Source organism: Streptomyces sp. NPDC041968, from assembly GCF_055589025.1.
On the sequence record NZ_JBVJCB010000003.1, the window covers coordinates 595,261 to 644,371 of the forward strand.

General features: G+C 72.7%; 45 protein-coding genes. 29 read left to right on the plus strand and 16 right to left on the minus strand.

Going from position 1 to position 49,111, the window contains the following annotated elements:
• The first annotated feature begins 14 nt into the window (after positions 1 to 14).
• Positions 15 to 689 carry a response regulator transcription factor gene (locus tag ACZ6EG_RS10830; protein ID WP_356602099.1) on the plus strand — a complete coding sequence of 225 codons (675 nt, stop codon included), beginning with the start codon at positions 15 to 17 and terminating at the stop codon, positions 687 to 689.
• Between the two features lie 23 nt (positions 690 to 712).
• Here ACZ6EG_RS10830 and ACZ6EG_RS10835 read toward each other — a convergent pair whose 3' ends face one another.
• Positions 713 to 1,819 (minus strand): DUF5937 family protein, encoded by a 1,107-nt coding sequence (locus ACZ6EG_RS10835; protein WP_469603448.1) that lies wholly within the window; start codon positions 1,817 to 1,819, stop codon positions 713 to 715.
• A 158-nt stretch (positions 1,820 to 1,977) separates the two neighbouring features.
• Between ACZ6EG_RS10835 and ACZ6EG_RS10840 the strand changes: the two genes are divergently transcribed.
• Positions 1,978 to 2,154, plus strand: coding sequence for a hypothetical protein (locus ACZ6EG_RS10840; protein WP_391972725.1), 177 nt, complete (start codon positions 1,978 to 1,980; stop codon positions 2,152 to 2,154).
• Between the two features lie 99 nt (positions 2,155 to 2,253).
• On the opposite strand, the gene ACZ6EG_RS10845 is transcribed toward ACZ6EG_RS10840, so the two are convergent.
• Positions 2,254 to 3,483, minus strand: coding sequence for a threonine aldolase family protein (locus ACZ6EG_RS10845; protein WP_469603451.1), 1,230 nt, complete (start codon positions 3,481 to 3,483; stop codon positions 2,254 to 2,256).
• Between the two features lie 212 nt (positions 3,484 to 3,695).
• Between ACZ6EG_RS10845 and ACZ6EG_RS10850 the strand changes: the two genes are divergently transcribed.
• The 10 genes from ACZ6EG_RS10850 to ACZ6EG_RS10895 all read left to right on the plus strand — a co-directional run bounded on the left by ACZ6EG_RS10850 (position 3,696) and on the right by ACZ6EG_RS10895 (position 12,130).
• The gene (locus ACZ6EG_RS10850; protein WP_469603454.1) at positions 3,696 to 4,793 is read left to right on the plus strand and encodes a Rossmann-like and DUF2520 domain-containing protein; all 1,098 of its coding nucleotides are present in this window, start codon (positions 3,696 to 3,698) and stop codon (positions 4,791 to 4,793) included.
• Positions 4,790 to 5,791 carry a pantoate--beta-alanine ligase gene (panC, locus tag ACZ6EG_RS10855; protein WP_391972728.1) on the plus strand — a complete coding sequence of 334 codons (1,002 nt, stop codon included), beginning with the start codon at positions 4,790 to 4,792 and terminating at the stop codon, positions 5,789 to 5,791. Before ACZ6EG_RS10850 ends, panC begins: the two co-directional genes overlap by 4 nt.
• On the plus strand, positions 5,788 to 7,521 hold the full coding sequence (locus ACZ6EG_RS10860; RefSeq protein WP_391972729.1) for an L-aspartate oxidase: 1,734 nt from the start codon (positions 5,788 to 5,790) through the stop codon (positions 7,519 to 7,521). The genes panC and ACZ6EG_RS10860 overlap by 4 nt, the downstream gene beginning before the upstream one ends.
• A gap of 5 nt (positions 7,522 to 7,526) precedes the next feature.
• Positions 7,527 to 8,507, plus strand: coding sequence for a carboxylating nicotinate-nucleotide diphosphorylase (nadC, locus tag ACZ6EG_RS10865; RefSeq protein ID WP_356602971.1), 981 nt, complete (start codon positions 7,527 to 7,529; stop codon positions 8,505 to 8,507).
• Between the two features lie 4 nt (positions 8,508 to 8,511).
• Positions 8,512 to 9,309, plus strand: coding sequence for a type III pantothenate kinase (locus ACZ6EG_RS10870; protein WP_053134917.1), 798 nt, complete (start codon positions 8,512 to 8,514; stop codon positions 9,307 to 9,309).
• A gap of 331 nt (positions 9,310 to 9,640) precedes the next feature.
• Complete coding sequence (locus ACZ6EG_RS10875) at positions 9,641 to 10,255, plus strand: hypothetical protein (RefSeq protein WP_391972730.1); 615 nt, start codon at positions 9,641 to 9,643, stop codon at positions 10,253 to 10,255.
• 23 nt (positions 10,256 to 10,278) lie between these two features.
• Complete coding sequence (locus tag ACZ6EG_RS10880) at positions 10,279 to 10,458, plus strand: hypothetical protein (protein ID WP_356612626.1); 180 nt, start codon at positions 10,279 to 10,281, stop codon at positions 10,456 to 10,458.
• 153 nt (positions 10,459 to 10,611) lie between these two features.
• Positions 10,612 to 11,010: a BlaI/MecI/CopY family transcriptional regulator gene (locus ACZ6EG_RS10885; RefSeq protein WP_383650658.1), complete on the plus strand. Its 399-nt coding sequence runs from the start codon at positions 10,612 to 10,614 to the stop codon at positions 11,008 to 11,010.
• A gap of 9 nt (positions 11,011 to 11,019) precedes the next feature.
• Positions 11,020 to 11,529, plus strand: a complete 510-nt coding sequence (locus ACZ6EG_RS10890) for an amino-acid N-acetyltransferase (RefSeq protein WP_356612623.1) — start codon at positions 11,020 to 11,022, stop codon at positions 11,527 to 11,529.
• A 265-nt stretch (positions 11,530 to 11,794) separates the two neighbouring features.
• Positions 11,795 to 12,130: a histone-like nucleoid-structuring protein Lsr2 gene (locus tag ACZ6EG_RS10895; protein ID WP_356612621.1), complete on the plus strand. Its 336-nt coding sequence runs from the start codon at positions 11,795 to 11,797 to the stop codon at positions 12,128 to 12,130.
• Between the two features lie 44 nt (positions 12,131 to 12,174).
• Here ACZ6EG_RS10895 and ACZ6EG_RS10900 read toward each other — a convergent pair whose 3' ends face one another.
• Positions 12,175 to 12,843: an SCO3374 family protein gene (locus tag ACZ6EG_RS10900; RefSeq protein ID WP_469603462.1), complete on the minus strand. Its 669-nt coding sequence runs from the start codon at positions 12,841 to 12,843 to the stop codon at positions 12,175 to 12,177.
• A 430-nt stretch (positions 12,844 to 13,273) separates the two neighbouring features.
• On the opposite strand from ACZ6EG_RS10900, the gene ACZ6EG_RS10905 reads away from it, so the two are divergent.
• The gene (locus ACZ6EG_RS10905) at positions 13,274 to 15,799 is read left to right on the plus strand and encodes an ATP-dependent Clp protease ATP-binding subunit (protein ID WP_053134935.1); all 2,526 of its coding nucleotides are present in this window, start codon (positions 13,274 to 13,276) and stop codon (positions 15,797 to 15,799) included.
• Positions 15,800 to 15,880: 81 nt separating this feature from the next.
• Here the strand turns inward: ACZ6EG_RS10905 and ACZ6EG_RS10910 are convergent, their stop codons facing one another.
• Together ACZ6EG_RS10910 and ACZ6EG_RS10915 are read right to left on the minus strand one after the other, a co-directional pair.
• Positions 15,881 to 18,835, minus strand: a complete 2,955-nt coding sequence (locus tag ACZ6EG_RS10910) for an NACHT domain-containing protein (RefSeq protein ID WP_469603465.1) — start codon at positions 18,833 to 18,835, stop codon at positions 15,881 to 15,883.
• A 43-nt stretch (positions 18,836 to 18,878) separates the two neighbouring features.
• Complete coding sequence (locus ACZ6EG_RS10915; protein WP_391972733.1) at positions 18,879 to 19,571, minus strand: HAD family acid phosphatase; 693 nt, start codon at positions 19,569 to 19,571, stop codon at positions 18,879 to 18,881.
• Positions 19,572 to 20,149: 578 nt separating this feature from the next.
• On the opposite strand from ACZ6EG_RS10915, the gene ACZ6EG_RS10920 reads away from it, so the two are divergent.
• Positions 20,150 to 20,830, plus strand: a complete 681-nt coding sequence (locus ACZ6EG_RS10920) for a M23 family metallopeptidase (protein ID WP_391972734.1) — start codon at positions 20,150 to 20,152, stop codon at positions 20,828 to 20,830.
• Between the two features lie 10 nt (positions 20,831 to 20,840).
• On the opposite strand, the gene ACZ6EG_RS10925 is transcribed toward ACZ6EG_RS10920, so the two are convergent.
• Entirely contained in the window at positions 20,841 to 21,440 is a 600-nt protein-coding gene (locus tag ACZ6EG_RS10925; protein ID WP_469603470.1) for a TetR/AcrR family transcriptional regulator, read from the minus strand.
• 158 nt (positions 21,441 to 21,598) lie between these two features.
• On the opposite strand from ACZ6EG_RS10925, the gene ACZ6EG_RS10930 reads away from it, so the two are divergent.
• From ACZ6EG_RS10930 to ACZ6EG_RS10940, 3 genes are all read left to right on the plus strand, one after another.
• The gene (locus ACZ6EG_RS10930) at positions 21,599 to 23,203 is read left to right on the plus strand and encodes an MDR family MFS transporter (RefSeq protein WP_469603473.1); all 1,605 of its coding nucleotides are present in this window, start codon (positions 21,599 to 21,601) and stop codon (positions 23,201 to 23,203) included.
• Between the two features lie 184 nt (positions 23,204 to 23,387).
• Positions 23,388 to 23,798, plus strand: coding sequence for a helix-turn-helix transcriptional regulator (locus tag ACZ6EG_RS10935; protein WP_391972737.1), 411 nt, complete (start codon positions 23,388 to 23,390; stop codon positions 23,796 to 23,798).
• A 70-nt stretch (positions 23,799 to 23,868) separates the two neighbouring features.
• Entirely contained in the window at positions 23,869 to 24,315 is a 447-nt protein-coding gene (locus tag ACZ6EG_RS10940; RefSeq protein WP_391972738.1) for a VOC family protein, read from the plus strand.
• On the opposite strand, the gene cseC is transcribed toward ACZ6EG_RS10940, so the two are convergent.
• The 5 genes from cseC to ACZ6EG_RS10965 form a co-directional block, all read right to left on the minus strand.
• Positions 24,312 to 25,727: a two-component system sensor histidine kinase CseC gene (gene cseC / locus ACZ6EG_RS10945; protein ID WP_391972739.1), complete on the minus strand. Its 1,416-nt coding sequence runs from the start codon at positions 25,725 to 25,727 to the stop codon at positions 24,312 to 24,314. The two genes, ACZ6EG_RS10940 and cseC, sit on opposite strands and share 4 nt — an antisense overlap.
• Positions 25,728 to 25,751: 24 nt before the next feature.
• A complete protein-coding gene (gene cseB, locus ACZ6EG_RS10950) occupies positions 25,752 to 26,456 on the minus strand; it encodes a two-component system response regulator CseB (RefSeq protein ID WP_383650640.1) in 705 nt (234 codons plus the stop codon).
• Positions 26,457 to 26,801: 345 nt separating this feature from the next.
• Positions 26,802 to 27,467, minus strand: coding sequence for a hypothetical protein (locus ACZ6EG_RS10955; protein WP_391972740.1), 666 nt, complete (start codon positions 27,465 to 27,467; stop codon positions 26,802 to 26,804).
• Positions 27,455 to 27,994, minus strand: a complete 540-nt coding sequence (locus tag ACZ6EG_RS10960; protein ID WP_053134953.1) for a SigE family RNA polymerase sigma factor — start codon at positions 27,992 to 27,994, stop codon at positions 27,455 to 27,457. Before ACZ6EG_RS10960 ends, ACZ6EG_RS10955 begins: the two co-directional genes overlap by 13 nt.
• Before the next feature lie 297 nt (positions 27,995 to 28,291).
• Entirely contained in the window at positions 28,292 to 29,335 is a 1,044-nt protein-coding gene (locus tag ACZ6EG_RS10965; protein ID WP_469603480.1) for an HhH-GPD family protein, read from the minus strand.
• 447 nt (positions 29,336 to 29,782) lie between these two features.
• On the opposite strand from ACZ6EG_RS10965, the gene ACZ6EG_RS10970 reads away from it, so the two are divergent.
• Complete coding sequence (locus tag ACZ6EG_RS10970; RefSeq protein WP_469603483.1) at positions 29,783 to 30,646, plus strand: hypothetical protein; 864 nt, start codon at positions 29,783 to 29,785, stop codon at positions 30,644 to 30,646.
• A 92-nt stretch (positions 30,647 to 30,738) separates the two neighbouring features.
• Here ACZ6EG_RS10970 and disA read toward each other — a convergent pair whose 3' ends face one another.
• Both disA and radA read right to left on the minus strand, forming a co-directional pair.
• Entirely contained in the window at positions 30,739 to 31,863 is a 1,125-nt protein-coding gene (gene disA, locus ACZ6EG_RS10975) for a DNA integrity scanning diadenylate cyclase DisA (RefSeq protein WP_391972743.1), read from the minus strand.
• 80 nt (positions 31,864 to 31,943) lie between these two features.
• Positions 31,944 to 33,353 (minus strand): DNA repair protein RadA, encoded by a 1,410-nt coding sequence (gene radA, locus ACZ6EG_RS10980; protein ID WP_391972744.1) that lies wholly within the window; start codon positions 33,351 to 33,353, stop codon positions 31,944 to 31,946.
• A gap of 243 nt (positions 33,354 to 33,596) precedes the next feature.
• On the opposite strand from radA, the gene ACZ6EG_RS10985 reads away from it, so the two are divergent.
• Entirely contained in the window at positions 33,597 to 35,348 is a 1,752-nt protein-coding gene (locus ACZ6EG_RS10985) for a BACON domain-containing protein (protein WP_391972745.1), read from the plus strand.
• Positions 35,349 to 35,356: 8 nt separating this feature from the next.
• Here the strand turns inward: ACZ6EG_RS10985 and ACZ6EG_RS10990 are convergent, their stop codons facing one another.
• Entirely contained in the window at positions 35,357 to 36,169 is an 813-nt protein-coding gene (locus ACZ6EG_RS10990; RefSeq protein WP_383650629.1) for a DUF3109 family protein, read from the minus strand.
• A gap of 71 nt (positions 36,170 to 36,240) precedes the next feature.
• On the opposite strand from ACZ6EG_RS10990, the gene ACZ6EG_RS10995 reads away from it, so the two are divergent.
• From ACZ6EG_RS10995 to ilvD, 4 genes are all read left to right on the plus strand, one after another.
• Positions 36,241 to 37,173 carry a Ppx/GppA family phosphatase gene (locus ACZ6EG_RS10995; RefSeq protein ID WP_391972747.1) on the plus strand — a complete coding sequence of 311 codons (933 nt, stop codon included), beginning with the start codon at positions 36,241 to 36,243 and terminating at the stop codon, positions 37,171 to 37,173.
• A gap of 103 nt (positions 37,174 to 37,276) precedes the next feature.
• The gene (locus ACZ6EG_RS11000) at positions 37,277 to 38,134 is read left to right on the plus strand and encodes a sugar phosphate isomerase/epimerase family protein (RefSeq protein WP_356612591.1); all 858 of its coding nucleotides are present in this window, start codon (positions 37,277 to 37,279) and stop codon (positions 38,132 to 38,134) included.
• Complete coding sequence (locus ACZ6EG_RS11005; protein ID WP_391972748.1) at positions 38,131 to 38,742, plus strand: TetR/AcrR family transcriptional regulator; 612 nt, start codon at positions 38,131 to 38,133, stop codon at positions 38,740 to 38,742. Before ACZ6EG_RS11000 ends, ACZ6EG_RS11005 begins: the two co-directional genes overlap by 4 nt.
• A gap of 134 nt (positions 38,743 to 38,876) precedes the next feature.
• Entirely contained in the window at positions 38,877 to 40,730 is a 1,854-nt protein-coding gene (ilvD, locus tag ACZ6EG_RS11010; protein WP_383650624.1) for a dihydroxy-acid dehydratase, read from the plus strand.
• A gap of 25 nt (positions 40,731 to 40,755) precedes the next feature.
• Here ilvD and ACZ6EG_RS11015 read toward each other — a convergent pair whose 3' ends face one another.
• A complete protein-coding gene (locus ACZ6EG_RS11015; protein ID WP_469603492.1) occupies positions 40,756 to 42,867 on the minus strand; it encodes a serine/threonine-protein kinase in 2,112 nt (703 codons plus the stop codon).
• Between the two features lie 182 nt (positions 42,868 to 43,049).
• Here ACZ6EG_RS11015 and ACZ6EG_RS11020 point away from each other — a divergent pair, with 182 nt between their 5' ends.
• From ACZ6EG_RS11020 to proC, 6 genes are all read left to right on the plus strand, one after another.
• The gene (locus ACZ6EG_RS11020; RefSeq protein WP_391972750.1) at positions 43,050 to 43,367 is read left to right on the plus strand and encodes an SH3 domain-containing protein; all 318 of its coding nucleotides are present in this window, start codon (positions 43,050 to 43,052) and stop codon (positions 43,365 to 43,367) included.
• A gap of 43 nt (positions 43,368 to 43,410) precedes the next feature.
• On the plus strand, positions 43,411 to 43,929 hold the full coding sequence (locus tag ACZ6EG_RS11025) for an EamA/RhaT family transporter (protein ID WP_391972751.1): 519 nt from the start codon (positions 43,411 to 43,413) through the stop codon (positions 43,927 to 43,929).
• Positions 43,930 to 44,046: 117 nt separating this feature from the next.
• Positions 44,047 to 44,877, plus strand: a complete 831-nt coding sequence (locus ACZ6EG_RS11030; protein ID WP_469603496.1) for a class I SAM-dependent methyltransferase — start codon at positions 44,047 to 44,049, stop codon at positions 44,875 to 44,877.
• A gap of 32 nt (positions 44,878 to 44,909) precedes the next feature.
• Positions 44,910 to 45,722, plus strand: a complete 813-nt coding sequence (locus tag ACZ6EG_RS11035; RefSeq protein WP_469603499.1) for an ABC transporter ATP-binding protein — start codon at positions 44,910 to 44,912, stop codon at positions 45,720 to 45,722.
• Complete coding sequence (locus ACZ6EG_RS11040; RefSeq protein ID WP_469603501.1) at positions 45,719 to 46,519, plus strand: ABC transporter permease; 801 nt, start codon at positions 45,719 to 45,721, stop codon at positions 46,517 to 46,519. Before ACZ6EG_RS11035 ends, ACZ6EG_RS11040 begins: the two co-directional genes overlap by 4 nt.
• Before the next feature lie 121 nt (positions 46,520 to 46,640).
• Positions 46,641 to 47,453 carry a pyrroline-5-carboxylate reductase gene (proC, locus tag ACZ6EG_RS11045; protein ID WP_356612577.1) on the plus strand — a complete coding sequence of 271 codons (813 nt, stop codon included), beginning with the start codon at positions 46,641 to 46,643 and terminating at the stop codon, positions 47,451 to 47,453.
• A gap of 71 nt (positions 47,454 to 47,524) precedes the next feature.
• On the opposite strand, the gene trpS is transcribed toward proC, so the two are convergent.
• On the minus strand, positions 47,525 to 48,535 hold the full coding sequence (gene trpS / locus ACZ6EG_RS11050) for a tryptophan--tRNA ligase (protein WP_469603505.1): 1,011 nt from the start codon (positions 48,533 to 48,535) through the stop codon (positions 47,525 to 47,527).
• Positions 48,536 to 49,111: the final 576 nt, after the last annotated feature.

Sequence of the window (49,111 nt, forward strand, 5' to 3'; positions counted from 1 at the left end):
CGGAAGAGGCCCCGATGGCGATCCGCGTCATGCTCGTCGACGACCAGGTGCTGCTGCGCACCGGTTTCCGGATGGTGCTGGCGGCCCAGCCGGACATGGAGGTCGTCGCCGAGGCCGGGGACGGCGTCGAGGCTCTCCAGGTGCTGCGGTCGACCGCCGTGGACGTCGTCCTGATGGACGTCCGCATGCCCAAGCTCGACGGCGTCGAGACCACCAACCGGATCTGTGTGGACCCGGACGCGCCGAAGGTGCTGATCCTGACCACCTTCGACCTCGACGAGTACGCCTTCTCGGCGCTGAAGGCCGGCGCCTCCGGTTTCATGCTGAAGGACGTGCCGCCCGGCGAACTGCTCGCCGCGATCCGCTCCGTGCACAGCGGCGACGCGGTGGTCGCCCCCTCGACCACCCGCCGGCTGCTGGACCGGTTCGCCCCGATGCTGCCGACCACCGGGCAGGAGCCCCGGCACAAGGAACTGCAACGGCTCACCGGACGCGAGCGGGAGGTCATGGTGCTGGTCGCCCAGGGCCTGTCCAACGGCGAGATCGCGGCCCGGCTCGTGCTGTCCGAGGCGACCGTGAAGACGCACGTAGGCCGCATCCTGACCAAGCTCGGCCTGCGCGACCGGGTGCAGATCGTCGTCCTCGCCTACGAGACAGGGCTGGTACGGGCCGGAGGCGGGCAGGGCTGACGGCGGGCGGCCTCGGCCGCGGGTCAGCGGAGGATGCCCTCCAGGAAGTCGCTGCCCAGCCGGGCCACCACCGTCACGTCCAGCTGGTGCAGGACGTACCGCCCGCGGCGGCGGGTCGTGATCAGGCCCGCCTTCTTCAGCACCGCCAGGTGCCGGGATATCTCCGGGGCCGTCATGCCGTGCACCTGCGCCAGCTCGCTCGTGGTGTACGAACTGCGCGCCAGATAGCGGCAGATCCGCATCCGGACCGGGTGCGACAGCGCGGTCATCCGCAGGGTGAGCTGCTCCACCGACGGCGGGGAGGCCAGCTCCGGGGAGCCGACGGGGTAGTGCAGCGCCGGCTGCCAGTCGTAGCGGTGCAGGACGGACAGGTGGGGCCAGCCGAGGCTGGTGGGCACCAGCAGCAGGCCGCCGTCCCCGGTGGCCGTGACACCGTCCCCCAGCTTGTCGACCGTGATCCGCCCCGCGGACTCGTCCAGCTCCACCGCCGGGGACACGGCGGCCAGCGCCTCGGCCAGGCCCTTGCGCCGCAGGATCTCCGTCTTGTGCCGGGCGTCGGTCGCCAGCTGGTGGCGCAACCGGGACCAGGCCTCCGCGAAGAACGCCTCGTCGCAGTCCTGGGCGAACTGCCGCAGCCAGCCCCGGATGCGGGGCGGATCGGCCAGCAGCCGCTCACTGAAGCGCAGCTGCTGCGGCCCCCGCGCGGCGGCCAGGTCCAGCGCCCGCCGGCGCACCCCGGCGTCCGTGAGGGCAGAGACCCCACGGGTGCTGTAGGGCAGGGCACAGGTGAACTCCAGCGCCGCGTCCACGAACTGCTCGTCGGACAGCTTGTCCAGCAGGTCCAGGTCCTCGGCGAGGGTGGCGCCGGGCAGGGTGCTGCGGCCCGGGACGCCCGCGAACGGCATGAAGAGGTCCGAGAACGTCGTTCGCCACAGGAAGTCGGCCTCGCACATCCGGTCGGCCAGAGGGGAGTCGAGCCCTGCGGTCACGCCCGTCGCCCAGCCCTGCAGGCCCGGGTGGTGCCCCGGCTCGGACAGGGCGTGCAGCGCCATGCCCAGCTCGGCCAGCGGGGAGGGCACGACGGCGACCCTCTCCGGCCGCAGCCCCGCGATGTCGATGCGCACGCTCATGTCCTCATGGTGCACCCCGCCACTGACAACACCGCCGTCGATTGACCGTCGCGGTCAATCGACGCGACCGCCGCGCCCGTGGCGGCGCAGGCTGGACCCACCGGGGCGGCCCGCGGCAGCCCGGCCTCCCCCCACGTCCCCCGGAGAAGGAGAACCGCATGAGCGTCACGCAGCAGTACCTCCTCGACCTTCATCGCGCCCGGCAGCTGGGCGCACCCGCCCCGCCGGCGCCCGGCACCCATGACCGGCGGGTCGTGCGCGCCTGGCGCGACCGCCGCCGCTTCCGCGCGGTCCTCGCCGGCCGCCCGGTGCGGTCGACCCGCGGCGGTCAGTAGGCCGGTCGGAGCCGGTCGGGCCCGGTGGAGCCGGTCGGGCCCGGTCGGCCGGTGGTCCTGAGCCGTCAGCGGGTCGGCGCCGGTGAGCCGCTCCGCGGGTCAGCCGGTCAGCCTGGCCGCGAAGTCGGCCACCGCGGCCTTCACGTCGTCGGCCGTCCACCGGAGGCCCTCCGCCTCCACCCCGACCTCGGTGACGGCGAGCCCCGGGCCGGGGGTCCGCCAGCCCCGCGAGAAGAGCAGGGTGCCGGTCTCCTCGCCCTGCCGGACCGCGGCCTCGCCGACGACCTCGGCCTCGTACGGCATCCAGACCTGGAACTCGTGGGTGTGCGGTACCTCGGGGTGCACCCGCGCCCACGGCAGCCCGGCCGCCGCGAAGCCCTCCCGCAGCGCGGCGGCCACCACGCGCGCGTGGGCCACGTACTCCGGCAGCCGGGGCAGCTCGCGCTCCAGGCCGGCCAGCGCCGACAGCACCGTGGGGAACTGCTGGAAGACCGCGCCGCCGTACCGGTGCCGCCATGCCCTGGCCTCCTCGACGAGGGCCCGGGGGCCGGCGAGGGCGGCGCCGCCGTAACCCTTGAGGGACTTGTAGAACGAGACGTACACGCTGTCCGCGAGAGCCGCGATCTCGGCCGCGGACCGGCCGAAGTGCACGGTGGACTCCCACAGCCGGGCACCGTCGAAGTGGACCACCGCGTCGCGCTCCCGCGCGGCGTCGACGACCTCGGTGAGCTCCTCCCAGGTGGGCAGCACGAAACCGGCCTCCCTGAGGGGCAGCTCCAGCATCAGCGCCCCGAAGGGTTCCTCGAAACCGCGCACCTCCTCGGCCGTCGGCATCCGCGGCTCACTGGTCAGCCGTACCGGGCGCAGCCCACTGACCAGGCTGAAGGCGTTGCGCTCGTGCACCTCGGGGTGGCTGAGCCCGTGCAGGGCGACCACCGGGTCGCCGGTGCGCCCCGCCCAGCAGCGCAGCGCCACCTGCTGGGCCATGGTGCCGGTCGGGAAGAACGCGGCGGCCTCGGTGCCGAGCAGGGCGGCGGTCTTCTCCTCCAGGGCCTCCACGATGCCGTCGCCGTACATGTCGGAGGCCTCGTCGAGGTCGTACAGCTCGGCTGCCCCCTCCAGCAGCGCTAGCCGCTCGCGCAGGGTCGTACCGAAACCCGGTGCGGCGAGCACGCGCCGGGCACCGCGATGGGCGGCCACGCGCCGCTCCCGCAGACACGGGCCGTGCGCGTGTGCCGCCTCCGCCCCGGCCGAGTCCGGCACCCGGGCCGGCCGCCCCGCCCGCCCCGCGAGCCCGTCCTGCTCCGTCTGCTCCGCCGCATCGCTCATGCCGGGATCATGCCGCGCGGACGCCGACGGGGACACACCGGTTTTCCCACAGCTTTCGCCACGCCCGATCACGCGCGCGGGGAGGTGTGCCCCGCCGCCGCACGGAAACCCACAGCCTGTGGACAACCGGACGCGCCCCGAACCAATCGCGTTAACATGACGAGAAATCGTCCGGTACCCCGAGCGGACTGGAACGGGAAGGCCGCCGTCGCGTGAACACAACCCCACAGCCAGACCCCAAGGACCGCCCCGCGCGGCTCACGGTAGGCGTCGTCGGCGCCGGACGCGTGGGTCCCGCGCTGGCCGCGTCCCTCCAGCTCGCCGGGCACCGGCCGGTGGCCGTCTCCGGGGTCTCCGACGCGTCCAGACGGCGTGCCGCCGCTCTCCTCCCCGACGTGCCGCTCGTGCCGCCGGCGGAGGTCCTCCAGCGAGCCGAGCTGGTCCTGCTGACGGTCCCTGACGACGCCCTGCCGGACCTGGTGACCGGGCTCGCCGAGACGGGGGCGGTGCGGCCGGGTCAGCTGCTCGTGCACACCTCCGGGCGGTTCGGCGCCAGGATCCTCGACCCCGCGCTGCGCGCCGGCGCCCTGCCGCTGGCCCTGCACCCCGCGATGACCTTCACCGGCACGCCCGTGGACGTCCAACGCCTGGCCGGCTGCTCGTTCGGCGTCACCGCTCCCGAGGAGCTGCGACTGGCCGCCGAGGCCCTGGTGATCGAGATGGGCGGCGAGCCGGAGTGGATCGCGGAGGAGAAGCGCCCGCTGTACCACGCCGCCCTCGCACTCGGAGCCAACCACCTGGTCACCCTGGTCGCCCAGTCCATGGAGCTGCTGCGCACGGCCGGTGTCGAGGCTCCCGACCGGATGCTCGGCCCGCTGCTGGGCGCCGCTCTGGACAACGCCCTGCGCTCCGGGGACGCGGCCCTCACCGGCCCCGTCGCGCGCGGGGACGCGGGTACGGTCGCCGCGCACATCGCGGAGCTGCGCGCCCACGCCCCGCAGGCCGTGGCGGGCTACGTGGCGATGGCCCGCGCGACCGCCGACCGGGCCCTGGACCACGGCCTGCTGAAGGCCGAACTCGCCGAGGACCTGCTCGGGGTACTCGCCGACGGAACCGGCGCTGCAGGCACCCCCATGAGCACCGAAGGCGCCCCCGGCCCCACGGGCACGGCCCGCACCGGTGACACGGCGAGCCCTGAAGGACCGGCAGGCACCCAGGACACAGCGAACACCGACGACCGCGACGGGCCGGAAGGAACAGACGGACCGGACGGAACGGACGGCACCGGCCCCGAGGGAGACGCCCGATGACCACCACCCCGCCCGTCCTGCTGCGCACCGCCGACGAGCTCCACGCGCGCGTGCGGCACGGCCGCCGGGCCGTCGTGATGACCATGGGCGCCCTGCACGAGGGCCACGCCACCCTGGTCCGCGCGGCACGCGACCTCGCGGGCCGCGACGGCGAGGTCGTCGTCACGGTCTTCGTCAACCCGCTCCAGTTCGGCGCGGGCGAGGACCTCGACCGGTACCCGCGCACCCTGGAAGCCGACCTGGAGATCGCCGGACAGGCGGGCGCGGACGTCGTCTTCGCCCCCTCCGTCGACGAGGTCTACCCGGGCGGCGAGCCCCAGGTGCGCGTCACGGCGGGCCCCATGGGCGAGCGCCTGGAGGGTGCCTCCCGCCCCGGCCACTTCGACGGCATGCTCACCGTCGTCGCCAAGCTGCTCCACCTCACCCGCCCGGACCTCGCCCTCTACGGTCAGAAGGACGCCCAGCAGCTGGCCCTGATCCGCCGGATGGTCCGCGACCTGAACTTCGGCGTGGACATCGTCGGCGTCCCCACCGTGCGCGAGGAGGACGGCCTGGCCCTGTCGAGCCGCAACCGCTACCTCACGCCCCAGGACCGGCGCACGGCCCTCGCCCTCTCCCAGGCCCTGTTCGCCGGCCTGGACCGGCACGCCGCCCAGGAGGCGCTGCGCGCGCGGGCCCGTGAGGTACCCGCCACGCAGGCGCGCGCCGAGGCGCTCAGCGCCCTGGGCGAGTCCCGCGCGGCGGCCGACGCGCACGCCGTCGCCACCTCGGCCCCGGCGAGTGCCACGGCCGTCCGCGCCGCCGCCCGCCTGGTGCTGGACGACGCCGCCCGTCTCGACCCGCCGCTGGAGCTGGACTACCTCGCCCTGGTCGACCCCTCCGACTTCACGGAGATCGGCGACGACCACACGGGCGAGGCCGTCCTCGCGGTCGCCGCCCGGGTCGGCGCGACCCGGCTGATCGACAACGTCCCCCTCACGTTCGGAGCCGCCTCGTGACCAGCACAGGCATACGACTGCACGCCCCCGCGCCCGGCTGGGCCATCGCCGCGGACGTGGTGGTCGTCGGCTCCGGCGTCGCCGGACTCACCGCGGCCCTGCGCTGCGAGGCCGCGGGCCTGCGGACGGTCGTCGTCACCAAGGCCCGCCTCGACGACGGTTCCACGCGCTGGGCGCAGGGCGGTATCGCCGCGGCCCTCGGCGAGGGCGACACCCCCGAGCAGCACCTGGACGACACCCTGGTGGCCGGCGCGGGCCTCTGCGACGAGCAGGCGGTCCGCACCCTGGTCACCGAGGGCCCGGACGCCGTACGCCGCCTCATCGCCACCGGCGCGCACTTCGACGAGTCCACCGAGGGCGGCCTGGCCCTCACCCGGGAGGGCGGCCACCACCGCCGCCGCATCGCCCACGCCGGCGGCGACGCCACGGGCGCGGAGATCTCCCGTGCCCTGGTCGAGGCGGTACGCGCGCGAGGGATGCGCACGATCGAGAACGCCCTCGTCCTGGACCTCCTCACGGACGCCGACGGCCGCACCGCCGGCGTCACCCTGCACGTCATGGGCGAGGGCCAGCACGACGGCGTCGGGGCGGTCCACGCCCCGGCGGTGGTCCTCGCCACCGGCGGCATGGGCCAGGTCTTCTCGGCGACGACGAACCCGTCCGTCTCCACGGGCGACGGCGTCGCGCTCGCCCTGCGCGCGGGCGCCGAGGTGAGCGACCTCGAGTTCGTCCAGTTCCACCCCACGGTCCTCTTCCTCGGCCCGGGCGCCGAGGGCCAGCAGCCCCTGGTGTCGGAGGCGGTACGGGGCGAGGGCGCCCACCTGGTGGACGCGGACGGCGTGCGCTTCATGGTGGGACAGCACGAGCTGGCCGAACTCGCTCCCCGCGACATCGTCGCCAAGGGCATCACGCGCCGCATGCAGGAGCGGGGCACCGAGCACATGTACCTGGACGCCCGCCACTTCGGGGCGGCGATGTGGGAGCGCCGTTTCCCGACGATCCTCGCCGCCTGCCGCGCCCACGGCATCGACCCGGTCACCGAGCCCGTCCCGGTCGCCCCCGCCGCCCACTACGCCTCCGGCGGCGTCCGCACCGACGCCCACGGCCGCACGACCGTCCCCGGCCTGTACGCCTGCGGCGAGGTCGCCTGCACCGGCGTGCACGGCGCCAACCGCCTGGCCTCCAACTCCCTCCTGGAGGGCCTGGTCTACGCCGAACGCATCGCCGCCGACATCGCGGCGAGCCACACGGCCGACGCCCTCCACGCGCCCGTGCCCGCGCCGCTCCCGCAGCCGGCCCACCCCGCGCACCCCCTCCTCCCGCCCGAGGCCCGCCTCACCGTCCAGCGGATCATGACCGCGGGCGCGGGCGTTCTGCGCTCGGCCGACTCCCTCGCGCGCGCGGCCGACCAGCTGCACGACCTCCACACCGAGGCCCGCGAAGCCCTGTACGAGAACGGCAAGACGTCCGAGCCGGGCGTCGACACCTGGGAGGCCACCAACCTCCTGTGCGTGGCCCGCGTCCTGGTGGCCGCCGCGCGTCGACGCGAGGAGACCCGCGGCTGCCACTGGCGCGAGGACCACGCGGACCGCGACGACACGACCTGGCGCCGCCACATCGTCGTACGCCTGAACCCGGACCGGACCCTCGCCGTGCACACCACGGAGACCGCAGACTTCCCCCCGACCACCCACAGCCCCCAGTGCCCGCAGCGTCCCCAGGAGCAGTGACAGCAGTGAACACCCCCGACCTTCCCCTCGCCTCCGGCGGAGGCTGCGGCGACGGCTGCGCCTGCGGCGCGGACACCGACGAAGAGACCTTCATGGAGTGCGGCCTCGATCCCGCACTCGCGGCACTCCTCCTCGACTCGGGTCTCGACCCGGTGGAGGTCGAGGACGTGGCGAACATCGCCGTCCAGGAGGACCTGGCCGGCGGCGTCGACGTGACGACGGTCGCGACCATCCCCGAGGAAGCCGTGGCCACCGCCGACTTCACCGCGCGGGAGGCCGGCGTCGTGGCGGGCCTCCGGGTCGCCGAGGCGGTCCTCTCGGTGGTCTGCACGGACGAGTTCGAGGTGGAGCGCCACCTGGAGGACGGCGACCGCGTCGAAGCCGGCCAGAAGCTCCTCTCGGTCACCACCCGCACCCGCGACATCCTCACCGCCGAACGCAGCGCGCTGAACCTCCTGTGCCGCCTGTCGGGCATCGCGACGGCCACGCGCGCGTGGGCGGACGTCCTGGAGGGCACCAAGGCCAGGGTCCGGGACACCCGCAAGACCACCCCGGGCCTGCGCAGCCTCGAGAAGTTCGCGGTCCGCTGCGGCGGCGGCGTCAACCACCGCATGTCCCTCTCGGACGCGGCCCTGGTCAAGGACAACCACGTGGTGGCCGCGGGCGGCGTCGCACAGGCCTTCCAGGCGGTCCGCGAGCGTTTCCCCGACCTCCCCATCGAGGTCGAGGTCGACACCCTGCACCAGCTCCGCGAGGTCGTGGACGCGGGCGCCGACCTGATCCTCCTGGACAACTTCACCCCGGACGAGTGCGAGGAGGCCGTCGCCCTGGTCGCCGGCCGCGCCGCCCTGGAGGCCTCGGGCCGCCTCACCCTCGCCAACGCCAAGGCGTACGCGGCCACGGGAGTCGACTACCTGGCCGTGGGCGCCCTCACCCACAGCTCCCCGATCCTGGACATCGGCCTGGACCTGCGAGCGGCGGAGTAGAGCCATGCTGCTGACGATCGACGTAGGCAACACCCACACCGTCCTCGGCCTCTTCGACGGCGAGGACATCGTCGAGCACTGGCGCATCTCGACGGACTCGCGCCGCACGGCCGACGAACTGGCCGTCCTCCTCCAGGGCCTGATGGGCATGCACCCGCTCCTCGGCGACGAACTGGGCGACGGCATCGACGGCATCGCCATCTGCGCGACGGTCCCCTCGGTCCTGCACGAACTCCGCGAGGTCACCCGCCGCTACTACGGCGACGTCCCCGCCGTCCTCGTCGAACCGGGCGTCAAGACGGGCGTCCCGATCCTCACCGACCACCCCAAGGAGGTCGGCGCCGACCGCATCATCAACGCGGTCGCGGCCGTCGAGCTCTACGGCGGCCCGGCGATCGTCGTCGACTTCGGCACGGCGACGACCTTCGACGCCGTCAGCGCGCGGGGCGAGTACGTCGGCGGCGTCATCGCCCCCGGCATCGAGATCTCGGTGGAGGCACTCGGCGTCAAGGGCGCCCAGCTCCGCAAGATCGAGGTGGCCCGCCCCCGCAGCGTGATCGGCAAGAACACGGTCGAGGCCATGCAGTCCGGCATCGTCTACGGCTTCGCCGGCCAGGTCGACGGCGTCGTGAACCGCATGGCCCGCGAACTGGCCACCGACCCCGACGACGTCACGGTCATCGCGACGGGCGGGCTCGCGCCGATGGTCCTGGGCGAGTCCTCGGTCATCGACGAACACGAGCCGTGGCTGACCCTGATGGGCCTCCGCCTGGTCTACGAACGAAACGTCTCCCGCATGTGACCCCCACCGCACCAAGCCCGACGGGAGACCACCGGCGCCCAGCGACCACCGACTGCGCGCCGGTGGCCCCGTAGGCCGAGAAGGAACGAGCCGACGAGCAGGGGCGAGCCGGGGGGCGAGGGCCCGCACCCCCGGCGCGGCCCCGGCCCCCCACCGCACGCACCCCACCGACCCTGCCGAGGCCGCCGCAGGCACCCGCACCCGCACCGACCCCCCACAAGCCCGCCGCAGGCACCCGCACCACCGCCGGAGGCCCCCGCATCCGAGTGGCCCCCCACGCCACACCCATCCCCTATGCCGAGTTTGTCTGATTAGCGCGTATCGTCGCCGCATGCCCACGCCCTACGGATCCCGCGGCGGTATGGCGTTCGGTGCCCAGGAGCTGCGTGTGCTCCGGCGCGCCCTCGCCCTCGCCCTGAACCCCAGCCCCGTCACGGCGGAGGAGGCCCAGGACTGCCTCCGCCTCGCAGAGTCGCTCGACGAGGCGATGCGGGAGAGCGCCCGGCTGCGCGCCTTCCTGGTGGCCGACCTCGCCCGGTACCGCGCCGCCCTCCCCGGCACCGCCACCGGTTACCTCACGCTCCTGGACGAGGCGCTGGGCGCCGGTCACCGCCCGAACGCGGACGACCTCGCCGCCCTGGGAGCCCTGCGCGGCAACGCCACCGCGGCCGCTCTCCTCGACCGCTGCAGACCCCCACGCCCCAGGGCAGGCACGGCGACCCCCGCGACCACCCCCGCGACCACCGTCGTCCTCCCCGCCGCGCGCACCCGCCTCCACGCCCTCCCCGGCGGCCAGCAGCCCGAGAAGAAGCCCGCACAGAAGCCGGCCCCCCGCCCCGCTCCCGCCACGCCGAAACGCCCCGTCCCCACCCCGGGCGAGGTCTTCCCCCGCCGCAAGCCGGCCCCTCCCGCCCCCGCCTCCCGGCACCACCTCGCAGCCGGCTGACCCGGCCTGGCTACCCTGGGGTCATGGACTACGTCTCCGCGCTCCTGCCCCCGGCCGTGATGGCCGTGTTCTTCATCGGCGTGATCAGGGTGATCGTGAAGACCCAGGGCGGCGCCAACAAGGCCAAGGAGGACGCGGCCGTGGACGCCGCCCTCGCGCGAGCGGAGGGCGCCCGCCAGCCGTCCGCCCGCTCCGAGGCCTGACCTCCGGCTCCCTCCCCCCACGTCGGACACCGGCGTACGGCCCCCGCTCCACGGTGGGCCGTACGCCCTTTTTGTGCTCGTTTGACGGCTAAACCGCACGTCCGCCACGCCATCGCCGGGTTCTCCCACTATCGTCGAGGTGTGCCTCGCCCATTGGGAGAACTCGAAGACGCGGTCATGACGAGGGTGTGGAAGTGGAACCGCCCCGTGACCGTTCGAGAAGTCCTGGAAGACCTGCAGCAGGAACGGTCCATCGCGTACACCACGGTGATGACCGTTTTGGACAATCTCCATCAGAAGGGCTGGGTGCGACGAGAGTCGGAAGGCCGGGCCTATCGATATGAGGCGGTCTCCACCCGCGCCGCCTACGCCGCCGCGCTGATGAACGACGCGTGGTCGCAGAGCGACAACCCCACGGCCGCCCTCATCGCCTTCTTCGGCATGATGAGCGAGGAACAGCGCCAGGCTCTCGGAGACGCCATCCGCATCGTGCGGGGACCGGAAACCCCCGCACCCAACCCCGGCTCCGTACCGGACGTGGGCGAGCGATAGCGTCCCCACATGTCAAAAGCCATCAGCGTCCGACGGGCCCGCACCAGCGATGTCCCGGACGTGCGCCGGCTCCTCGACGCGTACGTCCGTGACCGCATCCTGCTCGACAAAGCGATGGTGACGCTTTACGAGAGCATCCAGGAGTTCTGGGTCGCGGAACGGGACGACAACGCCGAGGTGGTCGGCTGCGGCGCCCTGCACGTGATGTGGGAAGACCTCGCGGAAGTGCGGACTCTCGCCGTCAAGCCCGGCCTGAAGGGCGTCGGCGTCGGGCACCGGTTGCTGGAGAAGTTGCTGGACACGGCTCGTTGGCTCGGTGTTCGGCGCGTTTTCTGCCTCACCTTCGAAGTGGACTTCTTCGCCAAGCACGGGTTCGTGGAGATCGGGGAGACTCCCGTCGACACCGATGTCTACGCGGAGCTGCTGCGTTCCTATGACGAGGGTGTCGCGGAGTTCCTCGGTCTCGAACGAGTGAAACCGAACACCTTGGGCAACAGTCGGATGCTTCTGCATCTGTGATCACCGGGCATCGATGCCATCCGCAGCACTTCGCCAGGTTTATTCCACCGACAGGCCGTGCGCGGGTTGGCTCGGGTTCCCTATGTCCGAAACGCGTATCTTTCCGGCCCGGGAGCGGGCTACCGGTCTCCGTCGGGGGTTTGTGTTTTTCCGGCAAAAGCGGTTTGCTTTCCGACGTACTGCAGTACTGCATATAACAAGGGTTGGCGATACGGCGGACGCCGACGGACCTCCGGCCCTCAGGTTATCGATGAAAGGAAATCCGGTGGCACAGAAGGTTCAGGTCCTTCTTGTCGACGACCTCGACGGTGGCGAGGCAGACGAGACCGTGACGTTCGCGCTGGACGGCAAGACGTACGAGATCGACCTCACCACCTCCAATGCGGACAAGCTCCGTGGGCTTCTCGACCCGTACGTGAAGGGTGGTCGTCGCACCGGGGGCCGCGCCTCGGGCGGTCGCGGCAAGGCGCGTACCTCCTCCGGCGGCAGCCAGGACACCGCGGCGATCCGCGCCTGGGCCAAGGAGAACGGCTACGACGTCAACGACCGCGGTCGTGTCCCCGCGATGATTCGCGAGGCGTACGAGAAGGCCAACGGCTGATCACCCGCCCCGCACCTCGGGCTCAGCCGCCGGCCCGGAGGCCGTCAGCGCGGCGCCCGCGGGGGACGCGCGAACCGGGAGGGCCGGGCGAGCCCGATCCGGTGGCACTGGGTCGCCAGGGTGTGGACCAGCCGTGCGAGATCGGGGGCGGTTCCCGTGCCCCCCATGGCCGACAGCGTCGGCAGCGAGGCCTCGACCTCGCACCCCGGCTCCGGGGGCCGCAGCCAGACGGCGGCCCCCCGCAGGCCGTCGCGGTCCGGGGGACGCGGCGGCGGGCCGGCCGCGCCGCATCCGGCGGGCAGCGGCGCGTCCAGGAGGCCGCCGGCGCCGACCGCCGTGAGGTCGAGCGGCAGCGAGCCCCACTCCAGCCACTCCAGCAGCCCCGGCATCTCCTCCGCGCTGCCCGCCGCCACGAGCAGCAGCATCCGCTCGCCGTGGACGGCCACGGGGAAACCCGGCCTGTGCGCGCCCGGGCCGAACCGCTCCAGTGCCGCGTGGCCGGCCTCGGCGGGGACCCTCAGGACGTCGAAGCGGACACCGGTACGGAGCCGCACCGGGGACCCCGGCGCCGTCGGCCAGCCGAGCGCGCACTCGTACCACCGCCGCACGGGCTCCGGCGCGCCGCCCGCCTCGAGCGGTCGGCGGGGGAACGGCACCGTGGGGGCCGAAGCGGCCGGAAAGGCCGGAGGGACCGGGAGGGGGGCGCCAACCATGCCAAGTGCAACGGTCGAAACCACGACCGGGTTACGCTGGGTAGTGCTGCGGACGCGCTCCGTGCTGCACGTGGGGGCGTGCGGGGGCGCGGGGAGGCACAAGGTTGTTCGCCCGTAGCGGAGGGAACCGGTGCGCGCGGCATGGAGTGTCCGTCCCAGCGGGTAAGACATCCCTAGTGGGAGGGGGCGACACGCGGATTGGGCCGTCTCACGTTCGCCATCGGCGTACTGGCGACTGGGGTAAGTGCCTGGCCTGCGGGAACATCGTCTCGCACCATCGGGTTGTGGCAGATGTCGGCGTCAGGGGTCAGGAGGCCATCGACGGTGTCGGCAGTTGGAATGAGCGGTCCCCGCTTGCGGGACTAAGCTGCGGAAGGACAGGGAGGGGAAGTTCCCCTTACTGCCTGACCGCTCTGAGGAGCGATTAACGATGTTCGAGAGGTTCACCGACCGCGCGCGGCGGGTTGTCGTCCTGGCTCAGGAAGAAGCCCGGATGCTCAACCACAACTACATCGGCACCGAGCACATCCTCCTGGGCCTGATCCACGAGGGTGAGGGTGTCGCCGCCAAGGCCCTTGAGAGCCTCGGGATTTCGCTCGAGGCGGTCCGCCAGCAGGTGGAGGAGATCATCGGGCAGGGCCAGCAGGCCCCGTCGGGTCACATTCCCTTCACCCCCCGTGCCAAGAAGGTCCTGGAGCTTTCGCTCCGCGAGGCCCTCCAGCTCGGTCACAACTACATCGGCACGGAGCACATCCTGCTCGGCCTGATCCGTGAGGGCGAGGGCGTCGCCGCCCAGGTCCTGGTCAAGCTGGGCGCCGATCTCAACCGGGTGCGGCAGCAGGTCATCCAGCTGCTCTCCGGCTACCAGGGCAAGGAGACCGCCACCGCCGGCGGTCCTGCGGAGGGCACCCCCTCCACGTCCCTGGTCCTCGACCAGTTCGGCCGGAACCTCACCCAGGCCGCTCGTGAGTCCAAGCTCGACCCGGTCATCGGGCGCGAGAAGGAGATCGAGCGGGTCATGCAGGTGCTGTCCCGCCGCACCAAGAACAACCCGGTCCTGATCGGTGAGCCCGGCGTCGGCAAGACCGCCGTCGTCGAGGGCCTCGCGCAGGCCATCGTCAAGGGCGAGGTGCCCGAGACCCTCAAGGACAAGCACCTCTACACCCTGGACCTCGGCGCGCTGGTCGCCGGCTCCCGCTACCGCGGTGACTTCGAGGAGCGCCTGAAGAAGGTGCTCAAGGAGATCCGCACCCGCGGCGACATCATCCTGTTCATCGACGAGCTGCACACGCTGGTCGGTGCGGGTGCCGCCGAGGGCGCCATCGACGCCGCGAGCATCCTCAAGCCGATGCTGGCCCGTGGTGAGCTGCAGACCATCGGTGCCACGACGCTGGACGAGTACCGCAAGCACCTGGAGAAGGACGCGGCCCTCGAGCGCCGCTTCCAGCCGATCCAGGTCGCGGAGCCGTCGCTGCCGCACACGATCGAGATCCTCAAGGGTCTCCGTGACCGGTACGAGGCCCACCACCGCGTCTCCATCACGGACGAGGCCCTGGTCCAGGCGGCCACCCTCGCCGACCGCTACATCTCGGACCGCTTCCTGCCGGACAAGGCGATCGACCTGATCGACGAGGCCGGCTCCCGGATGCGCATCCGCCGGATGACCGCGCCGCCGGACCTGCGCGAGTTCGACGAGAAGATCGCCGGCGTCCGCCGCGACAAGGAGTCCGCGATCGACTCGCAGGACTTCGAGAAGGCCGCCTCCCTCCGCGACAAGGAGAAGCAGCTCCTGGCCGCCAAGGCCAAGCGGGAGAAGGAGTGGAAGGCCGGCGACATGGACGTCGTGGCCGAGGTCGACGGCGAGCTGATCGCCGAGGTCCTCGCGACCGCCACCGGCATCCCGGTCTTCAAGCTCACGGAGGAGGAGTCGTCCCGCCTGCTGCGCATGGAGGACGAGCTCCACAAGCGGGTCATCGGCCAGGTCGACGCCGTCAAGGCGCTGTCCAAAGCGATCCGCCGTACCCGTGCCGGTCTGAAGGACCCGAAGCGTCCGGGTGGCTCGTTCATCTTCGCCGGCCCGTCCGGTGTCGGTAAGACCGAGCTGTCCAAGGCGCTCGCCGAGTTCCTCTTCGGTGACGAGGACGCGCTGATCTCCCTCGACATGTCGGAGTTCAGCGAGAAGCACACGGTCTCGCGTCTGTTCGGTTCGCCCCCCGGCTACGTGGGCTACGAAGAGGGCGGCCAGCTGACCGAGAAGGTCCGCCGCAAGCCGTTCTCCGTCGTCCTCTTCGACGAGGTCGAGAAGGCCCACCCGGACATCTTCAACTCGCTGCTGCAGATCCTGGAGGACGGTCGCCTGACCGACTCCCAGGGCCGGGTCGTGGACTTCAAGAACACGGTCATCATCATGACGACCAACCTCGGCACCCGGGACATCTCCAAGGGCTTCAACCTCGGCTTCGCCGCCGCGGGCGACACGAAGACCAACTACGAGCGCATGAAGAACAAGGTCCAGGACGAGCTCAAGCAGCACTTCCGGCCCGAGTTCCTCAACCGCGTCGACGACGTGGTCGTCTTCCCGCAGCTCAGCCAGGCCGACATCCTGCGGATCGTCGACCTGATGATCGACAAGGTCGACGAGCGCCTCAAGGACCGGGACATGGGCATCGAGCTCTCCCAGTCCGCGAAGGAGCTGCTGTCCAAGAAGGGCTACGACCCGGTGCTGGGTGCGCGTCCGCTGCGCCGCACCATCCAGCGCGAGGTCGAGGACACGCTGTCGGAGAAGATCCTCTTCGGCGAGCTGCGCCCCGGCCACATCGTGGTCGTGGACACCGAGGGCGAGGGCGAGACCCAGACCTTCACCTTCCGCGGCGAGGAGAAGTCGGCCCTCCCCGACGTCCCGCCGATCGAGCAGGCGGCCGGTGGCGCCGGCCCGAACCTGAGCAAGGAGGCGTAGCCCTCCGAGGGTGAGCCTGGAAAGGGGCCGCACCGAGACCAAGGTCTCGGTGCGGCCCCTTTGCGTGCCGTCCGTCAGCCTTCACGACACGGTGATCGCGGCGCGGGGGAAGAGGACGGCCAGCCGGGCGGCGTCGCAGCCGCGGGTCCTGGTCACCCGGACGGTACGTACGCCGGGCAGCGCCGGCGGCTCGTCCGGACCTTCGACGAGGACCGAGGCGTCGATGTCCACGGAGTCCAACCGCGGCAGCAGGGACATCTCCACCCAGTCGGCCGGGACGACGTGATGGCCCTGCAGGGTGAGGCGCTCGAGCGTGGACCAGTGCGACAGGCCCCGGAGCCCGGTGTCCATGGTGGTGAACCGGCCGAGGTGGAGCTCTCGCAGGGGTGCCGCCACCGGGAGCGCATCGGTGAGCCGGCTGCCCGGGAGCCGCAGCATCAGGGAGAGCCGTCGCAGCGAGTCGAGTTCGTCCAGGCCCGTGACATCGGTGGTACCGCGGACCGTGAGGCTTTCGAGTCGTAGCGCGGTGAGGCGGTTCAGACCCCGTGCGTTCCCGCAGTCCGTCAGGGAGAGGTGGCGCAGGGACGTGAACGCGATCAGCGGTTCGAGGTCGGCCAGCTCGGTGTTCCGCACGAAATGGAGCGTCTGGATCGTCTCCGGCCCCGGCACGGCTCTGAGGACGTCTGCCACCGCGTGCGGTCCCTCGAACCGGAGCAGACTCCACGGCGGCCGCAGGTCCGCGAGAACCGCGCGCTGCCCCTCCGTCGTGCACGTCAGGAACAGCTCCGTCCGGTCCAGGTGGTCCAGTACCTCCCTCGCGTACCCGAGGGGGTCGAACCGGCCCCACGTGCCGACCAGCTGCCGCCGCACGCCGAGTGAGGGGTGCCCGCGGAACCGGCGGAGCACCGCGAGCGCCCCGTCCGGCTCGTGCGCCGCCAGCAGCGATGCCGTCACCGTGACCCCGTGGGCCTCCGCGTCCGTCAGTCCCGCCGGACCCGGCAGCAGCTCCAGGACCAGGGGCCCCGCCTCGGCCAGCGCTCTCGCGTCCTCCGTCGACCGCGGCGGGATCAGCGCCCCCGCCCGCGCCTCCACCTCCGCCCGTACCGCCGGGTCGAGGGCGGTGGCGTGCTCCAGGCAGGCCAGGGCCAGCAGCGTCAGGCGCGGGGTCTCCTGCGCCAGCAGCCGGCGCAGCAGCATGGCCCGCTCGCCGGGCCGGGCGTGTGCCACCGCCATGCGGATCACGTCCTCCCAGTAGGGGTCGTCCGCACGGCTCGCGATGACGTCGAGGTGGCCCTCCTCGACCGCGTACCGGGCGCCGAGATAGTCCTGGAAGGTGCGGTGGACGAAGTCCAGGGAGTCCGCGCCGGGCCGCCGGAGCAGCCCGCTCCGCAGCACCAGGGCCCGCAGGACCGTCACCGCGTCGCCCTGCCCCGCCGCCGAGGCGACCGACGGCAGCGAGCGTTCCACGATTCCTTCGGCCGTGGCCAGGTCCATCTCCGTGCGCCCGCTCAGCACCAGCGCGTACGCCAGCCGCTGGAGCAGCTCCAGCTGGGCCTCCTCGCCGAGTTCCACCGCCTCCGTGCCCCGCTCCCGGTCCCGGCGGGCCAACAGCATCGTCAGGGCGGCGTCGTACAGCTCCTTGCGGCCGGTCGGGAGGTAGCCCCGTCGCTCCCGGTGCAGGGCGCAGATCAGGCCGCACATCAGCGGGTTGGTGGCGAGGCGGGCCAGGTCGCGCTTGGTGTGCAGGGCGTCCAGCAGTCTCGCCTCGTACGCGGGGGCGTCGGCGGCCGCGTGCCAGCGCCGTACGAAGGTGGTGAGGTCGGCCCGGCGCATCGGGGCGAGGGTCAGTTCCCGGAAGCCCTCGGCGGTCAGCCAGTCGGGGCGTACGGCGGTGGGCCGGGAGGTGAGCAGCCAGCGGTTGCCGGGGAAGGCCCGGATCAGGGCGAGGAGCCAGTCGCGGGCGCGGTGCCGGTCGGCGGCGGGGATCTCGTCCAGACCGTCGATCAGGAGCAGGCCGCGGCCGGCCGTGAGAACGCGTTCCGCCCAGCCGTCGGGCGGGGTGAGCGGGCAGCCCACCGCGGTCAGGAAACCGGCGGGGGACGGAAGGGCGCCCGCGCGGACCAGGGTCCGCAGCGGGAGGACGTACGGGATGCGGTCGCCGTCCCGGGCGGCGGTCACCGCCAGCCACTGCACGAGCGTCGTCTTGCCGGAACCCGCGTCGCCGCGCAGGAGCATCCGGTCGTGGGTGCGCAGTGCGTCCTCGGCCGGCACACGGACGGTGCGCGCCGGATCGGCCGGCTCGCCGGCGAGGGCGGCGCCCTCCTCCTCGCCGGTCGCCTCCAGGCTCAGGTAGGCGACTTCCAGGGGCCATCTGTCCGGTGAGTCCCGCAGGTCGATGCCGTAGATGGTGAGGTGGTTGTGCCGCTCGGCGATGTGGGGCAGGTACCGGCGTTCGAAGGCGGTGTCGCGGGCGTCGGGGCGCGGGGTGCGGGCGATCAGCTCGTCGACCCTGGCGATCAGCTCCGCGTGCCACCGGGACTGCTCCACCAGGGTCCGGGCGACGAAGGTGGAGCGGCGGGTGAAGAACTCCAGGATGTGCAGGCAGGCCCACTCCGTCACCGAGTCGAGGAAGTAGCAGGCGTCGGCGGAGAGACCCCCGGTGGCCGAGGGCGCCCGGTACTGCAACTGCTTGGCCAGCTCCTGGTGACCCAGGCGGACGGCCTGGACGTCGTCCATGTCCAGGTCGCCGAGGGTCAGCAGACGAACCGTCAGGGCGGTGGTGACCGCCTCCGTCTCGTCCGGCGGGAAGGGCGGCTCACCGGGGGAGTCCAGGGAGTCCCCGACCAGCCGCCCCGCGAGCCTGCGCACCTCCTTCTCCCCGAGGGTGCGCTGCTCGCCCCGGAAGGAGACCAGGTGGGTCAGCCGGACCGGTCGGTCGACCAGCCCGGCGCCGGGCCCGCCCGTGACGAACAGCTTCCTCACCAGCGGGGCGACCAGGCTGGACGCCAACTTCCCGCCGAGTACCGCCGGTTCCATGCGCCACCCCCGTGGTCGGTCGACCTCGGGAGCCTACCGGGGGTCAGGACAACTGGCCGTCGTAGTCCGGCAGCTTGAACGTCTTCTCGGCGTGGCCGCCCGACAGATCGGTGGCGCTGTTGCCGATGTTCGCGATGATCGTGTAGCCCTTGGACTCGATCTTGGCGCGCTGGGCGGTCTTGTACTCGGCGACGTCGCGGAACAGGTCGAGGAAGCCGCGCACGTACAGGCCGGAGGACTCGTAGCCGGCGTGGTCGAGGTTCCACTCGGTGGGCGCCGAGATGATGCCCGGCCGGGCGGTCACGAAGAACAGGGCGACGCCGTGGTCCTGGGCGTACTCGGCGGCTTCCAGGACCGGCCGGTTGGCGGGCTGGGGGTAGCTGAAGCCGAAGTCGGTCTCCAGGGAGGTGTTGTCGATGTCGAGGACGATGGCCTGCTTCTCGCCGGGCCGGGTGTCGGCGATCCGCTCCTTGAGGTACGGCAGTGCCTGGTCCATCACGGCCCGGCAGTCCTTCTGCCAGGTGTCGTAGCCGACGTCGGCGGCGGACGCGGTCACCGGCGCCGAAGCCGGCATTGCCGGGACGGACGCCGCCTGGGCGGGCCGCGTGTCGGCGGGGGTGGCGGCGACGGCCGGTGTGGCCGTCGCGGTGAGCGCCGCCGCGGTGACGGCGGCCGTGCCCGCGGCGCGCTTCCAGGCGTGCCGGGTCTGTCTCGTCTGTCCGGTCTGTTCGGTCATGGGGGGTTGGGGTCCTCTCATGCCTGCGCGAATACCTGACGGCAAAGTTGTCGCGAGCATGCTCACCTGAGCAAGTGGCCGTACGGCAACGATTGGGTTACTGGGCGGTAGGTGTCTGGTTCGCGCGTCCGGGAGGGTCCGCGGCGGAGGGAAAAGGCCCCTTTTGCGTGACCCCGACCACGTTCCGGGCCCTGATGAACCCCCTTGTGCGACGGGCGGGTTAGGCCGGAAGGGAGTAGCCCCGGTCACATCGCGGGGGGTCTCGACCGCGACCGCCGGTGATGTGCCGCACAGGCGATCCGGGGTGTACTACGTGGAATAGGGGAGGCCGCAAGAACGACGAAAAGGGACGGATCGGACGAGGGTCAGGGGGGTTTTCCGGGGCCCTGAGCTGGTTTTGTCCGTAATGGCGGCTCTGTCAAGAGTCGGGAAGTTTCATCTGGAAGTACTAAATAACATCGTAGGTCACACCTTTGTGCGGTTCGGGCCGGTCGGGTTACCAAGGTGGAGCCCGCCCGGTGAGCGCCTCGGCGTCACGCCGGAGGGCACCCCCCCGTTCCCGTCCCCATGAGGTTCGAATGTTCCCGCGTGTCACGTCCCGTTCTTCCCGTACGACCATCCGCACCCGCGCCGCGGTGATGGCCGCCGGCCTCGGAGCCTCGGTCGCACTGGGAGCCGGGGTCGCGGCCGCCACCGGCACCACGGCGGCTTCCACCTCCTCCACCACGGCGAGCGCCGTCGAGGCCCAGGCCGCGGCGCAGGCCAAGGCGGCGCAGGCCGAGAAGGCCACGAGCGCGAAGACCGTCGCCGCCAAGAAGACGGCCGCCAAGAAGAAGGCCGCCTCCTGGGTGGACCCGGTGAAGAAGTACACCCTCAGCGCCAGCTTCGCGCAGAACGGCGGCATGTGGGCGAGCAAGCACAGCGGCCAGGACTTCGCCGTGCCGATCGGCACCAACGTCGTCGCCACGCACGGCGGCACCGTGGTCAAGGCCGGCGGCAACGGCGCCGGTGACGGCCCCGCCTACGGCAACGCGGTCGTGATCAAGCACGGCAACGGCACGTACTCCCAGTACGCGCACCTGTCGAAGGTCAACGTGAAGCCCGGCCAGATCGTGAAGACCGGCCAGTCGATCGCCAAGTCCGGCAACACCGGCAACTCCAGCGGTCCGCACCTTCACTTCGAGATCCGTACGACCCCGAACTACGGCTCGGCCGTCGACCCCGTCGCCTTCCTGCGCGACAAGGGCGTGACCGTCTGACCCTGACCGGTCAGGAGCCGTCGGCTCCCCGGTGCGCCTGGGTCACCAGACCGGTGGCGACCTCGAGAACGGCCGCGCGCTTCTTCTCGGGGTCGCCCTCCAGGTCCTGGAGCACGAACATCCCGGCGTGCAGCGTGAACAGCGCACTCACACAGCGGACCTGGTCGACCAGGTCCGCTTCCGGGTCCATGAGGATGTCGCGCAGATCGAGCATGCGGGTCTTGAACATCTCGCCGATGCGCAGGTCCCGCACCGTCGCCTGGTTCTCCTGCATGAAGCGGAAGAGCGGTGCGGCGGCCGCCAGGGCCTCGCTGTAGCGGCGGACGATCTCCTGCTTGGTCTCCAGCGAGTGCGGCTGCCGCGAGCCCCAGGCGATCAGGTCCTCGATCGGCCGCGTGAGATCCTCGAAGATGCTGACCAGGATCTCTTCCTTGGTCTTGAAGTGGTAGTAGAGCGCCGCCTTGGTGACGTCCAGGCGCTCGGCGATCTCGCGCAGCGAGGTCTTCTCGTACCCCTGCTCGGCGAAGAGCTCCAGTGCCACGTCCTGGATGCGCTGGCGGGTGTCCCCGCGGCGCCGCTGCTGCTTGGTGCTGTCCATCGTGCCGCCCATCCTCCTACGCACCCCCTGTTCCGCGCACATGCGGGACCGCCCCGGACGCCTTTCCGAAAAACTTACTTGACGACCGGCTAGTTACGCGTCTACTTTCCCGAGTGTAGACAACTTGCCGGTCGGCAAGTAAGAGGCAGTGGCTGGGGGAGTGAAGGCCAATGGCGGACACAGCGGCGGCAGGGACCGTGGAGAAGGACGGCAAACAGCCGAGAAGCGTGCGGGTGGTGCTGCTCGCGCTCATGATCGCGATGATGCTCGCGATGCTGGACAACATGATCATCGGCACCGCGATGCCCACCATCGTGGGCGAGCTGGGCGGCCTGGAGCACCTGTCCTGGGTGGTCACCGCCTACACCCTCGCGACCGCGGCCTCCACTCCGCTGTGGGGCAAGCTCGGCGACATGTACGGGCGCAAGGGCTTGTTCATGACGTCGATCGTCATCTTCCTGATCGGCTCCGCGCTCAGCGGCATGGCCCAGGACATGGGCCAGCTCATCGGCTTCCGTGCCGTCCAGGGACTCGGCGCCGGTGGTCTGATGGTCGGTGTCATGGCCATCATCGGCGACCTCATACCGCCGCGTGAGCGCGGCAAGTACCAGGGCATGATGGCCGGCGTCATGGCGCTCGCGATGATCGGCGGACCGCTGGTCGGCGGCACCATCACCGACCACTGGGGCTGGCGCTGGTCCTTCTACATCAACCTGCCCCTCGGCGTGGTCGCGCTGGTCGCCGTCAGCGCCGTGCTGCACCTGCCGAAGAAGCGCAGCGAGGCGCGCATCGACTACCTGGGCGCCGTGCTGCTCACGGTCGGCATCACCGCGATCGTCCTCGTCACCACCTGGGGCGGCACCGAGTACGCCTGGACCTCCGCGCGGATCATGGAGCTGATCGGCATCGGCGTCGCCGCGCTGGTCGGGTTCGCGTTCTGGCAGACCAGGGCCGCGGAGCCGATCGTGCCGCTGCACATCTTCCGCAGCCGCAACTTCACGCTGATGTCCCTCATCGGCTTCATCACCGGCTTCGTGATGTTCGGCGCCACCCTCTTCCTGCCGCTCTACCAGCAGTCCGTGCAGGGCGCGTCCGCCACCAACTCCGGGCTGCTGCTCCTGCCGATGCTGGGCGCGATGCTCGTCACGTCGATGGTGGCCGGCCGGGTCACCACGAACACCGGGCGCTACAAGATCTTCCCGCTGGCCGGCGGTGTTCTGATGTCCGTCGGGCTGTACCTGTTGTCGCTGATGGACACCGACACCAGCCGCTTCACCTCCGGCGTCTACATGGCCGTCGTCGGCCTCGGCATGGGCTGCCTCATGCAGATCACCATGCTGGTGGCGCAGAACAGCGTGGAGATGAAGGACATGGGCGTCGCGTCCTCGTCCACCACCCTCTTCCGCACCCTCGGCTCCTCCTTCGGCGTCGCGATCATGGGCGCCCTGTTCAACCACCGGGTCCAGGACGTCATGAGCGAGCGGGCCGGCGCACTGGGATCCAAGGTGACCGAGCAGTCGGCGCAGCTGGACGCGGACAGCCTGGCCAGGCTGCCGGAGGCGGCGCGCGAGGCGTACCAGCACGCGGTGTCCTCCGGGACGCACGGGGCGTTCCTGCTCGGCGCCGTCGTGGCGGTGCTGGCCCTGGTCGCGGCGGTCTTCGTGAAGGAGGTCCCGCTGAAGGGGGCCGGCCCGAAGACGGCGGACGGCCCGGACGACGCGGGTGGCGACGAGGACGGGGCCACGGCGAAGAGGCCGGTGACCGAGTCGGTCTGACCCGCACCACGCGAGGTCCCGCACCACGCGAGGTCCCGCACCAGGCAGGGCCCCGGGGCACGCCCCCCGGGGCCCTGCGGTGCGTCCGTGCACCGACCGGCCCTCGCCCCTCCGGCCCGGCGGTCGCCGCGGCCCGTACCGCTCGCTCCGGTCGCTGTCAGTGCCCCGTGGCACCATCGGGCCCATGGACAAGTTGCGGCAGTTGCGGCTGGCCAAGGACGCCATGGACCGCGACTGGGCCGACCCGGCCCTCGACCTCGGCGCCGTGGCCGCGCACGCCGGGTACTCGCGGTATCACTTCCTGCGCGCCTTCAAGGAGGCGTACGGCGAGACGCCCGGCCAGTACCTCACCCGTCGCCGCATCGAGCGCGCCGAGGACCTGCTGCGCACCGCGAACCTGTCCGTGACCGAGATCTGTCACCTGGTCGGTTTCACCAGCCTGGGCACCTTCTCCAGCCGGTTCAAGACGTGGACCGGCCTGACCCCCAGCGAGTACCGGAGACGGCACGTGGGCCGGGGGACCGCCCTCATACCCGGCTGCTACGTCATGCACTGGGCGGGCGGAGTACGGCGCAATTCCGGAGAAGCGGACTGAGACCCGCGCTGCCTACCGTGGCAGGGCACGCGGGACGGCCGCGGAGACAGCGGAACACCAGGAGCACGCCATGATCAAAGGTCTCGCCATCTCGACCGTCTGGGTCCTCGACCAGGACCGGGCCAAGAGCTTCTACACCGAGAAGCTGGGCCTGGAGGTCCGCACCGACATGACCATGGGCGAGGGCGGCATGCGCTGGCTCACCGTCGGCTCCCCCGCCCAGCCCGGTGTCGAACTGACGCTGATGGTCCCCTCCGGTCCCGCGATGGACCCCGAGTCAGCCGAGATGATCAGGAAGCTGGTGGCCAAGGGCGCGCTCGGCGCCGGCGTGCTGACCACCGACGACGTCCACGGCGACTACCGGAAGCTCAAGGACCGCGGGGTCGAGTTCCTCCAGGAGCCGCAGGAGCGCCCGTACGGCACGGAGGCCCTCTTCCGCGACGACTCCGGCAACTGGTTCTCCTTCACCCAGCCCCGCGAGGGCGGCCTCGACATGGACCGGGACTTCGCCTGCTAGGTTCGCCGACCGCCCGGAGAGCCGCTGTGGGCGCGGTCCGGCAGCATCGGGTAGCTCCCGGTGTTCGTCGGCGCGTGCTCCGGCAGCCACAGGACGGCGACCGCCCCCTCGGCGGGCACGTGCTCGGGCGCTCCGGCGGGCCGTACGTTGCGGAAGGTGAGCCGTGCCCCCAGGACCCGCGCCTGACCGGCCGCGATGGTCAGGCCGAGCCCGTGACCGCGGCCGGCCCGGTCCGTGCTGCCGGTGCGGAAGCGGCTCGGCCCCTCGGCGAGCAGGGCCTCGGGGAAGCCGGGACCGTGGTCGCGGACCCGGATCACCCGGCCCTCGACGCTGACCTCGACGGGCGACCGGCCGTGCCGGGCGGCGTTGGCGAGCAGATTGAACAGCACGCGTTCCAGGCGGCGCGGGTCGGTGGTGACCTCCGACTCGTGCACCACGTGGACCGCGACGGCCGGGTCCTTGGCCGCCACCCGCCGGGTCACGAAGTCGCCCAGCATGATGTCCTGCAGCTCGGCCCGCTCGGAGGCCCCGTCCAGCCGGGCCACCTCCAGGACGTCCTCGACGAGCGTGCGCATCGCCTTCGCCCGGTCCAGCACCAGCTCGGTCGGCCGGCCCGGCGGCAGCAGCTCGGCGGCGGTCAGCAGCCCGGTCACCGGAGTGCGCAGCTCGTGCGCGATGTCGGCGGTGACCCGGCGTTCGGCCTCCAGCCGCTTCTGCAGGGCGTCCGCCATGGCGTCCACGGCGCTCGCCAGGTCGTCGGTCTCGTCCCGGACGACCCCGCCGATGGCGTCCCGGACGCGGACGTCGGGCTCACCGCCGGCGACCCGGTGCGCGGCGGTGGCGGCCTTGCGCAGCCGGCGCGACAACTGGCCGCCGATGAGCACGCCGAGCGCGCTGCCCCCGAGGACGACCGCGATGGAGCCGATGACCAGGGCCTGGTCGAGGTCCTTGAGGATGTCCGCGCTGCGGTCGGTGAACCCGGAGTGCAGGGACATCACGTGCCCGTCCTTCAGCGGCACCGCCGCCCAGATGTCCGTCACCCCGTCCGCCCCCTCGGAGACGTACGTCGCCCGCCGCCCGTCCTCGACCTTCCTGCGCAGCTCGGCCGGCAGCTCGGGGTCGTCGATCTGGGCGTTGGGGAAGTTCTGCCGCCCGGACAGCTCGTAGTTGCGCTGGGCGATCAGGACCCGGTCGTCCGCGAGGTCGCGCGCGTTGTCCAGCATCGACACCCGGGCCGCGTTGTGCACGACCAGGCTCAGCGCGATCGCGACCAGCGCGCCGACCAGCGCGATGGCGGCGCTGAGTTTCCAGCGCAGGCCGGTACGGATGCTCAGCGCACGGTTGCCCGGCCCCCTGCGGTTGCCCGGGCGCCCCGGTGGTGAGGCGGTCGGGCGTCGGAAGAACCTCCGCATGTCCCTGTGTCCCCGTATCCCCGCTCAGGCCTTCAACTTGTAGCCGAAGCCGCGGACCGTCTCGATCCGGTCCTGGCCGATCTTGGTGCGCAACCGCTGCACATGGACGTCGACGACGCGGGTGTCCCCACCCCAGCCGTAGTCCCACACCCGTTCCAGGAGCTTGTCGCGGGAGAGCACCGTGCCCGGCGCGGAGGAGAACTCCAGCAGCAGCCGCATCTCGGTCGGGGTCAGCGCCACCGGCCGCCCGGCCCGGCGCACCTCCATGCCCTCGGTGTCGACCTCCAGCTCGCCGAAGGTCAGCAGGCCCCCGGTGTCCGCGCCGGCCCCCGCGTCCGACCGGTCGCCGCCGCCCGCGTGACCGAAGCGGCGCAGCACCGCCCGGATCCGGGCGACCAGCACGGCCCCGTCGAACGGCTTGGTGACGTAGTCGTCGGCGCCGGCCTCCAGTCCGAGGACGACGTCGATGGAGTCCGCCCGCGCCGACAGCATGATCACCGGCACGGTGGACTCGTCCCGGATCCGGCGGCACAGGCTGACCCCGTCCAGGCCGGGGACCATGACGTCCAGCAGCGCGATGTCGGGGCGGTCGGCCCGGAACGCCTCCAGGCCCGACAACCCGTCGGGCATCGCGGTGACCGCGAAGCCGTCCCGCTCCAGGGCGAGCTGGGTCGCCTCGCGGATGACGTCGTCGTCCTCGACGAACAGGACGTGTGTCTGGTCTGCCATCCCGGTGCTCTCAGTCCTCGTGTGCCGTCACTGGGGAGACGCGGGGAGCGTGCGCCGCGTTCACTTCTGCGTCGGTGTTCATGTCTCCATCGGTCCGAGCGGCCCGCTCGGTTCACGTGGGTGTCCGGTGCCCTGCGCGGGGGTGTCTCGTGGGTTTCTCGGCGGTGTCCGCGCGCGTCGCGTGTTCGTGCGCGTCGGGTGTTGGTGCGCGCCAGGTGTCCGGGCCCGTCGGCCTCCGGGCCCGCGGTCGTCACCCGCGGGCGAGCCGTCCGTGCGCGTCGGCGTCACGTGCGGGCGCCGTCCACGCAGGTCGGCCGTCACCCGCGCGCCGGCCGTCCGCGCGCGTCAGCTGTCCGGCTCCGGAGCCGGTGAGGGCGCGCTGCCGACCGCGTTGCTGTAGTCGTTGTGGGTGCGGTACTCCTCGGAGAACCGGTTCGAGGCCCAGCGGTACGTGATCACGTTCTCGGCGGACGGACTGGACACCGGGTCACCCTTCTCGTAGACCTGCTTGGTCACCACCAGGTCACCGCGGTCGATCTCCGCGTAGACCGGGGGCTCCTCGGCCTTGAACACATTCTGGTACGCGCCCCCCTCCTCGCGGTACACGTAACTGCCCACACCCACCGCGTCACCGCACGTCAGCACGTTGACGACGACGTCCTCCGCCGAGCCCCCGGTCAGCTTCCCGTACGACACGTCGACGGGGTACTGGTCGGCGACACACGGCTTCAGCTCGCGCTTGACCTCCGCGGAGACCTCGGGATCGGTCTTGACCAACCGCACCGCGTCCACGCGGTCGGGAACCTTCGAGGGGGAGGCCGCGGGCGTGGAGGAGGCGGCGCCGCCGACCGTGTCCGCGTGGGCCGGGCCCTCGTCGCGGGCGCCGGTGCCACCGGCGCCGCACCCGGAGAGGGAGACGCCGAGGGCGACGAACACGGCCAACGCCGTACTCGCCGCCTGCACGCTCTTCCGGGCCTCCCCGGGTGATCGACCGACGGTCAGGCCGCGCAACGCTCCCGCTCCTCACGCTCCAGCGCCCGTGCGTCCAGATCGCGGGCGACCAGCTCCTCGCGGAGCCGGGCGAGCGCCCGGTGCAGCGTGCTCTTGACCGTACCGGCCGACATGCCGAGGGCGGCGGCCGTCTCCTCCGTTGACATCTGCTCCCAGTGTCGCAGCACCACGACACTGCGCTGCTTCGGGGCGAGCACCTTCATGACGTCCATCAGGAGGGCGCGGTCCGCGTGCTGCTCGGTCGAGTCGTCCACGCAGGACTCCGGGAGCTGCTCGGTCGGCACCTCCTCCAGCTTCCGGGCCCGCCACCACTCGGTCCGCGTGTTGATCATCACCCGGCGCAGGTAGGCGTCCGCCAGCCGCTTGTCCTCGATGGTCGACCAGCGGCGGTACGTCCGGGCCAGCGCGGTCTGCAGCAGGTCCTGGGCATCGACGGGGTCGGGGACCAGGCGCCGTGCGCTGCGCAACAGCGCGTCCTGCCGGGTACGGACGTACTCCTCGAACTCGAGCACCTCGCCCTGCGCCATGGTCAACCGCCTTCCGATCCCCGTTCCGGCGGCCTTGAGCGCCGCCGGTCCCACTGCCTGTGGTCCGTAGTCGTCCCGTGCCCTGGGGGCACGCAAACGAAGGTAGGGAAGCGTTGTCACGGCGCTGTGCGAAGCAGCCTGCGGCAAACCCTCGGCTGTCCGTCGGTTGTGTAACGGAGGTGGGAACCGGGCCGAGCGATGGGGTACTTGCGGGGGTTAGGTGGCGATTTGTCCGTCGGCGCCGCTGTCACGGAAGCCGTCGCGGCACGGCGTCCACCGGTGTGCCGCGGCCGTGCGTCAGCTCAGCGGCAGCCGGTACATCCCGTCCGCCAGCGGCTCCACCAGGCCGTCGGCGACGAGGCCGTCCAGGGCGCGGGCGCGCTGGACCGGTTCGTGCCACACCTGGTCGAGGGCCGACTGCGGCACCGGCACGTGCGCGTCCCTGAGCACCGCGAGCAGCCGGCCGCGTACCTGCCGGTCGGTGCCGGCGTACGTCTGACCGCGCCGCGGCGGTCCGTCGTGGGCGGGCTTGCCGGCCAGCCGCCAGGCGCACTGGCCCGCGATCGGACAGCGGTGGCAGGACTCGTTCTTCGCCGTGCAGACGAGGGCGCCCAGCTCCATGGAGGCGGCGGCCCAGCGCGCGGCGCTCGCCTCGTCGTCCGGCAGCAGCGCCCGGGCCAGCTTCCGCTCGGCGGCGGTCGTGGCGTTCGGCGGGTACTGCACGCCGGTGACCGCGCGGGCGAACACCCGGCGGACGTTGGTGTCCAGCACGGCGTGCCGCTGGCCGTAGGCGAAGGAGGCCACCGCGGCGGCCGTGTACTCCCCGATGCCGGGCAGCGCCAGCAGCTGCGCGTGGTCCGCGGGCACGTCGCCACCGTGCCGTTCCGTTATGGCCGCGGCGGCGCCGTGCAGGCGCAGGGCACGGCGGGGGTAGCCGAGCCGGCCCCAGGCGCGGACGGCCTCGCCGGGCGCTTCCGCGGCGAGGTCGGCGGGGCGCGGCCAGCGGGCCAGCCACTGTTCGTAGACGGGCAGGACGCGGCTCACCGGCGTCTGCTGGAGCATGAACTCACTGACCATCACCCCCCAGGCGCCGGCCTCCGGGCGCCGCCAGGGCAGGTCGCGGGCGTGCTCGTCGAACCAGTCGATGACGGGGGCGTGCAGCGGCACACCGGAGGCGTCCGGCTCTCCGGCCGGGGCGGGGCCCGGGACCGGGACGGTGTCCGGGGCCGTGACCTGGTCCGGGACGGTGTCCGGGGCGGCCGGGGCCTGGTCCGGGGTGCGGGACGGGTTCGCGGCGGGGTCGGAGGGGCCGTCGTGCGGGGGCTTCGTGGGCGCAGTCATGACCCTCCGATCCTGCCACGGGAGGACCGCCGCGCGGGCGCACCACCACCCTGTGGCGGGCGGGACACCCGACGACCGACGTTGGGCACCGCGCTGCCGAGGGCCTCCTGCACCGGCAACCGACCGCTTCCGACACCCGACCGCTTCCGACACCCCGACCCCTGCGCCACAGCCATGGCCACAGGTGCAAGCGCCGCGATCGCGAACCCGTGAGGGGGCGTCCGGGGGGAGCCGGTGTCGCCGCCGCGCAATGCGCCGTCCCCCGAAAGCCGTGCTCACGGACGGTAGGCAGACCCCGGATTCGGTCACACCCTGCGATCAACGCGCACCGCGCCCGACGATCGGCGGGCGGTCGGGACCGTCTCCGGAATGATGATCCGTAAAAGTTGCTGCCCCGAACGGCGGGTGGGACAGGGGAACGCGCCGATCTCTCGTACAGTTTGCGCCGTGGGATCTCTGCGCAATCCGGTCGGGCCGCTTCCCTCCTCCATCTACTGGCGACGGAGGGCCGTACTGCTGTCCCTGCTCGCTCTGTTGGCACTGCTGATCACCTTGATCGTGGTGTCCGGCGGCGGTGACGGCGGCAAGGGCCGTGAGGACGGCGCCGACGGCAAGAACCCGGCCCCTTCGATCACTCCCGGACCCTCCGGCTCCGGGCCGGCGATCAGTCAGGCGCCGGGCGGCCGTGACGAGTCGGGCAGCGGGGACTCCAGTGGTTCCGGTTCCGGTTCCGGTTCCGGTTCGGGGTCCGGGAGCGGCGACGGGTCCGGCGACGGGTCCGGTTCGAGTGGTGGGGCCGGTGGGTCCGTTGGTGTGGGCGGCTCCGGCGGTGCGGGCTCCGGTGGTTCGGCGGGTGGTGCGGCGACAGGCGTCGGCGCGGGTGACGCGCTGCCGGGTGGCACCAGTCTCCCCAACTGCACGCCCGGAGCGGTCAAGTTGAGCCTGCGGAGCGTCCGCAACAACTACGCGCCCGGTGAGACCCCCACCTTCGAACTGACCGCGCGGAACACCTCCGGCAGCGACTGCAAGGTCGATCTCGGCCCCAAGCGCGCGGTGTTGACGATCACGCCGGCCGAGGGCGAGGACGCGTACTGGTCCTCCGACGCCTGCGTCAAGGGCGCGGGCAGCCTGCAGTACCGGGTGGCGGCCGGCAGCGGCATCACCTACACCGTGAAGTGGGACCGCAAGCCGAGCGCCGAGGAGTGCGGGACGCCGGCCGCGGGGTCGGCCAAGGCGGGGACGTACCTGGTGGAGGCCAAGGCGGCCGGATTCGAGAAGGTGCGGACGTCGTTCGTGCTGAAGAACGACTGACGCGAGGACCTGGGGCGGGGGCCTGACGCGGGGCCCCCGGGGGACCTGACGCAAGTCCCCGGCTCGGCGCCCCGGACGCGCCCCTCGCGGCCTCAGACGTAGCGCTCCAGGATCGACGACTCCGCGAGCCGCGACAGCCCCTCCCGCACGCTGCGCGCCCGCGCCTCACCGACGCCGTCCACCGTCTGGAGGTCGTCCACACTGGCGGCGAGCAGCTTCTGCAGACCGCCGAAGTGCTCCACCAGGCGGTCGATGATCGCCCCGGGCAGCCGCGGCACCTTCGCCAGCAGCCGGAAGCCGCGCGGCGACACCGCCGTGTCCAGCGTCTCCGGTGAGCCGGTGTAGCCCAGGGCACGGGCCACCGTGGACAGTTCGAGCAGCTCGGCGTGGCTCAGCTTGTCCAGCTCGACGAGCGCCTCCTCGACGGTGCGGGAACGCTTGGCGGTCGGCTCGGGCACGTAGTCGCGCACGACCAGTTCGCGCTCGGGTTCCACGCCGGCGATCAACTCGTCCAGCTGGAGCGCCAGCAGACGCCCGTCCGTGCCCAGCTCCACCACGTACTCGGCGATCTCGGTCGCGATGCGGCGCACCATCTCCAGCCGCTGGGACACCGCCGAGACGTCGCGGACGGTGACCAGGTCCTCGATCTCCAGCGCCGACAGCGTGCCCGCGACCTCGTCGAGGCGCAGCTTGTAGCGCTCCAGGGTCGCCAGCGCCTGGTTGGCGCGGGACAGGATCGCCGCGGAGTCCTCCAGAACGCGGCGCTGGCCGTCGACGTAGAGGGCGATGAGGCGCATGGACTGGGAGACGGAGACGACCGGGAAGCCGACCTGCTTGCTGACCCGGTCCGCCGTACGGTGCCGGGTGCCGGTCTCCTCGGTGGGGATCGTCGGGTCGGGGAGCAGCTGCACACCCGCCCGCAGGATCTTGCCGAGGTCCGAGGAGAGCACGATGCCGCCGTCGAGCTTGCACAGCTCGCGCAGCCGGGTCGCCGTGAACTCGACGTCCAGCACGAAGCCGCCCGTGCACATCGACTCGACGGTCTTGTCGGAGCCCAGCACGATCAGACCGCCGGTGTTGCCGCGGAGGACCCGTTCCAGGCCGTCCCGCAGGAGCGTGCCGGGCGCCACCGCGCTCAGCGAGGCGCGCATCAGGCCATCGGCACCGGCACTCCCACCGGACTTTCCGGGAGCTGCTGCCCGGTCGTTGGCTGCCACTGCACTCCTCCGGTCGCAGGTCGTCTGGCGCTCCCGTGTCGCACACTCGGTCGTACGGACGGACGAGACCAGGGCAAAGTCTACCGGCGGTCCTCCTCGTCCCGTGGGGCCTCTCGCCGACGCGAGCGCGGAAGCACCCGCAAAGCGTCCCCTATGTCCGCGACCTCCAGGACCTTCATACCGTCAGGGACCCGCCCGGGGTCGGTCGGTACCAGGGCGTGGGTGAAGCCCAGGCGGTGCGCCTCGGAGAGCCTGCGCTGCACGCCCGTGACCCGTCTCACCTCTCCGGCGAGGCCGACCTCGCCGATCGCGACGAGGTTCTTGGGCAGCGGGGTGTCGCTCGCGGCACTCGCCAGCGCGAGCGCCACGGCCAGGTCGGCGGCCGGCTCGGAGAGCTTCACCCCGCCCACCGTCGCGGAGTAGATGTCCCTTTTGCCCAGCGCGCTGATGCGGCCGCGCTGTTCCAGGACGGCCAGCATCATGGAGACGCGGGAGGTCTCCAGACCGGACGTGGTGCGCCGGGGGGAGGGGATCTGGGAGTCGACGGTCAGCGCCTGCACCTCGGCCACCAGCGGACGGCGCCCCTCCAGCGTGACGGTCAGACAGGTGCCGGGCACCGGCTCGGCACGCCGGGTGAGGAACAGTCCGCTCGGGTCGGTCAGGCCGGTGATGCCCTCGTCGTGCAGCTCGAAGCAGCCGACCTCGTCGGTGGTGCCGTACCGGTTCTTGACGCCCCGCACCAGCCTCAGACGGGCGTGCCGGTCGCCCTCGAAGTGCAGCACGACGTCCACGAGGTGCTCCAGCAGCCGCGGACCCGCGATGGTGCCGTCCTTGGTGACGTGGCCCACCAGCAGGGTGGACATCCCGCGGTCCTTGGAGGCGCGGATCAGCGCCCCCGCCACCTCCCGCACCTGGGCCATGCCGCCGGGAGCGCCGTCGATCTCGGGAGAGGCCACGGTCTGCACGGAGTCGAGGATCAGCAGCGAGGGCTTGACCGCGTCCAGGTGGCCCAGCACCGCCGCGAGGTCGGTCTCGGCGGCGAGGTACAGGTGGTCGTCGATGGCCTTGATGCGGTCGGCGCGCAGCCGCACCTGGCTCGCCGACTCCTCACCGGTGACGTAGAGGGTCTTGTGCTCCTCGCTCGCCGACTTGGCCGCCACGTCCAGCAGCAGGGTGGACTTGCCGACGCCGGGCTCGCCCGCCACCAGCACCACGGCGCCCGGCACGAGTCCGCCGCCGAGCACCCGGTCCAGCTCGGGCACGCCGGTCGAGCGCGCGGTGGCCTGCCGGCCGTCGACCTGGCCGATGGGCACCGCGGAGGTGGTGACGCGCCCCGGCGTCGTCGTGCGCACCGCGGGCACGCCGTACTCCTCGACCGTGCCCCACGCCTGGCATTCGGGGCAGCGGCCGAGCCACTTGGCCGTCTGCCAGCCGCACTCGGTGCAGCGGTAGGACGGCCGGTCCTTGGTGGTCTTCGCACGGGCAGCCATGCACGAACCGTAACCGCCCCCACCGACAACGCGGTCCGCACGCCCGTCTGCCCCTCCCGACCGACCTCGCCCCCCGACCGCCCCCGGCCGCCCCCGGCCGCCCCGATCGGGCCACGTCCGCCCCGAAACGGCCACGGAACACCGGCCTCCTGTCCCCTTATGAGGGATCGTTTCACCCGTACGGATTAAAAGGGGCCAATGCGCCAGTTCGCGCCACCCATGGGCCCCTACGGTCGCCGAGTGATGAGGAGCAGTCCGGAAACCACGACCCGCACGACCGGCGCACACCGGGCGCACCGGGAAGCGCGTGACCGCACCGCGGCGCGCACGCTGGCGCACCTGCCGCCCGCGCGCTACGACGCGTATCTGGACGGCCTGTTCACCTACTGCCTGTCCGTGCTCTGCGACCACGAGTCCGCGATCGCCGCCCTGGGCGACGTCCTGGCGCTCGCCGAGCGCCGCGGCCACCGCGGGCCCGGGTCCGCCGACGACCGCAGGGCCTGGCTCTACGCCCTGGCCCGCTGGGCGTGCCTGCGCAAGCTCGCCGAGGCCAAGCAGAAACGTCCGGGCAGCCACGCGGCGGGCCGCCCGGACGCCGCCCGGCAGCGCACCGCGCAGCAGCGGCCCGCCTCCCCGCCCCCGCCCGCCGGGGACGACGAGGACCAGCACCGCCAGCGCCGCGAACTCGCCCTCCTCGCCTGGCCGGAGGCCGCCGGCACCACCCCGGAGCAGCGCGAGGCGCTCGAACTCGCCGTGCGCCACCACCTCGCCGCCCACGAGGTCGCCGCCGTCCTCGGCATGGACCTGGCGGCCACCCGCGAACTGCTCGCCGCGGCCGCCTGCGAGGTCGAGCGCACCAGCGCCGCGCTGGCCGTCGTCCAGACCGGCACCTGCGCGGGCGTGGCCCGACTCACCGGCGACAACCAGTACGTCCTGAGCGCCGCCCTGCGCCGCGAGCTGGTCCGGCACGTCGACGACTGCCCGCGCTGCCGCCGTACCGCGGAGCGCGCGGTCCCCGGCCGCTGGCCCGGCACCAGCGTGACGCCCGCCGAGCTGCCCGTCCTGGAGGCACCCCGCGCGGCGCTGCACAGGGCCATGACGCACCTCCCGCGCGCGGGAGGCACCGCACCCCGTTTCGACCGGCGCGGCTTCCCGATGGACCCCAAGGACCGCGCGGCCCGGCGGGACCGCCTGCGCGCCCGTGCCGTCACCACCACCGTCGTCGCCACCGTCGTCGCGGCCCCGGTGCTCGCCCTGTGGGCGGCCTACCGCGGCACCCCGGTCGTCGAGGGCGAGGACGGCCGTTCGTCCAGCGCCAGCGAGGGGCACAGCCCCGACGGCCCGGACGGCGCGTCCGCGGGCGGCGCCTACGGTTACGAGAACACCGGCAACACGCGCACCACGCCCGGCACCCGCTTCGGCAAGAACGGCAAGGCCGACGTCTCCGTGGAGGTCGTCAGCGTCTCCGGCGCCGGCGCGAAGGGGGCCGGACGCCTCGACGTGACGGCCGGCCACGACGGCGACACCACCCTGATCACCCTCACCGCGACCGGCGACGCCCCCGTGGCCTGGTCCGCGTCCACCGGCGCGTCCTGGCTCTACCTGAGCCAGTCCTCGGGCACCCTGCGCCCCGGCGAGTCACGCACCGTCAAGGTGTACGTCGACCACCTGCGCGAGCCCTCCGGTCACTGGAGTGCACGGGTGGCCGTCTCACCCGCCGGCGCCGTCGTGTCCATCAACGGGTACGGCACGGCGCCCGCCCCCTCCCGTCCGAACCCGCGGCCCAGCACGCCCGACCACTCCCCGCCCCCGACCGACCCGGGCCCGGACCCCTCACCGTCCACCTCGGCGCCGCCGGACCCCTCGCCCACCGACGACCCACCGCCGACCTCGCCCGACCCCGACCCGACACCCACCGACGACCCGTCGCCCACCGGCGGCACGGGCGGTTCGTCACCGCCGCCCGGCGACGGCCCGAGCCGCTCCGCCTCGTAGCGACGCGCTCAGCGGACCGGGTCGGCGGGGTGCGGGGCCACCAGCGGCAGCTGCGAGGCGAGCCGCTGCTCGCACAGCTCGACCAGCCGGTCGTAGCCCGCCTTGCCCATCAGCTCGGTCAGCTCCGGCCGGTACGAGACGTACACCGGGTCGCCCGCGCCGTGCGCCGAGGTCGCCGAGGTGCACCACCAGTGCAGGTCGTGCCCGCCGGGGCCCCAGCCGCGGCGGTCGTACTCACCGATGGACACCTGGAGCACGCGCGTGTCGTCGGGCCGGTCGATCCACTCGTAGGTCCGCCGGACCGGAAGCTGCCAGCACACGTCGGGCTTGGTCTCCAGCGGTTCCCGCCCCTCCTTCAGGGCCAGGATGTGCAGCGAGCAGCCCGCGCCGCCGGCGAAGCCGGGCCGGTTCTGGAAGATGCACGAGCCCTGGAAGGGCCGGGTCTGGCGGGAGCCCTCGTCGTCCTCGGAGATCCAACCGCCCCGCGTGCCCTCGGCATGGTGCTGCCAGACGTCCGGCGTGAGCCTCGCCACGTGTTCGGCGACCCGCTTCTCGTCGTCCTCGTCGGAGAAGTGGGCGCCCAGCGAGCAGCACCCGTCGTCCGCGCGGCCCGCCTGGATGCCCTGGCAGCCGCTGCCGAAGATGCAGTTCCAGCGAGAGGTCAGCCATGTCAGATCGCAGCGGAAGACCTGCTCGTCGTCCGCCGGGTCCGGAAACTCCACCCACGCGCGCGCGAAGTCGAGCCCCTGTTCGTCGCCCGTTTCGCGCTTCTTGTCCTTCTTGGCCGGCTTTTCGTCCTTCGCCTTTTTCGTCTTTGGCACGGTTCCAGGGTAAGTCGCCCGCGCCGGATGACGGCACCACCGCACTCCTCGCTGGCAGTAGCGTTCCGTACATGAGACTCGGTGTCCTGGACGTGGGTTCGAACACGGTGCATCTGCTGGTGGTGGACGCGCACCCGGGCGCGCGCCCGCTGCCCGCCCACTCGCACAAGGCGGATCTGCGCCTCGCCCAGCTCCTCGACGAGGACGGCGCGATCGGTGCCGACGGCGTCGACCGGCTGGTCGCGGTCGTCCGCGAGGCGCTCCAGGCCGCCGAGGACAAGGGTGTCGAGGACCTCCTGCCGTTCGCCACCTCCGCCGTGCGCGAGGCGACCAACGCCGACGACGTCCTCGCGCGCGTGCGGGAGGAGACCGGCGTCGAGCTGACGGTCCTCAGCGGCGCCGAGGAGGCCCGGCTCACCTTCCTCGCCGTGCGCCGCTGGTTCGGCTGGTCCGCGGGCAAGCTGCTGGTCCTCGACATCGGCGGCGGCTCCCTGGAGGTCGCCTACGGCATCGACGAGGAGCCCGACACCGCCGTGTCGCTGCCGCTCGGCGCGGGCCGGCTGACCGCCGCCTGGCTGCCGGGGGACCCGCCCGACGCGGACGACGTCAGGAGACTGCGCCGCCACGTCCGTACGGAGATCGCCCGCACGGTCGGCGACTTCAGCCGCTTCGGCGCCCCGGACCACGTGGTCGCCACCTCCAAGACCTTCCGGCAGCTCGCCCGGATCGCCGGCGCCGCCCGCTCCGCCGAGGGCCTCTACGTGCAGCGCGAGCTGAAGCGGGCCTCCCTGGAGGCGTGGGTGCCCCGCCTGGCCGCCATGACCAGTGCCGAACGCGCCGAGCTGCCCGGTGTCTCCGAGGGCCGCGCGGGCCAGCTCCTCGCCGGAGCCCTGGTCGCCGAGGCCGCGATGGACCTCTTCCACGTGGAGAACCTGGAGATCTGCCCCTGGGCCCTGAGGGAGGGCGTGATCCTGCGCAGACTCGACCACATGGGGCCGGTGTAGCCACCCCTGGGCGCACCTGGGGCGCAGGAGACCGTATGGCACTCGCCACAACGGCGAACGGCCGCCCCGCGGGCACCCGACCGCACCCCGTAACCTGGCCCTCGTGGCAGAACCAAGGGACGTAGTCCGCATCCCGGACGCGAAGGTCGCCCTGTCGACGGCTTCCGTCTACCCGGAGTCGACGGCGACGGCCTTCGAGATCGCCGCACGCCTCGGGTACGACGGCGTCGAAGTCATGGTGTGGACCGATCCGGTCAGCCAGGACCTCGACGCGCTGCGCAGACTCAGCGACTACCACCACATGCCGATCCTGGCCGTGCACGCCCCCTGCCTGCTCATCACGCAGCGGGTCTGGTCCACCGACCCCTGGGTCAAGCTGCAGCGCGCCCGCGCCGCCGCGGAGAAGCTCGGTGCGGACACCGTCGTCGTCCACCCGCCGTTCCGCTGGCAGCGCCAGTACTCCCGGGACTTCGTCAACGGCATCTGGCGGATGGCGAACGAGACCGACGTGCGGTTCGCCGTCGAGAACATGTACCCCTGGCGCTACCGCGACCGCGAGATGCAGGCGTACGCCCCCGACTGGGACGTGACGAAGGACGACTACCGCCACTTCACGATCGACCTGAGCCACGCCGCGACCTCCCGCAGCGACGCGCTGGACATGCTCGACCGCATGGGCGACCGCCTGGGCCACCTCCACCTCGCCGACGGCAGGGGCTCCGCCAAGGACGAGCACCTCGTTCCCGGCCGCGGCAACCAGCCCTGCGCCGAGGTGCTGGAACGCGTCGCCCGCTCCGGCTTCGACGGCCATGTCGTCATCGAGGTCAACACCCGTCGCGCGATGTCCAGCGCCGAACGTGAGGCCGATCTCGCCGAGGCCCTGGCCTTCACCCGCCACCACCTGGCCTCGGCGGGCCCCGCGGACGCGCCGGCGGACCCGGCGAAGGCGCACCGGCGATGAGCGCCCCGGCCGGAGGCACCCGGCGCCGCGGCCGCCCCCCGCGCACGGAGTCCGCCGGCACCCGCGACCGCATCCTCACCGCGGCCCGCGAGGAGTTCTCCGAGCGCGGCTACGAGAAGACGTCCGTACGCGGCATCGCCAAGGCCGCCGGCGTCGACCCGGCGCTGGTGCACCACTACTTCGGCACCAAGGAGCAGGTCTTCGAGGCGGCGATCGAGGTCGCCTTCGCCCCCGTCCGCGGGGCCTCGGGGGCGGTCGCCGACGGACCCGCCGACGGGGTCGGCGAGCGGCTCACCCGCTTCTTCTTCGGCCTCTGGGAGAACCCGGCCACCCGCACCCCGCTGCTGGCCATCGTCCGCTCCGCCTTCGACAACGAGACCGCCGCCGCCGTCTTCCGCCGGCTGGTCGCCGCGCAGCTGCTGCGCCGTGTCGCCGCCCAGCTGGACGGGCCGGACGCGGAGCTGCGCACCGAGCTGGCGGCCGCCCAGCTGGTCGGGTGCGCGGTGCTCCGGTACGTGATCAAGGCGGAGCCGCTGGCCTCGGCCGACCCGGAGCAGCTCATCGCCCGCCTGGCACCGGTCGTCCAGGGCCACCTCACCGGCCCCTGAGCGTGCCCCGCGGTGCCGCACCGCGAGACGCGCGTCCCGCATTCCGGACACCCTGTCCCGAGTCCTGGATGACCGGCGTACGCTCGACGGCAGTCATTACTCTCCCAACGAGCCCACGAGCGAGGCGAGCGACGATGCCCGAGCTGAGGTCCCGCACAGTCACCCACGGCCGCAACATGGCGGGCGCCCGCGCCCTGATGCGCGCCTCCGGTGTACCCGGCGCGGACATCGGCCGGAAGCCGATCATCGCCGTCGCCAACAGCTTCACGGAGTTCGTGCCGGGCCACACCCACCTCGCGCCGGTCGGCCGGATCGTCAGCGAGGCGGTCGTCGCGGCCGGCGGCATCCCGCGCGAGTTCAACACGATCGCCGTCGACGACGGCATCGCCATGGGCCACGGCGGCATGCTGTACTCCCTGCCCTCCCGCGACCTGATCGCGGACAGCGTGGAGTACATGGTCGAGGCGCACTGCGCCGACGCCCTGATCTGCATCTCCAACTGCGACAAGATCACCCCGGGCATGCTCAACGCGGCGCTCCGCCTGAACATCCCGACGGTCTTCGTCTCCGGCGGCCCCATGGAGTCCGGCCGCGCCACCCTGGTCGACGGCACCGTCCGCACCCTGGACCTGGTCGACGCGATGTCGGAGGCGGTCAACGACAAGATCTCCGACGAGGACATCCTCCGCATCGAGGAGAACGCCTGTCCCACCTGCGGCTCCTGTTCCGGCATGTTCACCGCCAACTCGATGAACTGCCTCACCGAGGCCATCGGCCTCTCCCTGCCGGGCAACGGCTCGGTCCTGGCCACCCACACCGCCCGCAAGGCGCTCTACGAGAACGCCGCCCGCACGGTGCTGGACCTGACCCGCCGCTACTACGAGCAGGACGACGACTCGGTCCTGCCCCGCAACATCGCCACCCCCGCGGCCTTCGGGAACGCCATGGCGCTGGACATCGCGATGGGCGGCTCCACCAACACGATCCTGCACCTGCTGGCCGCCGCCCAGGAGGCCGAGGTCCCCTTCGGCCTCGCCGAGATGGACGCCCTCTCGCGCCGCGTCCCGTGCCTCGCCAAGGTCGCCCCCAACGTCGCCAAGGACCGCACGTACTACATGGAGGACGTGCACCGCGCCGGCGGCATCCCCGCCCTCCTCGGCGAACTGCACCGGGCCGGCCTGCTCGACGAGGACGTCCACTCCGTCCACAGCCCCTCGCTGGCCGACTGGCTGAAGACCTGGGACGTCCGGGGCGGCTCCCCCGCCCCCGAGGCCGTCGAGCTGTGGCACGCGGCCCCCGGCTGCAAGCGCTCCGCCGAGGCCTTCTCCCAGTCCGAGCGCTGGGACTCCCTCGACCAGGACGCCGAGGGCGGCTGCATCCGCTCCGTCGAGCACGCCTACTCCGAGGACGGCGGCCTCGCGGTCCTGCGCGGCAACCTCGCCGCCGACGGCTGCGTGGTGAAGACGGCCGGCGTCGACGAGTCCATCTGGACCTTCGAGGGCCCGGCGGTCGTCTGCGAGTCGCAGGAGGAGGCCGTCCAGAAGATCCTCACCCAGCAGGTCAAGGAGGGCGACGTCGTCGTCATCCGCTACGAGGGCCCCAAGGGCGGCCCCGGCATGCAGGAGATGCTCTACCCGACCTCGTACCTGAAGGGCCGCGGCCTCGGGAAGACCTGTGCCCTGGTCACCGACGGCCGCTTCTCCGGCGGCACCTCGGGCCTGTCCATCGGCCACGCCTCGCCCGAGGCGGCCGCGGGCGGCACCATCGCCCTCGTCGAGGACGGCGACCGGGTCCGCATCGACATCCCGAACCGCTCCATCGAACTGCTCGTCGACGACGCCGAACTGGCCCGCCGCGACCAGGCGCTGGGCGGCAGGTACGCCCCGAGGAACCGCGACCGCAAGGTCTCCGCGGCCCTGAAGGCGTACGCCGCGATGGCGACCAGCGCGGACAAGGGCGCGGTGCGCGACGTGAGCAAGCTGGGCTGACCGCCCGGTCCGCCGCCCGGCGGGGTCACCAGGTGGCCGGGTCCCGTCCCGCCACGCCGAAGACGGTCCCGTCGGGCGCCCCGGCGTACACGTGCCCGCCCGCGAGCAGCGGCTCGGGCAGCGTCGCGGGCACCCGGTCCGACTCGGCGCCGAGCCGGGGCCGGGTCTGGCCGAGGAGCCTGCCCTCGCGGGCGTCGACGCCCAGCAGCCGTCCGTCGGGAGCGGTCATGTACACGTGCCGGCCGTCGGAGACGGGCACCGAGCCACGGCTCACCCCCGTCTCCAGCCGCCACTTCTGTCTCCCCGCCGCCATGTCGACGGCGACCAGGGAGCCGCCCGCGCCCGCGAGGTGGACGGTGTCCCCGTGGACGCCGACCGCCGCCTGCTCGACCGGCACCGGCAGGTCCGCCCGGCGGGTCTCCCCGGTGGCGGGCGTGTAGCGGACCACGGCCTTCACGTCCCCGTGGGCCGCCGCTTCGGGGACGAGGTACACGGACCCGCCCGAGGCCCCCACCAGGGCCAGCGCGCCCTCCAGCTCCGCGTCCCACCTCACGTCCCCGCTGGCCGGGTCCACCGCGGTGACCCGGGTACGGTTCCCGTCCGCGGTCTCGCCGGCCGCGTACGCCGCCGGGCGCCGCTCCCCGGCGAACGAGGTGAAGTACGGCACGGACTGCCCGGGAATCCGCCGCGCCCACCGGGTCCGCCCCGAGGCGCTGTCCACGCCGGTGACCATCCCGTCGGCGCGGGTGAGCAGCAGCATGTCGCCGACGACCCGCAGGCCGTCGTACGCGGGCATCTCCTCCCGCCACGCCGGCTCACCCGTGGCCGGGTCGAGCGCCTCCAGGGGGCCGAGCAGCCCGGCGTCGGGCTGCACGAGCCCGCCCGAGAGGACCGGCGGCTGGCTCCGCACGGCCTCCTCGACGGGGTGCCGCCACAGCGTGCTCCCGTCGGCCGGATCGACCGCGAACACCGCCCCGGGCTGCGCGCACAGCAGACGCGGCGCCGCGTACGAGCACAGGGGCGTGCCGCCCTCCCGCGACCCGGGCACCGCCTCCCACGCGCCGAACCCACCCGGTGCGCTCCGGGCGGCGGGCGTCCGGTGCGCCGGTTCCGCGTCGCCGAACACCTGGACCGAGACGAGCCCACCGGTCACGGCGAGGCAGAGCGCGCCGGCCACCAGCGCCGCCCGCTTCCCGAGCCGCCGCGCGGCCGGTGCCGCGGGAGCCTCCGCCTCCGCGCCCCCGGTCGTCTCCGGGGCCGGCGCCTCCTCCGCCCGCCGGCCCGGGACGAACACCTGGGTGTCGTAGGCAGCCGCCACCGACCGCAGCTCCCGCATCAGCTCGTCCGGCGTGGGCCGGTCCTCGGGCTCCTTGGCCAGACACCGCAGCACCAGCGGCGCGAGCGACTCGGACACGCCGGTCAGGTCGGGCTCGTCGTGCACGACCTGGTAGGCGACGACGTACGGGCTGTCGGAGTCGAACGGCCCGCGCCCGGTCGCCGCGTGCACCATGAGCGACCCGAGGGCGAAGACGTCGGCGGCGGGACCGACCTCCCGGGGCCGCCGGAACTGCTCGGGAGCCATGAACGGGGGAGTCCCGATCAGCTTGCCCGTCTCGGTGCGCAGTTCGCTGTCCTTCGGCCGGGAGATGCCGAAGTCGATGACCTTGGGCCCGTCCTCGGCGAGCAGCACGTTGCTCGGTTTCAGGTCCCGGTGCACCACCCCGACCCGGTGGATGTCACGCAACGCCTCGGCGAGCCCCGCCATCAGCCGGCGCAACTGGTCCTCGTCCATGGGACCGTTCCGCTTCACCTGCTCCGAGAGGGTCGGACCGGGGATGTAGAGGGTGGCCATCCAGGGCCGTGCGGCGTCCGGATCGGCATCGACGACCGGTGCCGTGAAGGCCCCGCTCACCTGCCGCGCCGCGGCGACCTCCTGCCGGAAACGGCCCCTGAACTCGGGATCCTCGGCGTACGGCGCATGCACGATCTTCACCGCGACGCGCATCCCGGAGGTGCTGCGCGCCAGATGCACGACGCCCATGCCGCCCGAACCCAGACAGGACTCCAGGCGGTAGTGACCGGCGTACTGCGGAAGTTCCGCTTCCGTTCCCGCCCCGGCGTTCCGCTGCGGCGCCATGGAACCACCCCCGTGCTGTTCGTCCGCGCGCGCGACGCTCGGAGCCTAGTCGATGGTTCGTACGGGACCGAGGCGGCTTGCTAGCCTCCGCGTGCGAGTTGCGAACGGGTGTTTCGTGGCTTGTTCCTGGGGAATCAACGTGGCCCCACGAGACTCGTGGGGCTCAACGGGGGGAGCATCACATGGCAGTTGACCGCGTACAGGAAGTCGCGGCCGAGACGGCGACCACGGTCGCGGGGGTCGCCGCGGTCGTCCGGTACTACTCGGTGGCGCCGGGGGTCCGCCTCAACGTCCGCAGCGGCCCCGGCACCGGCTACGGCATCGTGCGGGTCCTGCCCGAGGGCGCCCAGATCCCCCTCTACTGCCAGCGGCCGGGCACGGCGGTGACCGGCCCGTACGGCACGAGCAAGATCTGGGACAACATCGGCAACGGCCAGTACGTCTCGGACGCCTACGTGCAGACCGGCAGCGACGGCTACGTCGCCCCGCGCTGCGCCTGATCCCACCCGGAGCCCGCGGCACATCCGGCACCATAATCGAACCGTGAGCGCAGAGAACGGTACGCACGGCATCCCGGACACCCCCGCGGGCTCCCCCCTCCCCGCCGGCCCCCGCCCCGAACCCATCCGGTTCTACGGCACGACCTGGGTGCACCACGACCACGGCTACCCCGTGCGCCGGGCCGGCCTGGCCGTCGGCTCCCTCGCCGCGGCGGTCGCCGCCTGCGTCGTCCTGCGCATCGCCTACGACGGCCTCCGGATCGCCGATGTCGGCAGCGCCGTCTCGCTGCTGATGGTCGTGATGTTCGCGGTCTGCAGCGCCCTGGCCTTCCGGCACACCTGGTCCACCTTCACCAGCCGCCCCGACCCCGACCGCCAGGCCTCCCTCCGCGGCCTGCTGGCCATCGGCTTCGTCGGCTCCCTCCTCGCCTACTTCTTCCGCACCTTCACCGAGGCCCCGGGCGAGAAACTCCACCGCGCCGAGTACGAGAAGGCCCGCGAGGAGTACGAGAAGCGCACCACCCGCCGCTCGGGCAACCCGTCCAGGAAACGCCGCCGCTGACCTGTCGGCCCCCGGCGCCTCGCAGCACCCCGCACGCCCCACACTCATCCCCCGGCACCCGCCCCCGCCCCCCGGCACACCCTCCACGATTCCCCGCCCGGCCCCCACCATGGCCGTATGACGGCACCCGGCACCACCCCGAACACCGCCCCACCCCCCGCCGGAACCCCCCGCGCCCCCGAGGTCACCCGCACCACCCGAGCCCACTCCTTCAACGCGGCCGCCGCCCAGTACGCGGCCAACCGCCCCTCCTACCCGCCCGCCCTCCTCGACGCGGTGGAGGAACTCGCCGGCCGCCCCCTGGCCGGCTCCCGCGTGGTGGACGTCGGCGCCGGCACGGGCATCGCCACCGCCCTCCTGCACGCGCGCGGCGCCGACGTGATCGCCGTCGAGCCCGGCGCCGGCATGGCCGCGGAGTTCCGGCGCACCCTCCCCGACGTCCCCGTCCTCCGGGGCAGCGGCAACGCCCTCCCGCTCGCCGACCACAGCGCCGACCTCCTCACCTACGCCCAGGCCTGGCACTGGACCGACCCCGACCGGGCCGTGCCGGAGGCGTTGCGTGTGCTGCGTCCCGGCGGCGCGCTGGCCCTGTGGTGGAACACCGCGGCCCTCGACGTGCCGTGGATCGCGGCGGCGGCCGACCGGGTCGACCGCCACTTCGGCCTCGCACTCTCCGCCGAGCAACGCGACGTCGGCGCCCGCACCGCGGACCCGGCCGGCCTCCTCGACTTCGTCCACCGCACCCTCCGCTGGAGCCGCCGCGTCCCGCTCGAGACCCACCTGGCCAACCTCGGCAGCCGCTCGGTCTTCCTGACGGACGGCGAGGACCGCGGCGCCGCCTTCCTCGCCGAGGAGCGCCGGCACCTCCTGGCCGACTTCCCGGACGGCGTCGTCGAGGAGACGTACGACGTCCGCCTCCTGCTCGCCAGGGCCCCCGCGACCGCTTGACGGCATCTGGGCGGGAGAGCATTATTCATCACATGATGAATTACGCCTCCCGCCCTCCTGACGACCAGGGGCCGGCCCCCACCGCCCCCGCCGTCCGCGCCGAGGACCTCACCGTCGTCCGCGGTCCCCGCACCGTCCTGCGCTCCCTCGACTTCACCGTTCCGCCGGGCCGGATCACCGGCCTCCTCGGCCCCTCCGGCTGCGGCAAGTCGACCCTGATGCGCGCGATCGCCGGCACCCAGGCGAAGGTCACCGGCACCCTGGACGTCCTCGGCCGCCCGGCCGGCCACCCGGCCCTGCGCACCCGCATCGGCTACGTCACCCAGGCCCCCTCCGTCTTCGACGACCTGACCGTCCGCCAGAACCTGGACTACTTCGCCGCGATACTCGACCCCGGCCGCGCCGCCGCCGACCGCCGCCACGAGCACGTCACCCGGGCCGTCGCCGACGTCGACCTCACCACCCACGCCGACGCCCTGGCCGGCAACCTCTCCGGCGGCCAGCGCAGCCGCGTCTCCCTCGCCGTCGCCCTCCTCGGCACCCCCGAGCTGCTCGTCCTCGACGAACCGACCGTCGGCCTCGACCCCGTCCTGCGCCGTGACCTGTGGGCCCTCTTCCACTCCATCGCCGCCGACCGCGGCGCCACCCTCCTCGTCTCCTCCCACGTCATGGACGAGGCCGAGCGCTGCGACCGCCTCCTGCTGATGCGCGAGGGCCGGGTCCTCGCCGAGGACACCCCCGACGCCCTGCGCACCCGCACCGCCGCCGAGACGGTCGAGGAGGCCTTCCTCCACCTCGTCGACGAGGCGACCGAGGCAGCCCGCGCGAAGGAGACCACCCGATGACCACGCAGACGACCACGCCGACGACCCCGACCGCCGTGCCCCCCGCCCCCACCCGCCCCCTGAGCCCCGCCCGCACCGCGGCCACCGCGACCCGCGTCGTGCGCCAGCTCGCCCACGACCCCCGCACGATCGCCCTGCTGCTCCTGATCCCCTGCGTGATGCTGTTCCTGCTGCGCTACGTCTTCGACGGCAGCCCACGCACCTTCGACAACATCGGCGCCTCGCTGCTCGGGATCTTCCCGCTGATCACGATGTTCCTGGTCACCTCGATCGCGACCCTGCGCGAGCGCACCTCCGGCACCCTCGAACGCCTCCTGGCCATGCCGCTGGGCAAGGCCGACCTCATCGCGGGCTACGCCCTCGCCTTCGGAGCCCTCGCCATCGTCCAGTCGGCCCTCGCGACCGGCCTGGCGGTCTGGTTCCTGGGCCTCGACGTCACCGGCAGCCCCTGGCTCCTCCTCCTGGTCGCCCTGCTGGACGCCCTCCTGGGCACCGCGCTCGGCCTCTTCGTCTCGGCCTTCGCGGCCTCCGAGTTCCAGGCGGTCCAGTTCATGCCGGCCGTGATCTTCCCCCAGCTCCTCCTCTGCGGCCTCTTCACCCCGCGCGACGACATGCACCCGGCCCTGGAGGCCGTCTCCGACGTTCTGCCCATGTCCTACGCGGTCGACGGCATGAACGAGGTCCTGCGCCACACCGACATGACGACCGCCTTCGTACGGGACACCCTGGTCGTGGCGGGCTGCGCCCTCCTCGTCCTCGCCCTGGGCGCCGCCACCCTCAAACGCCGCACGGCCTAGCGCGCGGCGGCGCCCGGCCGACGTCCCGCCCACTGGACGCCCCGCTCCCACGCCTGCCGGGAGTGCGAGGATGACGACGGACGACGCACCCCGGAGGGGACCCCAGGAGGGCACCGAAAACATGACCCAGAAAGTCGCAGTCCTCGGCACCGGCAAGATCGGTGAAGCCCTGCTCAGCGGAATGATCGGAGCCGGCTGGGCACCCGCCGACCTCCTGGTCACGGCCCGCCGCCGGGAACGGGCCGAGGAACTCCGCACCCGCCACGGAGTCACCCCCGTCACCAACGCCGAGGCCGCGAAGTCCGCCGACACCCTCATCCTCACGGTCAAACCGCAGGACATGGGCACCCTCCTCGACGAGCTGGCGCCGCACGTCCCGGCCGACCGCCTGGTCATCAGCGGCGCGGCCGGCATCCCGACCTCCTTCTTCGAGGAGCGCCTCGCTCCCGGCACCCCGGTCGTCCGCGTCATGACGAACACCCCGGCCCTCGTCGACGAGGCCATGTCGGTCATCTCCGCCGGCACCCACGCCACCGCCGGTCACCTGGCCCACACCGAGGAGATCTTCGGCGCCGTCGGCAAGACCCTCCGCGTCCCCGAGTCCCAGCAGGACGCCTGCACCGCCCTCTCCGGCTCCGGCCCGGCGTACTTCTTCTACCTGGTCGAAGCGATGACCGACGCCGGCATCCTCCTCGGCCTGCCCCGCGACAAGGCCCACGACCTGATCGTCCAGTCCGCGATCGGCGCCGCGACCATGCTCCGCGACAGCGGCGAACACCCGGTGAGGCTCCGCGAGAACGTGACGTCCCCCGCCGGCACCACGATCAACGCCATCCGCGAACTGGAGAACCACGGCGTCCGCGCGGCCCTCATCGCCGCCCTCGAAGCCGCCCGCGACCGCAGCCGCGAACTGGCCTCCGGCACCAAGGACTGACACCTGCGGGCACGCGCCCGGGCCACCCGCCGCGGGGGAGCACCCGCGGCGGCCGGGACAAGCCCGCGGGCCTACCGACCCCCGCCCACCGGTGGCAACAGCCCGATCGCCCGGTAGGCGGCGTCCACGGTGGGCCGGGCCATGGCCCGGGCCTTCTCCGCGCCCTCCCGCAGCACGCCCTCCACATGACCGGGATCGGCGCACAACTCCTTGTGCCGGTCCTGCACGGGCCGCAACACCTCGACCACCGCCTCCGCGGTGTCCTTCTTCAGCGCCCCGTACGAGTCGTACGCGCCCGCCAGTGCCGCCGGCTCCGCGCCCGTGCAGGCGGCGAGGATCTCCAGCAGGTTCGCGAGCCCGGGCCGCTCCGCCGGGTCGTACACGACGTCCCGCCCGCTGTCGGTCACGGCCCGCGCGACCTTCCTGCGCACCACGTCCGGCTCGTCGAGCAGATAGACGATCCCGGGCCCGACGTCGTCGCTCTTCCCCATCTTCGAGGTCGGCTCCTGCAGATTCATCACCCGGGCCGCCACCGCCGGATTCGTGGCCCGCGGAACCACGAACGTGTGCCCGTACCGCTGGTTGAACCGCACCGCGAGATCCCGCGCCAGCTCCACGTGCTGCGTCTGGTCATTCCCGACCGGCACGTCGTCCGTCCCGTACGCCAGGATGTCGGCCGCCATCAGCACGGGATACGTCAGCAGCGACAGCCGCACGCTCCCGCCCCGCTCCCGTTCCCGCGCGGCCTTCTCCTTGTACTGGATCATCCGCCGCATCTCCCCGTCCGTGGCGACGCACTCCAGTACGTACGACAGCCGCGCGTGCTCGTCGACGTGACTCTGTACGAACACGGTGCACAGGTCAGGGTCCAGCCCCGCCGCCAGCAGCAAGGAGGCGGCCTGCCGACTCAGTCTCCGCACCCGCGCGGGGTCGTGGTCCACGGTCAGCGCGTGCAGGTCGACGACGCAGAACAGCGCGTCCGACCGATGCTGGTCCTCCGCGGCCCACTGCCGCATGGCCCCCAGGTAGTTCCCCAGCGTCAGGTGCCCGGTCGGCTTGACCCCACTGAAGACCCTTGTCATCCCTCTACCTCCTGGTCGGGACCGCCACCACCGTCGGCCGCCCCTCCCGGAGGGAGATACGAGAACGGCCGCCGAAGCGGCGGCCGTTGAGTGCACACGTACGTACGGCCGCCGTCAGGCGGCCCACCAGAGCTGGGTACACGTACGCGTCGTCACGCCTCCCACACTACGCCCGCGCAGGCACCCGGGCCCGGGGTTTGACACACCGGTGCCGCGCTCGTAGTGTTCTCCGAGTTGTCCGACGTGAGCGCCGACCCCGGTCGGTCCCCGGACAGCGACTCCGCAAGTACCAACCACTCTTCGGCGAACAGTCGCATTGTCGGCGTCGTTGACGTGTGCGCGTGTATTTACGGAATGAGGAATCCACGTTCGAAAGGACGCGACCCCCGATTAGCTCGGGGGCCGGGAATCCGCTAGAGTCTCACCTCGTTGAAACGGCCCAACAGCCGCGGAGACACCCCCTTCTGACGGGGAATCGGAGCCGAAAGGATCTGATAGAGTCGGAACCGCCGGAAAGGGAAACGCGAAAGCGGGAACCTGGAAAGCACCGAGGAAATCGGATCGGAAAGATCTGAT

Excerpts from the sequence above, each read along its gene's own strand:
- ACZ6EG_RS10830 (WP_356602099.1), top strand. The coding sequence starts at position 15 with ATGGCGATCCGCGTCATGCTCGTCGACGACCAGGTGCTGCTGCGCACC.
- ACZ6EG_RS10835 (WP_469603448.1), bottom strand. The coding sequence starts at position 1,819 with ATGAGCGTGCGCATCGACATCGCGGGGCTGCGGCCGGAGAGGGTCGCC.
- ACZ6EG_RS10840 (WP_391972725.1), top strand. The coding sequence starts at position 1,978 with ATGAGCGTCACGCAGCAGTACCTCCTCGACCTTCATCGCGCCCGGCAG.
- ACZ6EG_RS10845 (WP_469603451.1), bottom strand. The coding sequence starts at position 3,483 with ATGAGCGATGCGGCGGAGCAGACGGAGCAGGACGGGCTCGCGGGGCGG.
- panC (WP_391972728.1), top strand. The coding sequence starts at position 4,790 with ATGACCACCACCCCGCCCGTCCTGCTGCGCACCGCCGACGAGCTCCAC.
- ACZ6EG_RS10870 (WP_053134917.1), top strand. The coding sequence starts at position 8,512 with ATGCTGCTGACGATCGACGTAGGCAACACCCACACCGTCCTCGGCCTC.
- ACZ6EG_RS10875 (WP_391972730.1), top strand. The coding sequence starts at position 9,641 with ATGCCCACGCCCTACGGATCCCGCGGCGGTATGGCGTTCGGTGCCCAG.
- ACZ6EG_RS10880 (WP_356612626.1), top strand. The coding sequence starts at position 10,279 with ATGGACTACGTCTCCGCGCTCCTGCCCCCGGCCGTGATGGCCGTGTTC.
- ACZ6EG_RS10890 (WP_356612623.1), top strand. The coding sequence starts at position 11,020 with ATGTCAAAAGCCATCAGCGTCCGACGGGCCCGCACCAGCGATGTCCCG.
- ACZ6EG_RS10900 (WP_469603462.1), bottom strand. The coding sequence starts at position 12,843 with ATGGTTGGCGCCCCCCTCCCGGTCCCTCCGGCCTTTCCGGCCGCTTCG.
- ACZ6EG_RS10905 (WP_053134935.1), top strand. The coding sequence starts at position 13,274 with ATGTTCGAGAGGTTCACCGACCGCGCGCGGCGGGTTGTCGTCCTGGCT.
- ACZ6EG_RS10910 (WP_469603465.1), bottom strand. The coding sequence starts at position 18,835 with ATGGAACCGGCGGTACTCGGCGGGAAGTTGGCGTCCAGCCTGGTCGCC.
- ACZ6EG_RS10915 (WP_391972733.1), bottom strand. The coding sequence starts at position 19,571 with ATGACCGAACAGACCGGACAGACGAGACAGACCCGGCACGCCTGGAAG.
- ACZ6EG_RS10920 (WP_391972734.1), top strand. The coding sequence starts at position 20,150 with ATGTTCCCGCGTGTCACGTCCCGTTCTTCCCGTACGACCATCCGCACC.
- ACZ6EG_RS10925 (WP_469603470.1), bottom strand. The coding sequence starts at position 21,440 with ATGGGCGGCACGATGGACAGCACCAAGCAGCAGCGGCGCCGCGGGGAC.
- ACZ6EG_RS10930 (WP_469603473.1), top strand. The coding sequence starts at position 21,599 with ATGGCGGACACAGCGGCGGCAGGGACCGTGGAGAAGGACGGCAAACAG.
- ACZ6EG_RS10935 (WP_391972737.1), top strand. The coding sequence starts at position 23,388 with ATGGACAAGTTGCGGCAGTTGCGGCTGGCCAAGGACGCCATGGACCGC.
- ACZ6EG_RS10940 (WP_391972738.1), top strand. The coding sequence starts at position 23,869 with ATGATCAAAGGTCTCGCCATCTCGACCGTCTGGGTCCTCGACCAGGAC.
- cseC (WP_391972739.1), bottom strand. The coding sequence starts at position 25,727 with ATGCGGAGGTTCTTCCGACGCCCGACCGCCTCACCACCGGGGCGCCCG.
- cseB (WP_383650640.1), bottom strand. The coding sequence starts at position 26,456 with ATGGCAGACCAGACACACGTCCTGTTCGTCGAGGACGACGACGTCATC.
- ACZ6EG_RS10960 (WP_053134953.1), bottom strand. The coding sequence starts at position 27,994 with ATGGCGCAGGGCGAGGTGCTCGAGTTCGAGGAGTACGTCCGTACCCGG.
- ACZ6EG_RS10965 (WP_469603480.1), bottom strand. The coding sequence starts at position 29,335 with ATGACTGCGCCCACGAAGCCCCCGCACGACGGCCCCTCCGACCCCGCC.
- radA (WP_391972744.1), bottom strand. The coding sequence starts at position 33,353 with ATGGCTGCCCGTGCGAAGACCACCAAGGACCGGCCGTCCTACCGCTGC.
- ACZ6EG_RS10985 (WP_391972745.1), top strand. The coding sequence starts at position 33,597 with ATGAGGAGCAGTCCGGAAACCACGACCCGCACGACCGGCGCACACCGG.
- ACZ6EG_RS10995 (WP_391972747.1), top strand. The coding sequence starts at position 36,241 with ATGAGACTCGGTGTCCTGGACGTGGGTTCGAACACGGTGCATCTGCTG.
- ACZ6EG_RS11005 (WP_391972748.1), top strand. The coding sequence starts at position 38,131 with ATGAGCGCCCCGGCCGGAGGCACCCGGCGCCGCGGCCGCCCCCCGCGC.
- ilvD (WP_383650624.1), top strand. The coding sequence starts at position 38,877 with ATGCCCGAGCTGAGGTCCCGCACAGTCACCCACGGCCGCAACATGGCG.
- ACZ6EG_RS11015 (WP_469603492.1), bottom strand. The coding sequence starts at position 42,867 with ATGGCGCCGCAGCGGAACGCCGGGGCGGGAACGGAAGCGGAACTTCCG.
- ACZ6EG_RS11020 (WP_391972750.1), top strand. The coding sequence starts at position 43,050 with ATGGCAGTTGACCGCGTACAGGAAGTCGCGGCCGAGACGGCGACCACG.
- ACZ6EG_RS11030 (WP_469603496.1), top strand. The coding sequence starts at position 44,047 with ATGACGGCACCCGGCACCACCCCGAACACCGCCCCACCCCCCGCCGGA.
- ACZ6EG_RS11035 (WP_469603499.1), top strand. The coding sequence starts at position 44,910 with ATGATGAATTACGCCTCCCGCCCTCCTGACGACCAGGGGCCGGCCCCC.
- ACZ6EG_RS11040 (WP_469603501.1), top strand. The coding sequence starts at position 45,719 with ATGACCACGCAGACGACCACGCCGACGACCCCGACCGCCGTGCCCCCC.
- proC (WP_356612577.1), top strand. The coding sequence starts at position 46,641 with ATGACCCAGAAAGTCGCAGTCCTCGGCACCGGCAAGATCGGTGAAGCC.
- trpS (WP_469603505.1), bottom strand. The coding sequence starts at position 48,535 with ATGACAAGGGTCTTCAGTGGGGTCAAGCCGACCGGGCACCTGACGCTG.